The sequence below is a fragment of the Hymenobacter sp. FMD4 genome, from assembly GCF_058932745.1.
Genome location: NZ_JBZYWH010000032.1, coordinates 1 through 49131 on the forward strand (window position 1 = coordinate 1; position 49131 = coordinate 49131).

The following is a 49131-nucleotide window of genomic DNA, read 5'->3' on the forward strand; positions in this document are numbered from 1 at the left end:
AAACATTTGTTTCGTCCGCCCCTTTGCTTGGTAAGCCCCCTCGGGTTATGGGGCTATCAGCTCCACAGTCTGAATAAGGTCACCGATGTCGAGGCTATGCACCACATCCATGCCGCGCTCTACCACCGCAAAAACGGTGTAACGACCGTCGAGGTGCGGCGTAGGGCTATGCGTAATAAACCACTGGCAGCTCTCGGTATCCTTGCCGGCGGAAGCCAGGCCCACGGCACCTTCTCCATAACCCCGGTCGGCAAATTCGGAGCGCAGCGTATAATCGGTGCCACCCCACCCATCGCCGCGGGGGCAGCCGCCCTGGGCCACGAAATTAGGCACCACGCGGTGGAAGTTTTTGCCGTTGTAAAAGCCTTGCCGCGTCAGTTGCACGAAGCTGGCTACTGAACCGGGAGCCTCATTTACCAGAAGGCGAAGTACTACGTCGCCGTGCGAAGTGCGCACCAGCACGCGTTGCGCGGCCGGTATGGTTTCCACCAGCGGCCAGTCAATGGGGTGCTGCGCCGCCGCACTAGGCGTCGGCGTGGGCGTTTTCTTCTGCTCCAAATAATCCTGTGCCTCCTGTAGCGCCTGCCAGGCCTCCACATCGCGCGGCAAGCTGATGCGCTGTTGGGTCTGACGCAGCAAGGCCAGGTTGCGGAACTGCTTGCGCATTTCCAGCTTGGGCTCTTTCAGAGCACCAGCAGCGGTACCGATTAGGGCCACGTCGCTGCTGCCAATAGCCTTCTCCAACGTTTGCACAAACAACGGCTGTTGCGCCGCGGGGAAATCGGTGCGGTTGCGCATGGCCACCACCGCCTCGATACCATACGTACTGACAACCGGTGACTGATTCGGCGCGAAGGTAGCCTGCTCCACAAAAGCGTACGCGGCGGGGTCCTCGGCTAGTGCTTTCAGTAAGAAACCCTTTTCGTACACGTTGGCGGCCGAAGTGAAGCGCTGCTGAATGCCCTCCCGGATGCCCGGTTTCTCGTCGGGCCCGGCGTGGTGCAAGGCCGCCGCAAACAAGATAGCGCGCGGACGCCACGCGGTCAGCTTCTCGGCTTTATCCGCAAACAACCGCCCGGTTTCGCCAGCGGCATGGGTCAGGAAAAACTCTGCGGCCGTCACGGCTACCTGCCCCTGCTTATCTTCGAGCGCCGCCCAAACTGCTTCCTTTACCGGCGCATACATACCCGCGTTCATGGCGCGCAGGGCTGCAATGCGCACCCGGTAATCTGCGTCGCGCCGCAGCACGCTGATTAGCGTGGGTATTACACTAGGCGCTTTTACTTTCCCCAGGGCGGTGGTAGCAGCTGCGCGTACGGCGTAGCTGGGGTCGGAAGTGGCTGCCGTTGCCAAGGGGCCCTCGTAGGCAGTGAGGTCGAGGCGCGGGGTACGGGCCAATGTATGGGCTGCAGCAAGACGGGCAGCGTGGGGCTGTTGACGCGCCAGCAGGGCTACTGTCCGTCCCACGGCCGATTCAGAAGTAATGCCGCGCAGCCCGGCCCGATACAGCCCCCAGGCCTGTCCGATGGGCAGCAGCGTATCGGCGGGCGCTGCGGGCAAGCGCATCAGCAACGATAATGAAGTGCGACCAACGCAGCGCCCCAGGGCTTCCAGCTCGTAGCGGCGGGCCAGCGCATCGTTGTCGGCATTGAGCTGATTGGACAGGTGCGGTGCGGCGCTGCTGTCAGCGGTTTGACCCAGAGCAAAAGCGGCCGCCCGACGCACCTCGGGGTTGGCATCGGAGAGCATGCCCAGCAGATCAGGCAGCGCAGCTTTGTCTTGCACTGAGGCAAAGGCCATGGCAGCAGCTTGCCGGTAACCAGCCTTCGGATGAAGCAAAAAAGGCCGCAGAGCTGCGGTCTGACGCTGATCCTGGGCGGTGGCAATACGGCGCAGGGTGCTATCGGCGGCAAACTGGTTGGGCGGCGTAGCGGCAGTGGGCACGCGGGCCGTGGTGCAGGCACCAAACAGCAGCGGCAAGGCAAGCGGAAGGAGGACGGTAGGGCGAGTCATGGAGCCGGAATTTAGCAAAACGCTGCCGGAACGGCTTCATGCGCCGCGTAGTACGCGCCCCCGGCAAACGGCAGCCAGCGGCTGTCAGGCTTCTACACCAGCCAGCACTTCTTCCAAACGAGCAAACAACTCGTCGTTGCCTTCCTGCTGATAGGCTGCCAACGCCTGCTCGAACGGCGCCAAGTCGTACAAAAATGCCTTCAGATTGTCCGGGGTAAGGGCGCTGAAGTGGCGGCCGTAACCTTGCTTTTCAATCTGAGCAGCATTAAGCCATTGCTCAAACTGCGCCGGAATGGGAATGGCGCACACCGGTTTGTGCAGGTATACAGCCTCGGAGATAAGCGAAAATCCGCCGTTGGTCACCACGGCGCGGGCGCTGGCCAAGTCGTCGATAAAGCCGGCTTCCGAAAAAGGCCGCAGCTTCACGTTGTCGTGCTCCTCTTCGCGGTTGAAACCGTACACCCGAAACTCTTGCCCGGGCAACTGACGCAGCATTTCCACCAGGTCGCCTTGGTTGGTACTGGACTGATACACGAGTACGTGTTGGCCTTGCCGGGGAGTAGCCGCAATGATTTCGGGTCGGATGATGGGCGGCACCAGCGTGGTATTGGGCTTGCTGACGGGCGGGTGGAAAAATGTAGTAATGAGGTAATGCTGCACGCGGGGCAGTTTGGCGCGCACGATGCCGCGCGCCAGTTGCAGGTTGCTGCGCTCCTGCGGTGGCACAGTCACATCCAGCTGCGCCCGGCTGATGATCTGCATGTTGTCGATGCTGACCACGGGCAGGCGTTGCGTTTTGGCGAAGAAGTAAGTGAACGACTCGAAGTCGGAAATGACCAGATCAAAGCGGCAGCAGGTACGCAGCAGGTCGCGGTAGCGCTGGAAGTTCAGGCGCAGGCTATCGGGGGCCGAGCGCAGCGTAAGTGCCGCCGTGCGCGACTTGGATACGGCCAGCTGCTTGTATGCGAGGTGAAAGCCACGGATTTCGTGCACCCGCCCGGGAAAGTTGGTGGCCAATAGCTTGTAAGCCCGGCTACTGCTGACTACTTGCACCTCGTGGCCTTGCTCCAGCAGGTGAGCGATGATGACTTTGCTGCGGGTAGCGTGGCCGAGCCCTTCGCCAGGGACGCCGTAGAGAATGTTCATCTTACTTTGCTGCGCTGATAATTGGAGCAATTAACAAGGATAAAAGCATCTTTCGGCAGTGCCCAGGCCTTAGTGAAGCCGCCCAAAGAACATTACTAATGATTGGGCCGCCGGCGGAAGCCTGCGCCCAGCGTACGGCCGCGCAGCTCCAGCCCCGCCTCTACGCAGTGCGAACAGGGCAAAGGCGCGCCCCAGCATTGAAAACCGGTACGCGGCACGCGCACTTGCAAGCCCGGTGCTACCGGTACCAGTACTGTGACCGGTACGGGGTTCAGCTCGGGCCACACCATGCGGCGGGCAAAGCGCGTGGGCTGGGTGCGCAGCTGGTACAGCGGGTCGCGCAGGTTGTGCAGCACCCATAGCAGCAGCAGGGCCCACGGCAAATAGCGCAAACGTCCGCTTTGGGCTGGTCCTGGCCAGCGCGGACCCAGCCAGGGCCACACGGCGGCAATCAGCAAAAAACCAACGCCGAAACGGTAATCGGGCGCAGCCACAAACCAGAACACGCTGCCCAACCACGCCACCAGCCAGCCGCCGGCCCAGCCAGCTTCGGCGGTGGTGCGGGGGCGGCGCCAGCGCCACGCGGCCACCAGCGGCGAAATCATGGCAGCGATTACCACGAAGCCCGGAAAGCCTTTCATGGGCTGCCACCAATTCGGCCACCATTCCCACAGGGTTTGGCCCGGCAGCGCGTACGGGCTTTGGGCCGAGTTACGGGCCAGGTTCACAATCATGTTGTGCTCCATCTGGGCATAGGTGCGGGGCAGCTTCCAGTCGACAGCAAACACGTCAATAGCCGGCAGCGGGTAAACGAGGTAGCCCGACAGCACCACGTTGCGTGCCAGCCACGGCAGCCCCAGCAGCAGCCCGATTCCCAGCGGCAACAGCCAGGTACGGACCCAGCCCTGCTCCTTCCGGCCAGCCCATATCAGGTAAGTGGGCAAGAGCAGCACCGGCGCTGCCGACAACTTAAACGTAACGGCCAAGGCTGCCAACAACACCAGCAGCAACCGCTGCGCCTCCGTAGCGCGGCCGGGCGGATGCCAGGCATAGTACAGAAACAGCAGCACCAGCAGCGCCGCCGTGGTACAGTCCGATGTCACCGACGACAGCCATACCTGAAAACTGTAAATCAGCAGCAGCAGCAATAGCACCGGCGCCCACACCCAGCGGGCATCAGCGAGCGGCATACGCAGCCCGGCCATCAGTTGGCGCACTGCTACCACCGCCAGCACCGGGAACAAGTAGCTGCTCAGCCCATACACGGCGCCACCGGGCGAGGGCAGTTGCAGCAGGGCCATGGGCAAATACAGGCTGGAATTAAAGGCCAGTCGGCCGTGCAGATTACCCAGCCCCGGCACGGCGGCGTACCGTTCGGCCCACTGCAGCGTTTGGAGCTGATACAGACCGACGTCGTAATTGATTGGGATTTGAGCCCCGAAGGTGAGCAGCCAGCCCAGCAGCAAGAGTAGCATTACGGCACCGGCTTTTTCAGGCCCGGCCCACCGGTGCGGCCACTGCATGCACCATAGCTCTCGTAAAGAATTTCGGAGGAAAATTCCCAACACAACCGTAATTTCCAGCACAGCCGCCTGCGCCACCATGCCTACCGGCGCCAGCAATGACCAGAGTTGTAAAAAGGCCGTAAGTAGCCCCAAGCCTATCAAACTCACCCACTCAGGTGCGGGCAACTCCTCGGCGCCCTGCACACCGAGCCGGGCGGCCAGCCGAAACGCGGCGGTGCCCACCGTGATTGTCACCACGGCCGTTATCATCCAGACCAATAATACCGTAAGCATGCGGGGCGCAAAGGTGGGCAAAACCCCGTCCGGCGCCAACTTCTGCCCCGGTCCGATTTTAGCTCCGGGCTTGAAACATTTTGTTTAACTGCTTTTCGCTTGCCATTATGCTGCACTTCTTCCCTTCCCGCTTGTTGCTGCTGTTGTTGCTTGGCGCTATGGCCTGCAGCGCCCCGCGCTCCATCATTCACTCTGGCAAAGTCACGCCCCGCGGCGAGTTCAAGGTGGGCGGCAACATGGTGATGAACATCGGAACCGAAGCACTCAGCCAAGCCACCGGCGCGGTGAAGTCGCTGGCTGAACAGGCGGCTACGAAGGATACGGTGCATTACCGCCCGGCCTTCGACCGCGTGCAAGCCGCGGCCCTGGCCTACGTGCTCGATCCGGCGCAGCTTACCCCCGACCTCTACATCCGCTACGGCGCTGCCACCCGCCTCGATGTAGGGTACAAGTACTCGTTCGGAGCGCACAGCTTCGATGGTATGTATCAATTTTTGGGTCCAACGGGTACCCCCGAGCGCCCAGGTGGGCAGGCGGGCGCCACGTACGGCAGCATTGGGCTGCAGTTTTCGGTACAACGGGCCAAGCTGCCCAGCATTCCCTTCTTGGACGATGCTGAACGGCTACTGGGCTTTAGTGCCCGCCGCTTCGATTTGCTGGTGCCGCTGGTATTCAGCACTTCCTTGGGCGCGGAGGAGGAAATTGGCCACATCGCCTACGGAGTGGCATATAGCCGCTCATTTCTGACTTACCGTTTTGAACCCGGGCAGTTGTATACCGGCCCTGGCAGCGGGCAGGTTAACCAACGCGTCCCGGGCCTGCGCGACAGCAATAGCTTCGGCGCCGTTGGCGCCTTCGTCAATGCTAAGTTTGGGTACCGCTACGTGTACTTCCTGCCAGCCCTGTCGGTGTATTACCAGAATTACGGCACCTACAAGCTGCTGAACAACCGCACCGCCGAGCTAAAGGGCGTTACGTTCATTCCTTCGCTCGGCCTGCAGTTCCGGATTCCAACCAGCCGCTAGGTTTTAGCGCGATATACCTCCCTGCTGGGTCATGTATTCTTCCGACAGCACCCGGTAGCGGTCGAAAATGGAGCGTACGGCCCGCCGCATCACGATGGGGGCCTGCATGTCATTCGGAGCCGTAACGTTAGAGGCGTAGCCTTGCCACACGGCACGACCATTTTTGTGGTCAATAAGGGTAATGAGCAACGTGCCGTCGCTGAGTAGGTAGCGTACCCGGTCGTAGCCTTGTTTCTGATCGGGTGGCGTATCCTCACTTTCAACCACGTTCTGCTTGAGCCAGTGCGTCAGATCGGGTTGGTTATAGCCGGTGAAGCGCATGGCTCCGTCAAACACTCGGTAAGAAATCAGAAGGTCGGGACGCCGCGGGTTCAGGCGGTACCCTTGCGACCGAAGGTGTGACTGAATGGCTTCGCGCACGGTTGCGTCGAGCGCCGCTACACTGTCTTCGGCCGGATTGCTCACGCTCTGCAGAAACGCAAAGGTGCGGTAGTGCCGAAAGTTGCCGGCGTAGCTGTAATCGGACTCAATACGGCTTTCGCGGGCAGCAAAACAGCCGCTGAGCAGCAGACCCAGCAAGACGGTGGAAGCAGTAACGGTGGGTTTCATAGGCGCAGGACGGAAAAGCAATCAGCATCAGAATCAGAAGTTACTTAAAAAACTAGCTACGCAAAAGGTTTATCGATTGATACTCATTCGTTAAACTTCATTATCCCGTCCCAGAGCGCAGATTTGCTATATTGCTTTTCCGGCTGTAGTCCGGCCTTCTCTTATGCTTGAATTTTACCTCAATCATCAGCTGGTGCGCCCTACCCAGCCAGCTGGCAGCACCCTGCTCGATTACATCCGTTATCAACAGCACCTGACGGGCACCAAGATTGGTTGCCGCGAGGGCGACTGCGGCGCCTGCACGGTGCTGGTGGGCGAGCTGCAGCCCGATGAGCAGACGGTGCGCTACCAGTCGATGACCAGCTGCCTTACGCCGCTTGGCAATGCCCACGGCCGCCACATCGTGACGGTAGAAGGCATCAGCCCCGAGGCCGGTGGCCTCACCCCGGTGCAGCAAGCAATAGTGGCCGAGGGCGGTACCCAGTGCGGCTTTTGTACGCCGGGGTTTGTAATGGCGCTAACCGGGCACTGCGTGGGCGGCGAGGCTACCCCCGAAGCCGTGCGGGCGGCCATGGACGGCAACATCTGCCGCTGCACCGGGTACAAGTCCCTGGAGCGAGCCGCCGACCACCTTACGGCCCAGCTGCTGGTACGCGACGCCGCGCCCAATCGCCTGGAGTGGCTGGTGAAGCAAGGCTACGTGCAGCCGTACTTCGCCGACATGCCCCAGCGCTTGGCAGCGCTGCGCACCGCCACCGCGGCCGACGTGGCTGCCCAAACGGGCGGCCGCACCCCCGATGCCGCCCAACTACCGGCGACTTGGCTGCTCGGCGGTGGCACCGACTTGCTGGTGCAGCGCCCCGATGAGGTACTAGCCGCTGAAGTAGCCTTGCTCTACGGACACGCCACCCGCTGCTACGTGCGCGAGCTACCCGACGGCCGCTTGGCCCTGGGAGGTGCAGCCACGGTAGAAGATTTGCGCCGCTCGGAGCTGATGCATCAGCATTTTCCGCGCCTGGCCCGGCACCTCAAGCTGGTATCCAGCACGCCCATCCGCAACATGGCGACGATAGCCGGCAACTTCGTCAACGCCTCGCCCATCGGCGACCTGACCATCTTCTTCCTGGCTCTCGATGCAGAGCTGACAATGCTGGATGCTGCAGGCCGCACCCGCGACCTTCCGCTGCGCGCCTTGTATCGGGGCTACAAGCAGCTCGACCGCCTTCCCGACGAGCAGATAAGCGAAATTCGCTTTCGGCCGCCGGCTCCCGATGCCGTCTTCAACTTCGAGAAAGTCAGCAAGCGCACGCACCTGGATATTGCTAGCGTCAACTCCGCCGCGCTGCTGCACGTGACGGACGGCCTGATTCAGGAAGCCCACCTCTCGGCAGGTGGCGTGGGCCCTACGCCGCTCTACCTGCGGCAGACTTCGGCCTTCCTGACCGGCAAAGAACTCACGCCCGATACGCTGCGGGCTATGAACGACGTGGCACAGCAGGAAATCAGCCCCATCAACGATGCCCGGGGCACCGCCGAGTACAAGCGTCTACTGCTGCGGCAGCTGCTTTATGCGCACTTCCTGGAGCATTTTTCCGAGCGGCTCGCACTGGCCGAGTTGGTATAGCAGCCAACATCACCAGCCGCTAGCCCTTACCTGGAACGGTGGTAAAGCACCGTCCTCTCATGGCGCCTCGGCGTCGGCGCTGAGCTTCACTTAGCGCCACCTTTCCTTCACTTCCATGCACAACCTCGACGCTGCCGGCCACGTGCGCGGCGAATCCCAATACCTTGATGATATTCCGGTGCAGCGCGGCACCTTGCACGCAGCCGTGTACGGCTCGCCCCTGGCCCACGGCAAGCTGAACGGCCTGCGCCTGGAGGCCGCCTTGGCAGCACCAGGCGTAGTGCGCATCCTCACGGCCGAGCACATTCCGGGCGAAAACCAAATCGGTGGCATTGTGCCCGATGAGCCGCTGCTGGCCGAGGGCCACGTACATTTTCAGGGTCAGCCCATAGCCCTGGTATTGGCTGATACCGAAGCCCAAGCCCGCGCCGCCGTTAGGCTGATTGAAGCCGATATCGAACCGCTGCCGGTTATTACCGATCCGCGGGTAGCGCACGCACAAGGCGAGCTGATAGTGCCGCCGCGCACGTTCCGTCTCGGCGACCCCAGCATCGTTTGGGAGCAGTGTGCCCACATCGTGGAAGGCACGGCCGAGAGTGGCGGGCAAGAGCACTTATACATCGAAACCCAGGGTGCTTACGCTTACCCCTCAGAGCAGGGCGGCGTACGCGTGCACTCTTCTACCCAAGGCCCCACGGCAGCGCAGCGCCACGGTGCACGGGTACTGGGCATCGGTATGCACAAGATAGAAGTAGACGTGGTGCGCCTCGGCGGTGGCTTTGGCGGCAAGGAGGATCAAGCTACTCCCTGGGCTGTAATGGCCGCGCTCGGGGCCTACCTGCTCAAGAAGCCCGTAAAGCTGGTACTGCCCCGCCACGACGACCTGCGTATGACCGGCAAGCGTCACCCCTACACCTCCGATTTCAAGCTGGGCCTCTCGGCTGATCTGAAGCTGTTGGCGTACGAGGTGACCTTCTACCAAAATGCTGGGGCTGCGGCCGATTTGTCGCCGGCGGTGCTGGAGCGCACTCTGTTCCACTGCACCAATACATACTTCATTCCCAACGTGCAGGCCACGGCCTACAGCTGCCGCACCAATCTGCCACCCAACACGGCATTTCGCGGTTTTGGCGGTCCGCAAGGAATGTTTGTTATCGAAGCGGCCATTGCCAAGGCGGCTGAGCGCCTGGGTGTGCCCGCCCACGAGATTCAGCAACGCAACCTGCTAAGCGAAAACGATTCGTTTCCCTTCGGCCAGCCTGCCGAGCTGTGCAATGCCCGCGCCTGCTGGGAGCGGGCCACCACCGAGTTCAACCTGCCGCAATGGCGGGCCGAGGTTGATGCCTTCAACCAAGCCAACCCGCTACGGAAGCGTGGGCTGGCCGTAATGCCCATCTGCTTCGGTATATCGTTTACCAAAACGGCCATGAACCAGGCCCGGGCCTTGGTGCACATTTACACCGATGGCTCGGTGGGCGTGAGCACCGGCGCCGTAGAAATGGGCCAAGGCGTGAATACCAAGATGGTGGAAGTCGCCGCCCGCACGCTGGGCATTCGGTCCAATCGGGTGCGCATCGAAACCACCAATACCACCCGCGTGGCCAATACCTCTCCTTCAGCTGCCAGCGCCACCGCCGACCTCAATGGCAAAGCGGTGCAAATAGCCTGCGAACAGCTGCGGGCCCGGCTGCTGGCCCACGCCGCGGAGGAGCTATGCGTGGAACAGGAAGGCCTCGAAATATGCGACGAGCGGGTGCTTACGGCCGGCCACCCCGTAGAGTCCGATTGGGAAAAACTAGTGGCTTCGGCTTACTGGAAGCGCATCAACCTGAGCGAAAACGCGCACTACGCCACGCCCGATATCTGGTTCGACGCCAAAATGGAAACCGGCTACCCCTTTGCCTACCACGTGTACGGTACAGCCGTAGTGCAAGCCACCATAGACGTGCTGCGCGGTACTTATGAACTGGACGCGGTGCGCGTAGTACACGATTTCGGCCAAAGCATGGCTCCCGGCATCGACCGCGGGCAGGTGGAAGGTGGCTTAGTACAGGGCCTGGGCTGGATGACCATGGAGGAACTTATCTTCGACTCGGAAGGCCGGCTGCGCAGCAATACCCTTTCAACCTACAAAGTGCCGGACCTCTACTCCGTGCCGCGCGAGATTCAAATTGAGTTTTTGGAAACGCCAGGCCACCCGCGAGCCATTCTGCGCTCCAAGGCTGTGGGCGAGCCGCCGCTGATGTACGGCATTGGGGGGTACTTCGCCATTCGCGACGCAGTACGGGCCGTTCGGCCCGATGCAGAGTTAGCCATGGCGGCACCCATCACGCCGGAAAAAGTACTGACGGCATTGTATTCCGGCTACGCTACTCCCAAGAACTCTGCACCAATTGCAGCCGAAATACAGGAAAATACATAAAACCATATATCCCCAAAATTCATCCAATTTTTTGAAAGCAAAATGCTTTCTTGCAGGCTGATTTTCCACCCCTTTGGATCTGCACCCTTCCTCCCCGCCTGCTCCGCGCGACCTGCTGGCCTGGCAACATGCCACTGCTTGCTTGCGCGCCGGCATTCCTGTAACGCTGTTGCTGGTAGTAAACAGCAGCGGCTCTAGTCCGGGGCGCCAAGGCTTCAAGATGAGCGTGGCCCCCGGCAGCATGGTCGGCTCCATTGGCGGAGGCATCATGGAGCACAAGTTTGTGGAACTGGCCCGCAACCGCATGGCCGAGCAGCAGACTTCCGTGCTGCTGCGCGAGCAGATTCATCACAGTGCGGCACCTCGTAACCGTTCCGGCATGATCTGCTCGGGCGAGCAAACAGTGGCCCTGCTGCCCTTGCGAGCGGAGCATCTACCTGCTCTGCGCACCATCATGGAAGCTTTGCAGCACGACGGCAGCGGTTGGTTTGGCCTTACTGATGAAGGTGCCATTCGTACCGGCCCAGGGCGCCCGCCCGTGGAGCCCGGCTTTCGGCCCCACCAGGCGCCCGACGGAGCCTGGAGCTACACTGAAATACTGGGCTTTCGCGACCAACTGACGATAGTGGGCGGCGGGCACGTAGGGCTGGCGCTGTCGAGGGTGGCCGCCACGCTGGATTTTCGCGTGCGCGTGCTCGATGACCGGCCGAACCTGAACACGTTGCTGATCAACCCTTACGCGCACGAAAAGCGTACCCTGCCGTACTCGGAGCTAGCCGAGTACGTACCCGAAGGCCCGCACGAATACGTGGTCATCATGACCTTTGGCTACCGCTCCGATGCCGTAGCCGTGCGGCAGCTGCTCCGCCACCGCCTAGCCTACTTAGGCCTGATGGGCAGCGAAGCCAAGATCGAAGAGCTGCTCGGAGGTTTGCGGGCCGATGGCTTCCCGGAAGAAGCTCTTAGCCGCCTTTATGCCCCGATAGGCTTGCCCATTCACAGCCGCACCCCCGAGGAAATTGCCATCAGCATTGCCGCAGAGCTGATTCGAGTGCGCAACGAACGGTACGGCGACGCCCGCTAGCCCTTACTGAATCTGAAAAGCAGGCGTGGTGTAGATGTATACCTCCCCATTGGTCTGCCGGTAGCTAACCACAAACTGCTGAGTAGCCGAACGTGTAGGTGCAGCCCGTAGGTTCAGGAGCACTTGTTGATCCGGTTCGCCCTGCCGGTTTTGCAGTAACTGCGCCAGCGTAATGCTGCTTCCATTCACGAATAGGATGTCGTTCAGCGAGCTGCCAGCCGGATGTTGAGCGTCGAAATCATAGCGGCTGCTGATGACGAGCGAATCAACGCGCTCGGAGGTGCCTTTATAACCCGGGTCCGCCGGCGAGCAGGCTACTGCGGCTGGCAACCATCCGGCTACCCGGGCCGGTGCGGCGCTGTAATAACGCACACGTAACGCCAACATCAATTGGAGCGCGGTAGCGGATACAGTGCTACCGTTTTGCATCTGCCGCCCCTGCTCGTAAGTGGCCAGTTCCACGCCTTGCACATCGAAATACGGCAGGACGTCGCCACCGCATTTTTCGGTTCCCGTGAGTAGGTCGCAGGCGGGCAGGGCACACAAGACTGCTAGGCTGAGAAGTAATCGGCGCATGAGAGCAAAAAGAAAATGAAGGTCAGGTTGATGAGTGTTGTTAGAGACGCCGCGTCAAGCTAAGGGCATAGCCGGGTTGCTGCCCAGGGACGGGTACGGCCTGTATCCCTACGGCCGTACGCCACGTTTGTACCGGCCGATTGGCCACCAAGTTCCAGGCGCTCATGACCATGGTAGTAGTGCCTAGCCCTATGTTTAGGTAGGATATTGCCTTGCGGCTTTCATTACGCGGCGGGGCGTTAAATTTCTTTTCGTTGGGCAGCGTGAGGGCACCCAAAGCTACCTGCCCGGCACCCGACAGCAACCCAACTACTCCTAAGGTTTTAGACCGTTCTCCCTGAGCCACCCGCACTACGTTCATGGCCGCTAAGGGAAGGTTTAAGCCACTCCACACGGCAGTGCCTGCTCCGTAAAGCGGTTCTACGTGATTGGTGTTGTCAGTAGGCGGAAATCCAGGTCCCCAGTAGGATGGCTGAATCATGGCACACTCCTCCAGCGTCAACCCCGAGGTCTTTACCCAAGCCTGCAACTCCGGCATTCGCATTTCCTGTATCAGATCATACTGGTGTTGCCGGTTGATTTTTTCGGCTACGGCCCTACCGGCGGTCTGCTCCACCAAGTAGCCCACGGCACAGATGCGACCGTCGCGGTCGATAAAGCAGGGACGTCGTTCGTTGGGGAAATCGTAATTGCGAGGGTACACGCCGGCTTGCCAATACTGGCGCAGCAGATTAAGGGTGTGGTACCGGCGCCGGCGCAGGTGGTTGGGCAAGGCCCGAGTCTCCTTGCGCCGCAGCAGCTCTTCCACGTACTGCAGATGCGCGGTGATGCGCGTCTGCTCATCAGCACCGGCGCCGGGCTCTACACCAAATTGGTGAACGTAGCTAACATCACCAATTACGGAATTTACTGCCTTTTCCGGTCCGGATTGGCGCTGGCAGCCCGTACACAAGAGCAGGGCTGCCAGCAGACTGGCTAGGATAAACTTTAGGGGCACGGTGGTAAGGATAAATGGGACAAGTAGTGCGGGCTGTCCGATAGCAACATCAAACAGACCTTTCGCCACCATGATCCTACTCAACCTCGCCAGGTTGCAATGTCCCTAGCTTTTTTCTCCTTCCCCAGATTGACGTTGTCAAGCGGCCCTGCTTGACTTACTTATGGACGGGCTACAAGGCCTTGCAAACTCCTCGTGGCTTCAAAGCTTTCAGTTTGTGTAACGACACCTAATCAGCTACACCCAACAGGCTATTATCAGACATAACCTTACTGATACCCCGCCGCCTGCAGCTTGAACAGCTCGGCGTAGCGGCCGCCGCGGGCCAGCAACTCTTGATGAGAGCCAATTTCCACGAATTGCCCGTGTTCAATGACGAGGATACGGTCAGCCATGCGCACGGTGCTGAAACGGTGCGAAATAAGCACGGCGGTCTTGCCACGGGTGAGTTCGGCAAAGCGCAGGAACACTTCGTGCTCAGCGCGGGCATCAAGGGCGGCGGTGGGCTCGTCGAGGATGAGCAACTGGGCATCACGCATGTAAGCACGCCCCAAGGCAATCTTCTGCCATTCACCTCCGCTCAAATCCACGCCGCCCGCAAAGCGCCGCCCAATCATCTGCTCATAACCACCGGGCAGCTTGCTGATGACGGTATCGGCGAGGCTGCGACTGGCGGCGTCTTCAATGCGTGGCTGGTTTTGCCGGTCGTCGATGCGGCCGACCGCAATGTTCTGACCGGCCGGCAGCTGAAAGCGCACGAAGTCTTGGAAGATGACGCCGATTTCCTGGCGCAACTCGGCCGGATCGTACTCGCGTAGGTCGTAGCCGTCGAGTAGGATGCGGCCCTCCGTGGGGTCGTAGAGGCGGGCCAGCAGCTTGACGAGCGTGGTCTTGCCGGCGCCGTTTTCGCCCACCAGGGCCAGTTTTTCGCCGGCTTGCAAGGTAAAGTTGAGGTTGCGCAGGGCCCACTTCTCGGCGTTGCGGTAGCTGAAACCCACATTTTCGAAGGTAAAGCCCTGCTGCACAGGTCGCGGAAACGGCCGGTAGGGTTTGGTTTCGTCGCGCACAATGCGGGGCTCGATGCGGAAGAAGTCAAAAAAATCCTGCAGGTAAAGCGCCCCTTCGGCCATGCTGCTAAAGCGACTTAGCACACCTTCCAGCAAGCTGCGCAGCCGCGCAAAGGAACCCGCCAGAAACGTGAGGTGACCCACCGTTATTCGTCCAGATACAGCCTGGCTAAGCAGGTACACATATGCGCCGTAGTAGCCCAAGGTGCCGATAGCCGCGAAGACCGTACCCCAACTGGCGCGGCGCACGGCCAGGGACTTGTTTTTGTGGTAAAACTCCATCGACAGCGTTCGAAAACGGTCGATGAGGAAGCCCGACAAGCCGAAAATTTTCACCTCCTTGGCCGTATCGTCGGAGGCGCCGGTCTGGCGTAGATAGTCCAGTTCGCGGCGCTCAGGCGTCCAGCCATGAACCAGCGAATAGCTGCGCTCATTGAAGTGCGACTCGCCCAGAAAAGCCGGCACCACGGCTACGCCGAGCAACAGCAGCAACCAGGGATTGTACACCACCAAACCGGCGGCTAAAAACACCATGGTAATCAGGTCCTGCGCCTGCCCCAATAGCTGTGACATGAGCATGGTGCGCGACAGCGTCTGCCGCCGGGCGCGCTCCAGCTTGTCGTAGAAATTGGCGTCTTCGAATTGGTCGAGGTCGAGGGTGGCGGCGTGCTCCATCAGGCGCACCGAGGAATGATTGGCCAGCAGGTCACCCAGCAGGCTATCGAGCAAAGCCACGGCCCGGCCTAGCGCATCGGACAGAATGGCGAGACCCAACTCCAATGCCACCAGTCCCGACACGGGCCAGAGCAGCAGCGGTCCGTCTTGGATGGGGGACGCATTCAGGGCAATGACTTCGTCCAGAATCAGCCGGCCTACATACAGCATAGCCAGCGGCAAAGCCGCCCGCATCAGACGGAGTACTGCATTGAGCAGAAACAAGCGCGGGCTGGTTTGCCACACCAGCCGCATAAATGCTGGAATATTGCGCAGCGCCGACACCCGCTCACGCAGCGTCAGAGCGGGCTTACCGTCAGGGCGTGGCCGCTTGGCGGAAATCCGAGCGAAAAGATTAGTCCAGAAACTCATAGGGTTATGGGCTACACATACGCCAAGCCAGAGTTGCTGGTCGGCCGTTTTGGCAGAATAGGCTTCGGTAGCAACGTACCTTTGCCCGGCCACCCGCGTACTGCTGCCTTATGCACTCCTCCCCCGCCCGGGTTTACACAGCCGGCTTCTGGCTGATGTGCCTTAGCTCGTTTTTGTTTTTTCTGTCCTTCAACCTGCTTATCCCGGAGCTGCCCGACCACCTCACCCGGCTCGGCGGCGGCGAGTACAAGGGCTTCATCATTGCGCTTTTTACCCTTACGGCCGGCTTTTCGCGGCCATTCAGCGGCAAGCTGGCCGATACCGTGGGGCGCATTCCGGTGATGGTCGTCGGCTCGCTGGTGTGCTTTATCTGCGGCTTCTTTTACGTGTGGGCTACCACGGTAGCGGGCTTTTTGCTGCTGCGCTTGCTGCACGGCTTCAGCACGGGCTTTAAGCCTACCGGCACGGCGGCGTTTATTGCCGATATCGTGCCGCTGGAACGTCGCGGCGAGGCCATGGGCATGCTGGGCGTGGCTGGTTCGCTGGGCATGGCGGCCGGTCCGGCCATCGGCGGACTCCTAACGCAGTATTTCTCGCTCAATACGCTGTTTTACACGTCCTCCGGCGCGGCGCTGCTCTCGGTGCTGGTGCAAGGCACCATGACGGAAACGCTGCCCCGGGCCCAGCGCGAGAAGTTTCGCTGGGGCTTGCTCAAGCTGCAATGGAACGAAATACTAGAGCCGCAGGTGATGGTGCCTTCCCTGGTCACGATGCTGTGCTTATTTCCTTACGGCGTGATGCTCACCGTCATTCCCGACCAGAGCCGCACGCTCGGCATCGACAACAAAGGACTGTTTTTCACCTGCTACACTTTGGCCTCCCTGGTGGTGCGCCTGATTGCTGGCCGGGCCTCCGACCGCTACGGTCGCGTGCCGGTATTACGGGCTTCCACGCTGCTGCTGCTGGTCTCCCTGGTTACGTTGGTGTTGGCCCACGACAAGCTACTCTTCCTGAGCTCGGCGGTACTGTTTGGCTTGGCCGCCGGCCTGAACTCGCCCACGCTCTACGCCTGGACCATTGACCTGAGCGACCCAAACCGCCGCGGTCGGGCAGTAGCTACCATGTACATCTTCCTCGAAATCGGCATTGGCCTCGGCGCCTTGCTGGCGGGCTGGATATATGCCAACGAGCCGGCCCGCTTGCCGCTGGTACACGGTATGAGTGCGGCGTGTGTGCTGGCAGCCTTGGTGTACTTGTTTCGCCAGCCTAAGGAGCAAGTAGTACGGGGCTGATGGTTAGGTTTGTTTGCGCTGAGTAGCTGCACTCGCATGGGTAGCTAAGGCAGACAGCGTACTATTGTTGGCTTTGCATGAACAAAACTATATTCCACTTTATAGTCATATGCCCTTGGCATAGTACTTTTAGGCTACCGAAACCATGTTACTATAAATCTATCCTTAGTGGCGCGTTTCGGAAGGATTTTATCGCGCTATATGCTTTCAACATTACTCCGAGTTGGACTGCTCAGCCTATTGCTGTGGCCGGTAGCCGTTACGGCCTGGGCACAAGAAGAGCCTATCAAATTTGGCAAGCTGGAAGCACAGGCTTTCGATAAGTCCAAGTATAAAGGCGCGGAAGAGGCGCCGGCCATAGTGCTGTGCGACTACGGTACCTCCCGCATTGTAGGTGTACAGGATGGCTTTCAGGTAGTATTCGAGCGCATCACCCGCATACTTATCCTTACTAAAGCCGGCTATGATAAAGCGACCGTAACGGTGCCACTCTACCACCAAGAGGGCAACGAGGAGAAGCTTCTCAACCTGCGCGGTTTTACTTACAACCTAGTAGACGGCCGGGTGGAAAAGCAGAAGCTAAACGACGATGCCATCTTCAAGGAAGAGCTTGACAAACGTCACACGTTGCGCAAGTTCACCATGCCCAGCGTACGGGAAGGCTCCATTGTCGAATACGCGTACACTATCAAATCAGATTTTCTGTTCAACCTGCAGGACTGGCAGTTTCAGCAGGACGTGCCGGTGGAGTGGAGCGAGTACCGCGCCGTAATTCCGGGCTTTCTTTTCTACAAGGAAATTCCGCATGGCTACTTGCCTTACGCTGCGCAAAACCGCCACATAGTGCCTTACACCACGGTGTACCGCGCTACAACGAAGGATAGCTACGGCGCTTCGCTGATTACCAGCAGCGCCAACTCGGCTCATATTACGGGCAGCGCCCTGAGCAGCCGGTGGGTGATGCAGCGCGTACCGGCCTTCCGCGAGGAGCCGTTCATGACTACCAAGCGCGACTACCTAGCCGCGCTGGACTTTGAGCTGGACAAGATTCAATTCGACCCGAAGCGGCCTCAGCAAATCACGTCCACTTGGGAAAAAATCAACTCGGACCTGTTGAAGAACGAGGACTTCGGCAGCTGGCTTACCAGCCGCTCTCCACTCTCCGCCAGCGCCGAGGGCTTGGTAGCACGTTACCCCGCTCCTGCCGCTCGGGTGGCAGCGGCCGTAGCCATGGTTCAGGAAGCGGTGCGCTACAACGGCGAAAACCGTCTTTGGGCGGCTTCTCCTTTGCGCCGCGTGCTGGACAAACAGCAGGGCAACTCCGCTGAAATAAACCTGCTACTGGTGCGCACCCTCCGCGACGCTGGCTTAGATGCGCAGCCAGTGCTGGTGAGCACCCGTAACCACGGCCGCATTCAGACGGAGGTGCCCTTGATAAGCCAGTTCAACTATGTGGTGGCCGTTGTGACCCTACCCGAGCAGGCGCCGCTGCTCATAGATGCTACTGAACCGCTGCTGGAGCCTGGTGTCCTACCTGAGCGTTGCCTCAACGGTCAGGGGCTGGTAGTGGCACCGGGCGTAAAGTGGGTTTCACTCGCGCCAAAGCAGAAATTTACGCGCCTGACCACTGTGCGACTGGCCATGGATGCCATGGGGCAGTTGCAAGGTCAAGTGCAGCAAGAGTATGCCGGCTACGCCGGTGTAGCGGAGCGAACCAAGCTGGCCGAAATAGGAGAAAAAGCCTATTTGGCATCGGTGCGGGCACTACACCCTCAATGGCAATTTACATCGGTAACTGTGCAGCGGGCTGAGCAGCGGGCCGCTTCCTTGCTGACCGAACAAAAGATTACAGTACCAGGTCCCGAAACGCCTGCGCCGCATCTGTACTTACCTCTGATGCAGCTGTTCACCGATGGCTACAACCCTTTCCAATCGGATGAACGCACCTACCCGGTGGATTTTGGTATGGGGCGCGAATACATTACCACCGTGCAAGTGAAGCTGCCCGCTGAATACGCCGTGGAGGAGCTTCCGGCCAAAGCCGTGCTCGAGTTGCCCAACAGCGCCGGTCGCTTCAGCTATCAGGCGCAGCTAGAGGGCGGTACCCTGCAGCTAACCAGCCGTTTGCAACTCAACAAGGCGGAATACAAACCCAGTGAATACGCCGCACTTCGCGAGCTATATACCCGCTCCTTGGCCAAGCATGCCGAACAGCTGGTGCTACGCCGCACCCGCTAGCACACTTCTCTCGCTTCATCATTCTCTTTTTTCCATACCCTATGCAACACGCTTTACTCCGAAGCTTGGCAGTGGCCGCTTTACTCGGTGGCGTGACTTATGTCCCTGCCCTCGGGCAAGCCGATCCGATCAAGTTTGGCAAAATCGATCCAAAAGATTTCGATAAAGCCGCTTTTGTGGCCGACAGTGCGGCCGAAGCTGTGGTGCTGTGCGACTACGGCAACTCCCGCTTTGACCTCAATGCGGATGGTGAATGGCGCATTGTGTTCGACCGCGTCACCCGCATCAAGATTCTCAAGAAAAGCGGTTACGACTGGGCTACTGTGTCGGTGCCGCTTTACCGAAAAGGCGGTAATGAGGAAAAAATGGTCAATCTGAAAGGGATGACCTACAATCCTGGCCCGAAAGGCGAGATAGAGAAGAGCAAGCTCGAAAGCTCCTCCATCTTCTCCGAACAACTTGATGCCAACCACACGGTGCGCAAGTTCACCATGCCCAACGTACGCGAAGGGTCGGTGATTGAGTTTTCATACACGATCAGCTCCGAGTTTCTGTTCAATTTTCAGGACTGGCAGTTTCAGCAGAGCATCCCGGTACGGTGGAGCGAATTCCGGGCGCACATTCCGGAGTACTTCGACTACAAAATGGTGTCGCAGGGTTACGAGCCGCTCGTGGTCAGCGAGCGAAACACAAGCGCTGGGCAGTTCACGCTGCGGTACGCAGGCGGCTATACGGGGAATGGCTTTGGAACCCAACGGGTGCCCGGCGGGTCCGAAACCATTACCCCAACGCTCCAGGATTTTCGCTGGGCCATGAAGAATGTACCAGCCATGCTGCAGGAGCCTTACATGACCACCCCACGCGATTATGTAGCGCGCATCGACTTTCAGTTGGTGGGCTTCAAGTGGCCCAACCGGGGCTATGAAAGTGTGAGCAACAGCTGGGAGAAGATTCAAGGAGAGCTGCTGAATCTGGACAATTTCGGGCTGCAGCTGCGCAAGGGCGGCTTTCTCAAAAACGAGATTGCCGCCATCGTAGCCAAGCACTCCAACCCCGCCGACCGCGCCGCCGCTGTGCACGAGCTGGTGCGAACCAATGTAAAGAGCAACGACAACAACTCCCTGCTGGCCAGCGCAGGCGTGCGCAAAGCGTGGGAGCAGCACAGCGGCAACACCGCCGACATCAACCTACTGCTCATCGCCCTGCTACGCGACGCCGGCTTGAAAGCCAACCCGGTTATCCTGAGCACGCGCACCCACGGCCGCGTTGACACGACGTTCCCGCTGCTTTCCCGCTTCAACTACGTAGTGGCTCACGTGCAGCTGGCCGACAGCCAGCAGGTACTGGCCGACGCCACCGAGCCCATGGCGCCTTTCGGAATGCTGCCAGAGCGTTGTTTGAGCGGCCAGGGTCGCTTGATCAAGAGCGAAAACGAAGGGGCTTGGATACCGCTTCGCTCGCCCCACCGCTATGTGCATTACCGTTCGGCTCAGCTGACCTTGGACGAGCGCGGCAACATCACGGGCAAAGTACGCGACGAACACAGCGGCTACTTGGGCGTGCATGAGCGCAACTCTCTGCGCGAAAAAGGCGAGAAAAAGTATGTGGAAGCCCTGTTGAAAGACTTAGCCAGCTGGAAAATTGACCGCTACAGCTTCCTGAACACCGATGCGCTCAGCAAGCCGCTGGCCGTGGATATGGAAGTACGTATTCCCAGTGAATCGGATCAGCCGTTGAGCACCATTTATCTGGCACCGCTGCAGCACCTCGGTGACCAGACGAACCCCTTCAAGCGACCCGACCGCCGCTTTCCCGTGGACCTGGGCGCTCAGCTGGAGGAAACCAACATGCTGACCCTCACCCTGCCGGCTAATTTCGCGGTGGAAGAGATGCCCAAGAACATAGTCCTGAGCATGCCGGAAGGTGCTGGCCGCTTCCTGTTCAGCATCACTCCCATCGGCTCCAACCTCCAGATCATGAGTCGCATGATTCTTAACCGGCCTGTGTACTACGCGGAGGAATACGCAGCCTTGCGCGCCTTCTACGAGCAGGCGCTAGCCAAGCAGGCGGAGAAGATAGTTCTGAAGCGCAAATCCTAATTCGCCATGACGGGATTTAAGCTAATACGGCGGAGCTGGCTGCTAGCGGCTGCACTGGCCTGTGGCCCACTAGTGGCGCTGGCCGGTGGCAGCCCCGCGCAGTGGCCGGTAAGTGCCATTCCTGCCAATCTGCGCGAAAACGCCCACGCCGTCATTCGCCAGCAGGACGATATCATGACGGTGAAGTCGGCGGGACGCATGGTGTACACCGTGCACCGCGTAGTGACGGTGCTGGATGAGCAGGGCGACAACTGGGGCCGCGCCATTGTGTTCTATGACAAGCTCACGCAGATAAACTACCTGCGCGGAGCCCTATACGACACCGATGGCCGCCAGGTGCGGACGTTGCGTGCCGCCGACATCAAGGATTATAGTGCCGTCAGCAATGCAAGCCTGTACGAGGACAACCGCGTACGCGTGGGCGACCTGCGCCAGTCACGTTACCCGTACACAGCCGAATTTGAATACGAAGTCACGTCCGATAACACGCTCAACTTTCCGGCTTGGCAACCGCAGGATGAAGAAAACCTAAGCCTGCAGCACGCCACGTTGCGCGTGGTCACGCCAGCCGATCTACCGCTGCGCTACCTGGAAGAGCGCCTGCCTGCTGGCAGCGCCGTAGCCCAAAGCCAACAAGGCACCCAGCTGACTTATGTGTGGCAGCTGACCAACCAGGCCGCACTAGAACGCGAACCTTATAGCCCGGCGCTGGCCGAGCAGGTGCCCACCGTGTACACTGCCCCCACAGCGTTTGAGGTGCAGGGCCGCCGCGGTGATATGACGTCCTGGCGCGGCTTCGGACAGTGGGAATACGAGCTCAACCAAGGCCGGGCGGAGCTTTCCCCGGAGGTACAGGAGAAAATTGCCGCGTTGGTAAAGGGCATCAGCGACCCGAAGCAACGCGTGCGGAAGGTGTACGAATACCTGCAAAACTCTACCCGGTACATTTCAGTGCAATTGGGCATTGGTGGCTGGCAAACATTTCCGGCCAGTACCGTAGCCAACAGCGGTTACGGCGACTGCAAAGCCCTGTCGAACTACTGTATGGCTATGCTCAAGGCCGCAGGAGTGGAAAGCTACTGGGCCTTGGTAGGGGCTGGGCAGCGCCGCTCAGCCGTGCGAAACGCGTTTCCTAGCAATCAGTTCAACCACGTAATCCTGTGCGTGCCCCTGAGACAGGATACGGTATGGCTGGAATGCACTTCCCAAAGCGAGGCTTTCAACTACGTAGGCAGCTTTACCGGCAGCCGCCACGCCTTGTTGCTCACCCCCCAGGGAGGCAAGCTGGTGCGCACGCCATCCTACGGTGCCACGGCCAACCGCCAGCACCGCCGGGCCGAGGTCTTGATCGATGAGAAAGGCTTCGGCCGCGCTACGGTGCACACCACTTCCACTGGCCTGCAGCAAGACGACCTTTCTCAACTGATGAGTGCGCTTTCGCCGGATGAACAGCGCAAACGCGCTTACAACCGTCTTGGGCTGCCGGCCGTCACCATCGAACAGAGCTCCTGGCAAGCCGACCACCGCGGCTCCGTGCCCGCCGTGGCCGAACGCCTGACGTTGGCTTTGCCGAGCTACGCCTCCCTCACGGGTCGGCGCCTGTTCCTTACTCCGAATCTGATGAACCGCCTTCCCGCCCCGCCCCCCCGTGTAGGTGCGCGACAGTCGGCGCTAGAGCTTACTACCGCCTTTATCGATGCCGATACCATCCGGTTTAAAGTCCCGACAGGCTACAAACCAGAATCGGTGCCAGTGCCGGTGCAGTTGCGCACGGCTTTTGGCACCTACGAGACGCAGCTGAAGGTGCTGGCTGATGGCACCGTTCAATACATTCGCTTTCTGCAGATGCCAGCGGGCCGCTTTGAGGCCACCCAGTACGAGGCCTACGAAGATTTCCGGCAGCGCATCAGCAAGGCCGATCGGGCCCAGCTCGTGTTTGTGCGGCCGGAACTATAAACCAAGCCGGCCTCATACTTTTCTGCTACCCGCACCAGGAAGCTCCTCCCGAGGGGCTTCCTGATTTTTCGGCATACAGCAACGTTTTTTAAGCAGCTGATTAATCAGCAGTAACGCAGCCGAAGCAACCTCAACCGCAGTAGCTGTTTCTATTAATTTGCTTTTGGGCTGGGTTATAAGCAGGTACCTTATCTTTATTCAGTTGCTTCGGGTGCTACACGATGCCAACTACTTACTGCACTCTCCATGGTTGTTCCTTTGCTGATGCTGCTTACCACCATGGCTCCGCAGCTGCCTGCCGCCTCAGATTTCTGGAAACCCGTGGCCGCCTCTGCTCAGCGGCAATTGGGTAAACCCCGAATTCAGCCGCGTCAGTATCAAGTTCTGAAACTAGACTTGGCCGCCACTCGCCGCTATTTACAGCAGGTGCCCTCGGAAGGCTCGGCGGCTTCGCTTTTTAGCATACCCCTCCCCGATGGCTCCAGGCGCCAGTTTAAGGTGCGCCGTACCGCAGTGATGCACCCGGCATTGGCAGCCAAATACCCCAGTATCCAAACTTTCGCTGGGCAAGACGCCGCCGAGCCCACCGCTGATCTGCGCATGGAAATGACGCCGGCAGGCCTGCGCATCCAGATGATTGGCTATGGCAGCACCTACTTCGTGGAGCCGTTCCGCAAAGGCGACACCCAACATTATATCTGCTTCAACAAGGCTAGTTTGCCGCCGGGCAGCAAGCAGTGGACCGAGGCGCCGCCGGAGCGGTAAAGTTCCTGCAAATGCTTCGGGCTGAGAGGTAAAAATCTTATCTTAGGCCCGCTTTCTTCGATTTTTCTCTTTTCTCAATACCCCCACCTCTAAATGTTGCCTATGCGCACAATTTTTACTCCGACTAGCGCCACGCTGCGTGGCGCTCTGTTGGGCGGGTTGCTGGCGGCCGGCGTGGCTGCCCCGTTTGGTGCTTCGGCCCAGCGGGTGCTCTGGTCCGACGCCAAAGCTGACCAACTGCCCGCGGCCGCTCGCCGCTCCACCCAGGCGCTCGACCGGTACCGCATCGTTAGCATTCAGGCTAACAACCTGCGCGCTGCGCTGGCCCAAGCTCCCAGCGAAACGGGCGCTGGTGCCCGCCGCTCCAACACCGTGGTATCGTTGCCGCTGCCCGACGGCACTTCCGGCCGCTTCCGCGTAGTGGAAACGCAGGTGATGCACCCGCAGTTGGCGGCTCGTTACCCGATGATCAAAACCTACGCTGCGCAAGGCATCGACGACCCCACGGCTATTGCCTACCTGGATTTGTCGCCCGCTGGCCTGCACGCCATGATCATGTCGGCCGACAACATTGTTTATGTTGACCCGACAGCCAACGCCGTTGACCACCTCGTGTTTTATAAGCGCGACATCAACCGCGCCAACCTGGTGAATGCGGCTTGCTATACCGAAACTCCTTCGGTCGGCCAGCGCCTGGCACCGATGCAAGCAGCCACTGCTGCCCGCCCCAATGGCACCCAGCTTCGCACCTTCCGCCTGGCCATGTCCTGCACGGGTGAGTACGCAGCCACCAAAGGCGGTACCACTGCTGGCGCGCTGGCGGGTATTGTGTCCTCGATCAACCGCGTTTCGGGGGTGTACGAGAAGGAAGTAGCCATTCGTTTTCAGCTGATTGCGAATACCGACCAGCTGATCTTCCTCGACCCCGCCACCGACCCTTACACCAACCTCAGCAACGGCGCTACGCTGAACACCAACCAAACGGTGACCGATCAGCGCATCGGGGCGGCCAACTACGACATCGGCCACATCTTCAACACTGCTGATGGTGGTATTGCCGGTTTGGGTGTAGTATGCGTAGCCAACAACAAGGCCCGCGGCTCCACCGGCTTGCCCAACCCCACGGGTGATGCCTTCGACATCGATTACGTAGCCCACGAAATAGGTCACCAGTTCGGCGGCAACCATACATTTAACGCCAGCAGCTGCGCGCCCGGTACGCGTCGCTCCACGGCCGCCTACGAGCCCGGCTCGGGCTCGACCATTATGGCTTACGCTGGTATCTGTGGTTCCCAGAACCTGCAGCCCCAGTCCGATGCGTACTTCCACACCCACAGCTACGACGAGATTCTGAATCACGTCAACGGCAACGGCGCCTGCGCCGTGTCTACTCCCACCAACAATACTCCCCCGACTGTTGATGCTGGTCCGCGCTACGTAATTCCGCGTGGTACGCCGTTTGAACTGACCGGCACGGGTTCGGACGCTGACGGTGATGCCGTCACCTTCTCTTGGGAGCAGTACGACCTGGGTCCGGAAGGCAGCCCGCTACAGCCTACGGGCGATGCGCCGATCTTCCGCTCATTCAGCCCTACCACGAGCCCCAGCCGCACCTTCCCGCGCCTGGTCAATATCCTCAACAACAACTCCACCATTGGTGAGATCCTGCCGTCGTACGGCCGCCGCCTGAACTTCCGCCTCACAGCCCGCGACAACCGCGTGGGTGGCGGCGGTGCGGCTTACGACACCGTATCCGTACCGGTAGTGGCCGCGGCTGGTCCGTTTGTGGTAACCGCTCCCAACACGGCAGTGACGTGGCGCGCTACGGTGCCCCAGCAAGTAACCTGGGACGTAGCCGGTACCACGGCCGCGCCCATCAACGCTGCCAACGTGGACATCATGCTCTCAGTAGATGGTGGTCAGACTTTCCCTTACACTCTGCTGGCCAACACGCCCAACGATGGTTCGGAGCAAGTGACAGTACCTTCTACGGTGCCTTCCACCACCCAGGCCCGCATCAAGATCAAGGCTTCGGGTAACATCTTCTTTGATATTTCGAACGCCAACTTCACGCTGCAAGTACCCACCGCACCGGGCTTCTACCTGTCGAGCGACTGCGCCAATACGGCCCCTTCGTTCTGCCCCGGCAGCTCGGCTACCTGTAACGTAAGCGTCGGCCAGTTGCTGGGCTTCACCGGCCAGGTAACGCTGTCGGCTACTGGCCTGCCCGCTGGTGTTTCGGTCAACTTTGCCAGCAACCCCGTAGCCGCCGGCTCGGCTGCCAACTTCACGCTGACTTCCACGGCCGCTGCACCTTCCGGCACCTTCACCGTGAACATCGTAGGCACCAATGGCTCGCAGCAGGAAACCCAGCCCATCACGGTGGTAATTCGCAATGCGGCGCCGGCTCCGGTGCTGCAGGCGCCCGCGCCCAACACGCTGCGTGCGCTGCCGCTGCCCACTTTCCAGTGGGCTGCCATTACCGGCGTTACGTCTTATGAGCTGCAGGTAGCTACCGACAACGCTTTCACCAACCTGGTCATTAGCCAGACTGGTTTGACGAACAACTCCTTCACGGCTACCACGGCACTGACGCAAAACGGCCGCTATTTCTGGCGCGTACGCGGCGTTGCCGACTGCGGTACCGGTCCTTGGGCCAATACCGAGCAGTTCCACGTAGGCCGTCAGGTGTGCTCCACCTTCGCTTCCAGCAACGTGCCGCTCACCATCGGCACCAGCGCCTCGGAAATCATTCTCTCGACGCTGAACATCACGGGTGCGGGTCCGATTGCGGATCTGCGTGTGCGCAACCTCAACATTACGCACCCGGACATGGGTGAAGTAATCGTGGCCCTGCTCGGCCCGACGGGTCGCCGCATTACCTTGACGTCAGTGCCCTGCGCCGGCTCGGCTAACCTGAACGCCAGCTTCGACGACGCCGCTGCTACGGCCGTAACCTGCCCGGCTACCGGCACTTTCCGTCCGGTGAACCCGCTCTCCAACTTCCGCGGCCTGAACGCCGACGGCCAGTGGACGCTGCTGGTGCAGGACATTGCGCCCGGCAACGGTGGTACGCTCAACAGCTGGAGCCTGGAAGTATGCTCGGTGCAGGACGCCTTGAGCAACCGCGCCGCCCAGCAGCTGCAGGGTGTATCGGTATTCCCGAACCCCAGCAACGGCCAGTTTGAGCTAAATGTGGACAACGCCCAGCGCGGCACGCTACAAGTGCGCGTAACCGACGCCGTAGGCCGCGTGGTCCTGACGCAAGAAGTAAGCAAAGGCAACGGCCTGCTGCGCCATTCGCTCGACCTGAGCAAGCTCAGCCGCGGCGTTTACCAGCTGCACCTCGACCTGCCCGGTGGTGGCTCGGCGGTAGAAAAGCTGATGAAGCTGTAAGCTGATTCGCATTGCCACAAAAAAGGCTGCCTTCGTCGGAAGGCAGCCTTTTTTGTTGTCGGTTGTCGAGCTAAAACCCGGTTCTTCTCGTCAAGCTGTGCTGAGGACGGTTAAACAATTCTTTAGCCTCTCATGTCGGGCAAGACGATGTATTAGTGCTCCGCCCAAAGCGCAACAGCCTTGACAGGCCGGTTCTTTTGGACTGTTTAATTTAATGGTCGAACCGGGTAGGGTAACGAAGGCGCTCGATTTGGTCTCCACTTTACGGCCTTTACAGCGCCACCCGCAACTGCACTTTCACGTCGGAACGCTGCGGTCCTTGAATTTCCTCCAGGCCCGATCCGACGGTTTTCTGGTCGCGGAAACGGGTGGTGGCATAGCGGACCCACAGCGTCAGGTGGCGGTTGACTTTGTACTCGGCCAGCACGTAAGAGCGGGTGCCGCGGCCGTACAAGGCTGGGATAGAGAAGGCGTAGAGCACATCCTGCTCATACACATACTGGCGCGTGTCGTAATCGTCGGTGTCAAACAGGGCGTAGCGGCCGGTCAGGCGCAGGCGCTGGAGCGGATGTACGGTGATATCCTGGGCTAGTACGTAGCCAGTCCGCACCGGTCCCAAGTCTTCACGGTAACGCGTGCCCTGCACACGGGTGCGCAGGCTGAGGGCCGGGGTCGGGCTGGTATCGTAGAACAACAGCAGGGACCGGCGCTGCGTGGGCACCAGTTCCGGCATGGGTCGGGTGCTGCCATCGGCATCGTACTCCTTGACGCGGGTACGCACCTGGGCGTAGATGTGGCTGGTTTTGGAGGGCGAGTAGCCCACCCGCAGCAGCCAGTCGTAGCCGCGCGACGGGCCGCCGGCCTGATAGCGCAGCCACGGGAAGCTGAACTGGTCGTAATAGGCCGACAGCTCCCAGCGGCTGACGGGCCTGATTTTCAGGCCCAGATACAAGCCGTTTTCATTGATGTTGCGGGTATTCTCACCCAGCGCGTTGCCGTAAAGCGTGTGAAAATTGCGCTGGTAGTGGCGGTACAGCGCCGACACATCCACATCAGCACCAAGGCTGGCTAGCAAGCCATTTACGGTGCCCAACCCTCCGCTGCTGCTGCGGGCCGTTTCGCCAAACAGACTTACGTTACGCCAGCCGTAGCTGTAGTTGGCACCCACCGCCAGGTTTTGCTGCCCCCCAAACTCATACAGGTTATAAGGTTCTTCGCGGCGCTGCAGCGGCTTATCAAATTGAGTATTCACGGCTGTGAGGCCCAGGTTCAGCCGACCGCCTGCGGGTGCGAAAGTCAGGTTGCCGCCGGTCACTATTTCCCGTAAGCTCTTGCGGTTGTTAAGCTCCGATGGTGTCCGGTGAAAACCAGTAATGATGAGGCCCGACGCAAAGTCTTCGGCATCGCGCAGCGAGTCGGCCTCGGTGGCGCGCAAGGTGGCATCGATGCGCTTGGCCGAAGCAAATCCTGTCAGGCGCAGCGCGGGCGAAAGTGCTACGGTGGCCGCCGCGCCGCGGAAGAAAGCGGTTTCGAGCACCGAAGAATACGGCCGTACGCCCACATTGCTGCGGCGCAGGGTGGTTATCGTTTCGGCGCCTTTGCCAACCTGCAGGCCGGAGGAAAGCAGCAGCCCTTGGCCAAACTGCAGCTGATAGTCGCCCACCACGAGCGACTTCAGCCGCCCACGCTCAAACAGGCCGAAATGTGCCGAGTAGTAGTCAAAGCCGTAACGTCGGGTGCTGGGGTCCCAGGTGAACTGTTCGCCGGCATCTTTCTCCGCCGCGAACCCGATGCTGAAGTCGCGGGCGTGGCTGGTGCGGAAACGCACGAGCATCTTGTCGGGTGAGCCCAGGTAACGGCTCGACACGGAGCCATTGCTGTTGATGGCGGGCGCAGTGTAACCGCGGCGCTGCTGCAGCACCCGCTCGTATCGCAAGAACAGTGCGTTGTTGTCTTCGTGCCAGATGCGCTGCCACAGCGGACCGCGGGCGGCATTGGCGTTCAGTTCGCCCACACTCACGAAGGGTGCCACGCGGTAAATGGTACGCACATCAAAGCCCCGAATGCTTTGCAGCTCATACAGACTCAGCAGCGCGCCGTGCTGCTGCCGATGCTCCAGCAGGGCAGTGATTTGTGGTTCCGAAAGCAGCAGCAGGCTGCCCAATTCTTCGCGGCTGCTGGTGTTCAGGTTCAGCGGCGTTTGGAGATACTGCAGCAGCGTTTCGTAGAGGTCTTCGTAGGGCACCTCGTCGCTTTGCGGCTCGGCAAAAAGCTCCTGCAGCAGGCGGTCCAGATCGGGGCGCTGGCGCGGGTAATCCTGCACCTGCGCGCGAGCTTGCCCGGCCAGCAGCAATGCAGCCGTCAGCGTGCCCAGTCCCCAGCCCTTGCGCCACAACTGCGCCACGGGCGGTACCATGCGGGGTAGGCTCATGGCTTGGGCTCGATACGCAGGTTGACACTTAGGTGCTGGCTCAGGCCCAAGGCATTGTGCCAGCCAGCGGCGTAATCGAGGCGCAGGCGACCAAAGCGAAAACCAAAGCCACCGTTGACCTGCTCGGTAAGCGTGGCTACGCCGGCCCGCACAGTGAGGGCCTCAATTACTTGGTATTCCACGCCGGCCTTGAAATCAGCGCCCTGATCCACGTCTTTTTCGGTTTCGACCAGCAGCAGCACCTTGGTGCTCGGCTGGTAGCTCAGGCCCGCTTTCAGAACCGTGGGCACCCGCTCATCGCGGTAGTCAGCCAGCCGGGCCTGGTTCAGGTTGTAGAGGTACGCGCCAAAAGTGAGCTTCTGGGGTATCACTTCGGCCTGTCCGCCTAATGAAGCCGCCACCGTGCGGCGGCTGCCCAAGCCTTCGATGCTGACCTGAAGCACATCGGCCCGGGCCCCAATGCTAATCAGCCCCAAACGGTAACCGTAACCTACCCCTATGCGCTGTTCGCTGTAGAGCGAGCCACCGAACCGCTGCAGTTCCACTCCTACCACGCCGTGGCGGGCCGCGGTGCTGCTAGCGCCTTCGGGCTGGCGCCCCAGCGGCACAGCCACCGCCAGGGCTGCGTTGTTTAGTTCTTTAATTAAAAACCGGTTGTCGGCGTACACGCCCGCTTCGGGCCGCGTGAGTTGGCCCAGCCCGGCCACGTTGTTGCCGATGGCCCATATGTCGCTTAGGGTGACGGAAGCATTTCCGAGCGCCGCCGCGCGGCCGCCGCGCACGCCCGGGCCGTGGCCTTGGGCGTAGGCCAGATTAAGTGTTAAAAAGAATAATCCTAGTGCAGCGTAATGTTTAAGCATAGGCGCGGAATAAGCTCCGCAAGTTAGTTGAGAGGCAACGGATTACCTGCTCAAATGCTCGCCTAATATTTTACCGTTAGCATCCTTGCATAGCTACTGGGCATTGGTCGAGCATCCACAAACCATAACGGGTAGTTGAGTCGCAGTAGAAAACACCAATTCTTGTGTCAAGGGCAACCACTTCCCCTTGAGCATTGATGTGCTTTTCAGTCGTTTCTGTCAACTCGCATTTCAACTGATTGCATACCAAACCCACTCTTGCTTCTACATGCATCCGGTGATTCTGCATCAACAAAAAAGCCCCGGCACCATATGGCACCGGGGCTTTTCAGCTTCAAGAAGTCGGACTCTTACAGCGTAGCCGCTTCGCCCTTCTTGTTCTTGTTTTTGGTTTTCACCTTCACCTTGGTGGCTTTGCCATCGGCTGCAACTGCACCCGCGCCGGGGTTCGGGCCATTGTTCACGATAGTCATTTCATCAACCAAGTGCTTAGCGCCGCCCAGATTCTCCACGCACCAGAGCACGTAGCGGATGTCGGCATTGATGCAGCGCTTAAGGTCGGGGTCGTAGGCCAGGTCGCCGGTCATAGCTTCCCAGTTGCCATCGAAAGCCAGGCCGATCAGTTCGCCGCGGCCGTTGATGACCGGGGAGCCGGAGTTGCCGCCGGTGATGTCGTTGTCGGTGATGAAGCCCACGCGCAGCGAACCGTCTTTATCGGCAAAGCGGCCATAGTCCTTAGCCTTCAGCAGCTCAATCTGCTTCTGCGGTACCACAAACTCGGGGTTGGTTTGGTCTTCCTTTTCCAGAATACCCTGGGCCGTGGTAAAGTGGCTGTAGCTCACCGCGTCGCGGCCTTTGTAGGCGCGTACCGAGCCGTAGCTCAGGCGGATGGTGGAGTTGGCGTCGGGCGAGTACACCTTGTTGGCGTTTTTCTCGCGCAGAGCCGCTACGTATAGGCGATTGGCGCGCACCAGGCTGGCCTGCTGGGCCTGCATTTTGGGCAGGATGGTTTCGCGGTAGTTCTTGTAGAGACTGTTGATCATGCGGAAGGCCGGATCATTTTCCAGCTGCGGCAGCGTAGGCTTGGCCAAGAACTGCTCGGTCTTCTGCTTCGAAGTCAGCAGCGACTTGCTAAACACCTCGTCGGCGTACTTCTGCATGGAGCCGCCGTACTGCTTTTCCACGGTGCGGAAAATCTCGGGCTGCTGCTCCTTCGGAATATCGTTGTAGTACAGCTGCATCAGGGCCGCAAACACCTTCTTGTCGGTTGGGGCATTGTAGTCCTTGAAGTGCTCTTCCACCGGCTCTTTCAGATCGGCAGTGGCTTTGCCAATAGCCGCTTGGTTTGGGCTTTCGGCTTTCAGCAACTCATACAGCGGCATCATGCGGGCGGCGAAGGCCAGGATTTCGGTACCCATGGCGGCTTCGTTCATGTACACCGAGCTCAGGTTGTACTGGCGCAGGCCGGCGTAGGCTTGGTTGATGTCGTTAAGCACCGCGCCGTATTGCTGCTGGCGCGCGGGGTCAGCACTGATCCACTGGGCCAGGGACTGCTCTTCGGCGGTTTTCTGATCCACAGTCTTGAGGCGCTTCATGCCCTCGTTCTGACCGATGAAGTACTTCCAGTAGTTGGCAATGCTAGCGTATTTGGAAGCGTACTTTAGGCGCACGGAGGGGTCTTGGTCGCCGTCTTCTTTCCACAGCTTCAGGCGGGTGTCGCGCAGCTTGATGCGGGCAGGATTGCTCTGATCCAGCGTCATCTGCAGGCCGGCGGCGGGCAGGAAGCGCTGCGTGCGGCCAGGAAAGCCGAACACCATCGAGAAGTCACCTTCGCTCACACCTTGCAGGCTCACGGGCAGGTGGTGCTTCGGGATATACGGCACGTTGTCGGCCGCGTAGCCGCTGGTGGGCTTGTTGTCCTTAGAGGCGTACACGCGAAACAGCGAGAAGTCGCCGGTGTGGCGGGGCCACATCCAGTTGTCGGTGTCGCCGCCGAACTTGCCCACGGCCTCAGCTGGCGCGCCCACGAGGCGCACATCACCGAAGCGCTGGTACACGAACAGGTAGAACTCGTTGCCGGCAAACATATCGCGCACGTAGGCCACGTACTGGCCATTTTCTTTGGCCACGTCGGCTAGTTCGCGCTGGCGCTTCTGCACCAGCTGCTGGCGCTCGGCCTCGGGCGTTTGGGGCGTGATGCCTTCCAGCACCTTGCCGCTCACGTCTTCCATACGCACCAGAATATCCACGAACAGGCCGGGGTTGGCCTTTTCTTCGTTGCGCGTCTGGGCGTAGAAGCCGTTTTGCAGAATGTTGTTCTGAGTGGTGCTGTGGCTTTGAATAGCGTCGTAGCCGCAGTGATGGTTGGTCAGCAGCAGGCCTTGCTTCGACACGAACTCGCCGGTGCAGAAGCCACCCAGCTGCACGATGGCATCCTTGAGCGAGGCGTTGTTGACGTTGTAGATTTCTTCGGCAGAGAGCTTGAGGCCTTTCTTCTGCATGTCGGCATGATTGAGCCGCTTCACGAGCAGCGGCAGCCACATGCCTTCGTCGGCGCGGGCTACGGCCGGCAGCAACAGCGCCAGCAACAAGCCTTTCAGCCAGGTACGTTTGAGCATCGGAGGGGAATATGAAGTGAGAGAAACAGTGGAAATTGCCGGGGCAACGCCGAACAAACTTACAAAGCCCGGCGTTGCTTCCCTAACGCTCGTTCGGCTCCTTTGCTCAGCGTATTTTCAACACCGCCCGTGGCCGCTCTGTTCAAACACTTCTTCCTGGCTTTGGTGTGGGTGTATCGCCACCTGATTTCGCCCCTGAAGCCGGCCACCTGCCGCTACACGCCCACCTGCTCGGCCTACGCTACCGAGGCCATTCGGCGGCACGGCCCCTGGCGCGGCGGCTGGCTGGCCTTGCGCCGTATCGGGCGCTGCCACCCTTGGGGCGGCTTCGGGTATGACCCCGTGCCGGAGAAGTAATACGCGTGGTGCTGAGCGTACTCAGCACCTCATCTTGTCCTTTGATGTCGGGCTTGCGTATAGCATATGCTTTACCCGGTCCCCTATGCGGCCGGACTGTTTCACGGCATTATCGACCTCATGCAGATGAACCGAGTACTGGCAGGCCTGTTGAGCATGGTCCTGGTCGGCTCCGCGGCTTGCGAAGCCCAAAGCGACGGCAATGGCAAGAAGGACAAAGACAAAAAGAAGAAGGATAAGACGACGCTTTTCAACCCCGTTGCGGGCTTGACCAAAGTCGGCTCCATGCCCGCCGAAGTAGCCGAAAGCTCGGGCCTGGCTCGCGGCGCCGAGGCCGGCACCTTCTACACCCACGGCGACACGCGCAGCCCCGGCGGTGGTCCGTCGCTGTTCCTAGTGCGCCAGGATGGCAAGCTGGTGAAGCGCCTAGAGCTGCCGGGCATTCAGCAGCGCGACTGGGAATCGGTGTCGCAGGACCCGCAGGGCAACCTGTACATTGCCGATGCCGGCAACAACAACAACGACCGCCGCGACCTGGCCATTTACCGCCTCAACCCGAAGAATCCGGGCGACATCCTACAAATTCAGTTCACGTATCCCGACCAGCAGGAATTTCCGCCGAAGAAAGCCGACCGCAATTTCGACGTGGAAGCCAGCATCTGGCACCAAGGTCATATTTACCTCTTTACCCGCGACCGGGCAAACCGGAGCACCAGTAAAGTATACCGGCTCGATGCCGACGGCCCCACCAAGCAAACGGCCAAGCTGCTGGGCGAGCTGAAGCTGCCCGGCGAAGTAACCGACGCAGCCATCAGCCCCGACGGCCGGCAGCTGGTGCTGCTGGGCAAGGAGCAGTTCTTCATTGGGCCCGTGGAGGGCAGCAATTTTACCGAGGTGAAAACCCGCACCGTGGCGCTGCCCGGCGCCGGCCAAACCGAAGGCGTGGTGTTTATCGACAACGACACCCTGCTCATCAGCACGGAGCAGGGCGCGCTCTACCGCTACGAACTCGGCAGCTAAGGCTCAGGCCCGAACGCTTTTCCCGCCTTGCCAAGGGTATTCCGATGCCCAACGCCGGCTACTTTTTGCTTAATATTGGCTTGAAAACGCCATTGCGGCCTGCCTGGGCTGCCTTACTCTTTTTTCACTTCTTCTTATGAGTAACACTGCCGTTACCACCCTGCGCGCCGGCGTTCTGCACGGCGACGAGGTTCAACAGCTGTTCGAATACGCCAAAGAGCAAGGCTTTGCCCTGCCGGCCGTCAATGTGACGGGTACCGACACGGTAAACGCGGTGCTGGAAACGGCCGCGGCCGTAAACTCGCCGGTTATCATTCAGTTCTCCAACGGCGGTGCTCAGTTCTTCGCCGGCAAAGGTGCGCCGAACGATAAGCAGCAAGCCAGCATTGCCGGAGCCGTATCGGGCGCCATGCACGTGCATCAGATGGCCGAGCTCTACAACGTACCCGTGATTCTGCACACCGACCACGCCGCCAAAAAGCTATTGCCGTGGATCGATGGCCTGCTGGAAGCCGGCGAGAAGTACTTCGCACAGCACGGTCGTCCACTGTTCAGCTCGCACATGATCGACCTGTCGGAAGAGCCGATTGAGGAGAACATCGAAATCTGCAAAGAGTACCTGGCCCGCATGGACAAGCTGGGCATGACGCTGGAAATCGAGCTGGGCGTGACCGGCGGCGAGGAAGACGGCGTCGACAACACCGGCGTAGACTCCAGCAAGCTGTACACCCAGCCTTCGGAAGTGGCTTACGCCTACGAAGAGCTGCTAAAAATCAGCCCGCGCTTCACCATTGCCGCTGCTTTCGGCAACGTGCACGGCGTGTACAAGCCTGGCAACGTGAAGCTGCAGCCCGTCATCCTGAAAAACTCGCAGGAGCACGTGCGTCAGCAGTTCAATTTGGAAGCCAAGCTGCCCATCAACTTCGTGTTCCACGGTGGTTCGGGCTCGTCGCAGGAAGAAATCCGCGAAGCCATCAGCTACGGTGCCATCAAGATGAACATCGACACCGACCTGCAGTGGGCGTTCTGGGACGGCATTAAGAACTTCTACAAGAAGAACGAAGCCTACCTGCAAAGCCAGATCGGCAACCCTACCGGCGAGGATTCGCCGAACAAGAAGTACTACGACCCGCGCAACTGGCTGCGCGAGGGCGAAAAGACCTTCGTAGAGCGTCTGAAGATTGCCTTCGACGACTTGAACGCCATCAACCGTCGTTTCTAGAAGTGAAAGGCGAGAAACGAGATGACAGCATCAGGCTGGCTTCTCCGATCTAGCTCTCACTTAAGCCACAAAAAAAGCCCGCTGCATCAGCGGGCTTTTTTTGTGGCCTCCGGCGTCACTTCGGCGGCTACCGGCGCGGTACTGGATAGAAAGCGGTTGCTGCGCATCCAGTTCAGGGCGTGTTCCATCCAATTTTGGCCCACCGTGGTGGTGCGCAGGCCGAAGCCGTGGCCGCCGCGCTGGCTGATGTAGACTTCGGCAGGTACTTTGTGGCGTTGCAGGGCCTGTAGGAAGGCCAGCGTATTGCCGAGCGGCACCGACTTATCGTCGGCAGCGTGCACGAGGAAAGTGGGCGGCGTCTGGGCGGTTACCTGTCGGTCGGTGGAGTACGCGACAAGCTGCGCCGCGGCGGGGGCTTTGCCCAGTAGGCTCTCGCGCGAGCCAGGGTGCGTCAGGCTGTCGCTGAAACTGATGACGGGATAAGCCAAAATTTGAAAGTCGGGCCGCAGGCTGGTCTTTTCGGGGTTTGAGATGAGCACCTGATCGAACTTGGTGCCGAGTGAGGAAGCTAGGTGCCCGCCGGCCGAAAAGCCCAGCACCCCCACCAAGTTCGGATTGATTTTCCATTTCCGGCTGTTGTCGCGCACTAGCTTGATGGCCTGCTCCGCGTCCTGCAGCGGCACCGTTTCCTTACTTGTCATGCAGGCTTCGAGCGGCAGGCGGTACTTGAGCACGAAAGCAGCCACCCCGGCTTTGTTGAGGGCCCGGGCTACCTCGTGCCCTTCCTTGTTCATCGACAGGCGGGTATAGCCCCCACCGGGGCAGATGATTACTGCCGCCTGACTTGAGTCGGGTTTCTCGGGCAGATACACCGTGAGCGTGGGCACCGTTACCCCGCTTACCCGGTTGCCCTCCTGCGAGGTTTCCTTCACGTCGCAGGGTTGAGCGTTGGGTACTTTCCGGCCGTACAGCGGCACCACCGTCTGCGCCTGACTTAACAGAGGTCCGCCCAGTAAAAAAGCGAATAGGATCTTTTTCATCGGTCTGAAAATAAACGGCCGGCCTCATGAATGAAGCCAGCCGTTGGTGATGGTGCAGAAAAAGGCTACGCTTTTTTGGCTTTCGTAGGCACTGCATTTTCTTCCATGCCCAGGTCACGCGGTGCATAACCATAGGGGTTGCTCGGCGACTTGCCAGCACGCAGCAGTACCCACAGTCCCACGAGGATCAGTGGAATGCTCAAAATCTGGCCCATGTTCAGCGGTAGGCGGTCTTCAAAAGATTCCTGGTTTTCCTTCAGGAACTCTACTAAGAAACGGAAGGTGAAGAGCAGCGTCACGAACAACCCGAAGAGCAGCCCGCGCGGCGTTTGCTCTTTGTAGCGGTTCCAGAGCCAATACAGCAGCACAAACAGCACCACGCAAAACAAGGCCTCGTAGATCTGCGTGGGGTGACGCAGCTCGTTCGGGATGTTGGTCATCTCGTGGTGAATCTCGTTATAGCGCACAAACTTGAACGCCCACGGTACGTCGGTCTGGCGGCCGATGATTTCCGAGTTCATCAGGTTGCCCAGGCGGATGCAGGCGCCCCCGGTAGCCACCACCAGCACGATGCGGTCAAGCACCCACAGGTAGTCAAACTTGTTGTTGCGTGCAAACAGCCATACCGCCAGCAAAATGCCCAGCGTCGCGCCATGGCTGGCCAGGCCGCCTTCCCAGATTTTGAGAATCTCCAGCGGATGCGCGAGGTAGTAATCGGCATCGTAGAAAAAGACGTGGCCCAGGCGGGCGCCCAGCACCGTGCCCAGCAGCATGTAAATGGTGATGACATCGACCCAACGCGGCGACACGCGCTCGGACTTGTAGATGTGCGTCAGGATAAACGAGCCGATGATAAAGCCCGAGGCAAACAGCAGGCCGTACCAGCGCAGCGTAAGCGGGCCAATCTCGGCCAGAATGGGCGATGCGTCCCAATTGATAAAAGCGAGCATAAGCAGCAGGCAGGTCGAAAAGACGAGAAGAATTCAAAGGTACTCAGACATTCGGCTTACCGCATAGTTGGTGCGGAAGCTCCGGCAGCGGGTGCGCGAAGGCGGCTTGGTCTATAGCAGCGGTGGGCAGCGGCCATGCCACGTGCCGGCCCAGCCGCTGTGGGGTCTCCGGTGCGGGCGTTGCAGGTGGGGTCTGCCGGGTGGTACCGTCGCCGCTTAGCGCCAGCACCAAGGCTAAAGCCACGGCCGCATAGGTTGGCCAACGCAGCCAAGCCGGCAGCATATAGTATTTTGGCACAACTTGGTTGAGGAGCCGGCCTCGCACCCGTTGGTAAAAGAAAGGGCGGGGTTGCGCATCTGATTGGGCCCGCCACTGGTGTAGCAGGTCTTCCCATTCCTGGTCAGCGTTGGGGCGCGAGTGCAAATCAGCCATGGAGTTGCGAGGATTGAAGATGTTTGCGAAGCGTTTGGCGGGCACGAAACAGCAGTGATTCCACGGCCGGTACGGTGGTTTGCAGCACGGAGGCTATTTCCCCGTAGCTGAGCTCCTGCTCGTGGCGCAGCGTGAAGGCTACTTGCTGCTGATCGGGCAGGCGGGCCAAGTACGCTTGCAACAACTGAACCTGCTGTTGCTCTTCCAAATGCGCCTGCGGGTGGGCGTAATCGGGCAGTTCGTGCAGCACGCGGTTATCGAAGCCCAACAAGCTGGTCAGGTAAGCAAACCGCTTCCGGGCACGGGCGCGCTGGCGGTGCTTCAGGGCGCGTGAGGTAGCCAGCCGGTACAGCCAGGTGCTCAGCGCCGCCTCTCCCCGAAATCGACCAATGGTCTGATACACTTCCACGAAAACTTCCTGCGCCACGTCTTCAGCTTCTTCCGGCGAGCGGAGCAGGGCCAATACCGTGCGGTAAATCCGGTTCTGGTACCGCTCTACCAAAGTGCGAAATGCCGCCTCGCTGCCTTGCTGCAACTGTACCACCAACTCAGCATCGGCCGGGGCCGGCGCGAGTGGTGTATCAGTTGAGGGCGCTTGGGCAACGGACAGCGAAAGAGTGCACATCGACGAGTGGAGCGCTAATGAATGGGAAAGTTACCAGCTTCGTTTCCGGGCGTTGCCGCGAATACCCGGTTACAAATGCTTAGGTCCATTCCGCATTCATATCTTGCGCGCAGTTCGCTAAGTTTCCACAACCACCTGTCTTCCAAGGCTATTCAATACTCAAAACGCCTAACAAAACTTCTTGGTAGGCCGCGCTTGGAACATCAGAGTCCTTTCCAGCTTTTTTTTCGAAAGCTGATTAATGGTTGTGTTAGAAGCTCTTCCAACTTGGTTCCGAATCGGCGCCCCCACTGTCAGGGCTTACAATTTAGCCAGCTCTTCCTGGAAGCCCCCGCTTAGAATGGGGAAGCGCAGCCAAGAGCGCGGATCAAGGTTGTAATCATCGAGGTGGAACGAGGGGGCAAACCGCTCCCGCTTCCACTGATTGCGGCTCCAGAGCTGGTAGAACCGGCGGACGTAGGTTTTAAGCAATTCGGGGTCGATATCGGTCAGCTCCTCTCCTAGCCGGACCAGCACCTGCTGCGGGCTCAGCCGGTGGTAGAAAGCCAGCCGCTCGATGCTGTTCAGTAGTGGGTACGGCATCAGGTCGCGCTCATCGGTCTGCTTGTCTTCGAGGGGGCGCAGCTCGGCGGTAGGTGCCAGGTTGTTCACGCGGTGCAGGCCGGGGTAGTTCAGCTCCGTCTCGGCCCACACCAGCCATTGTTTCACGAAAGCTTTATCCACACCGGCAATGGGCGAAATACTGCCGGCCGTGTCGCCGTCCATGGTGCAGTAGCCCACAGCGGCTTCAGAACGGTTGGAGGTAGTAATGAGCAGACAGTTGAGCACGTTGGCCAGCATCCAAATGCTGGGGGCACGCACCCGGGCCTGAATGTTTTGCAAAGTGAGGTCGTCGGTTTGCCAGGTTAGCGCCCGGCCCAGCGCGTGCTCAATCTTGCCGGTGTAGCCTTTTACTTCCTGATCAATTTCCCAGTTGAAGAACACCGCGCCCACATTGTCGGCTAGCTCTTTGGCTGAGAGGTAAGTATCGTCGGAGGAATTGACGGTGCCTTGGTAGGCGCAGGTAAGCAGGCGACGGGTGAGCTGCTGGTTGAGCGTGCGCTGCTCGTTGCCGGTGGTTTGCACGCCGGGGTGCGAGGGCGCCTGCACGCGGCCCGCATCAGCCAGCCGCACGGGTTCTTCGGGCGTTGCGCCCGGCAGCTGCCGATAATTCATGGCGAAGCGAATTTCGTCGTCGGTGAAGTTGCCGGCCTTGCGCATAAAGCCTTCCACGCCGAGCTCCTCCACGCCAAGGCGCACTAGCTCCGCTACACCCACGGCGCACATGCACGAGTCGGCGCCGCCCGACAAACTCAGTACGAAACCCTTGCTGCGGGCTTTGCGCATGTAGTCAAATAGCGCCAAGCTAAGCGCCTGGTTCAGCTCGCGGTATTCGTCGGGCGTCGGCAGCGGGGTAATTTCCTGCGTCAGCACCAACTCCTGGCTGAAATCGACATCGGCGTACTCCAGATCCACATCCTTGAAGCTCAGCAGTTGGTTGCGTTTGATGAGCTGACCATTACGCGCAATCAGGATTTCACCGTCGTAGGTGATGCGGCCCGCCTCATTGCCGAGCAAGTTGGCGTAGAGGTAGGTCACCTGATAATCGCGCGAGCCTTTCAGCACTAACTGGTAGCGCAGGTCGGTTTTGCTCATGGCGAAGTGCGAGGCCGAAGGATTCACGATCAGCTGCACACCGCGCTGCTTTAGCCGCCCTGCCGGCCGATCCACAGCCGGCCGCCACGCATCCTCGCAGATTTCGAAGCCGAATGACACGCCCTGATGCTCGAAGATTAGGTCACCAATGGGCCATTCTTCGCCATTGAAGCGCACCGTGGCGGTGGTATTGGGCACCCACGAGGTGAAGAAGCGCGGCTCGTAATGCACGCCGTCGTTGGCCAAGAACTGCTTCGCCGCAAATCCGAATATCTGCCGGTCGCGGATGACGCAGGCCGTGTTATAAGTCTGGCCATTGAGGCGAACTGGCAGGCCCACGCACACCACCATGTTGGGGTCGGTGCAGTAGCCACGCACTTCCTGCAGGTGTTCCAGCGCCGTTTCGCTTAACCAGTCATGCGAAAACAAATCCTCGCAGCCGTAGCCCGTCAGGCACAGCTCCGGCAGGCATAGCAGCTCTACCCCCGATGCCTGGGCCGTCTCAATGGCCTCGCGAATGTTGCGCAGGTTGTTTTGCCAATCGATGGGAGTCTGGTTCAGGGCGGCGCCGGCAAGTCGCATAAGCTAAGGTGCAGAGTTGGTGAAAACGTGCTGCAAGTAACTCGAAATGCTCGATTCGGGTTGCTTGGACGCTAGAACGACCATAGCACAGACGGCTGTCTGCGCTATGGTCGTTCGGCAATTACCTACTCAGACCCCCAACAAATTCAAGGCCCGCTCCGCTGCCTGCTGCTCGGCCTGCTTCTTTGAGAGGCCCATACCCGTGGCCACTGCCTCCTCGTTGATCATCACCGTCGCCGAAAACTCCATCACGCCACCGGTCCGCTGCTCTCCATTAAGCTCGTAGCGCACAGCTTTGCCTTGCCGCTGCGCCCACTCAATGAGCTTGCTCTTGAAGTTGGCCGTGGTGCTGGTCAATGACTTCACGTCCACGTAAGGCCGAATGAGTCGCTTAAGCACAAACGTGCGCGCCTCCTCGTAGCCGTGGTCGAGGTAAATAGCCCCTACCAAGGCCTCTAGTGCATTGCCATTGACGGAACGCGACCGGGCCGAACGGCCCTGGCCGGGGTCTAGCTGCACCAGCGCATCCAGTCCCAGTTTCAGGGCCAGTTGGTTCATGCTTTCCCGGTTCACGATGCGCGAACGGATTTCTGTAAGGAAGCCCTCCGGCTCGTAGGGAAACTTGCGAAAGAGGTACTCCGCTACGACGGCGCCCAACACGGCGTCGCCGAGGAACTCCAGGCGTTCGTTGGAAAGATGCCGCGACTGGCCGGTCTGTTGCCGGACCAACGAGGCGTGGGTAAATGCCAGCCGGTACAAACGCACGTTGCTCGGCGCACGGCCCGTCACGGAAGCTATTGCCTGCCGAAACTGACGGTCGTGGCCGAGCAAACGGCGAAAGAAACCGAACAGCGGAAGCGTACGGCCGCTGCGCTGTACCATAAGCAGAAGTTAGTCGCGGAGCTTTCCGAACACCACCGAGGTATTGTGCCCACCAAAGCCAAACGTATTGCTGAGCGCAATGTTCACTTCGCGGGCCTGAGCCTGGTTGAACGTAAAGTTCAGGCGCTGGTCGAGTTCCGGGTCGTCGGTAAAATGATTGATGGTGGGAGGCACCAAGCTGTGCTCCATGGCCAGAATGCTCGCCACGGCCTCAATGGCCCCGGCACCGCCGAGCAGGTGCCCGGTCATGCTCTTCGTCGAGGAAATGTTCAGGTCGTAAATGGCGTCGCCGAATACTTTCTGAATCGCCTTAACCTCGGCGCCATCGCCCAGTGGTGTGCTCGTGCCGTGAGTGTTGATGTAGTCTACATCTCCGGGCGCGATGCCCGCGTCACGTAGGGCCTGCTTCAGCACCAGCATCACACCGTTGCCCTCGGGGTCGGGCGCGGTGAGGTGATAGGCATCAGCCGACATGCCGCCGCCCAGAACTTCCGCATAAATCTTGGCGCCGCGCGCTTTGGCGTGCTCCAGATCTTCCAGAATCAGGGCTCCGGCGCCCTCCCCCAGCACGAAACCGTCGCGGTCCTTGTCGTAAGGGCGCGAGGCCGTTTCGGCAGCATCGTTGCGCTCCGACAAAGCCTTCAGGGCATTAAAGCCCCCGATGCCAGCTTCGGTTACGGCAGCCTCAGAACCTCCGGTCACAATCACATCGGCGTAACCAAGGCGAATGTAGTTGTAGGCATCGATGATGGAATTCGACGACGAGGCGCAGGCCGACACGGTCACGAAGTTGGGGCCGCGAAAGCCGTGCTTCATGGAAACGTGGCCCGACGCAATGTCGGCAATCATCTTCGGAATGAAGAACGGGTTGAAGCGCGGGGTACCGTCGCCCTTGGCGAAGGCCACACACTCCTCTTGGAAGGTGCGCAGACCACCAATGCCCGAACCCCAAATGACGCCTACCCGGTCTTTGTCGACACTACCGTCGCCAATGCCAGCTTCGGCAATGGCCTGATCGGCGGCTACCACGGCAAACTGCGAAAACAAATCCAGCTTGCGGCCTTCTTTGCGTTCGAAGAAGTCGTCGGCGTTGTAGCCCTTCACTTCGCAGGCGAAGCGGGTTTTGAACTTGCTGGCGTCGAACCGGGTGATGGGGCCTGCCCCGCTTACGCCGCGCGACAAACCGTCCCAGTATTCAGCAACTGTATTGCCGAGGGGGGTGATGGCTCCGAGACCAGTAACAACAACTCTCCGTAGCGCCATAAAAGGATGCGAAGGGGGAAAAGTAGGGAAAGAAAAACGGCCGGCGCGGGCCGGCCGGCAAAGCGGTAGGTGCTTTAGCTAAGGTAAAGATGCCTTATTTGGCGTGCTCTTCGAGGTAAGCAATGGCTTGGCCCACGGTGCCGATGTTCTCAGCCTGATCGTCGGGGATGCTTACGTTGAATTCTTTTTCGAATTCCATGATAAGCTCTACCGTGTCCAGCGAGTCAGCGCCGAGGTCGTTGGTGAAGCTGGCCTCGGGCGTTACTTCCGACGGCTCTACGCCCAGCTTATCAACGATAATGCTTTTTACTTTTTCTGCGATTTCAGACATTTCCGTGGGGTTTAAAGAAAACTCGGCACAAATAACACCATCTTCAGCAACATTGTCAAACCGGCGCCAGTGAATTGCCAGGGGGGCCATGCTGGTTTCGCCCCCGCAAGTCCGTAGTTTTGCGTTGCTCGCCGGGCTAGCACTGCGCCTATGAAAACCCTTACCCTCGACTGCGATTACGACTGCGACTTCGACCTGTTCGGCGTGGTATCGTCGAGCCGGGACCATAAGCTGGCCTGGGCACTGAACCGGGCGCTACGCCTGCGTTTGGTGAAGCAGCAGGATCTAATTTACGACCTGCTTACCCGTGGGCGCCTCGTAATCAGCAACTACCTGCACGCCACCGAAACAGCTACCCTGCGCCTGCTACGCAACCGCTCGGTAGATCCGTCGCCGTTGAAGAAGCCCTTTTTAGCCCCTGACATCAAAGAGTACGACTACCTGATTCAGGTGCAAAATGGTACGGGTAGCCTCGAAGCAGAGGAATTAATGGCCCAATTGGCGGCCTTGCCGGCCGTGCAGTACGTATGCCGTTTTGACCCGAATACGCTTAAGTTCAAAGAAAACTTGCTCTTTTAGGGTCACAAAGCTGTTTGATTTGGGATCAAATTTAGCTGGAAACAGTGGTTCTGATTGCCGCCAGGAGCGCGCCGCCTAGCGTAAGCTACTGGCTTATTAGACCATAGCCTTGTGCCTGGCGAAAAAATAGCGCCTTTGGCCGCTGCTCCAGTATAGCGAGGCAATGGGTTTGCCGTTTTCAGACCGAAGCCCAACAGCAAAAAAAGACGCAAGAAATCGAGCACAACACCTCACGATACATGGAAAACCGACCGGTTTTTAATAAGACCAAAATCGTGGCCACCGTCGGGCCGGCCTCCAACACTTACGATAAGCTCGCCATGCTCATCCGCGAAGGCGTGGATGTCTTTCGCCTGAATTTCAGCCACGGCAAACACGAAGAGCACCTCGCCGTGATAAACCTTGTGCGCCGCCTCAACAAGGATTTGCGCACGCACGTGGGCTTGTTGCAGGACCTGCAGGGTCCTAAGATCCGCCTGGGCGACGTAGAGGGCGGCTCCTTTGAAATCAAAGCTGGTGAGCGGCTTCAACTCGTATGCGGGGAAAATGAAATAAGCCGTCCTGGCCGTATCAGCACCATCTACCTCGGCTTGGCTCGCGACGTAAAGCCCGGCGACATGATCCTTATCGACGACGGTAAGCTGGAATTACGCGTGCTGAGCACCGACCGCGAGAAAGAAGTAGAGACAGAGGTTATTTACGGTGGCACTGTGAAGCCTCGCAAAGGCATCAACCTGCCTAACTCTGACGTGTCGGCCCCCTCGATGACGGAAAAGGACATCGAGGATTTGAAGTTTGGCCTTGAAAACGACGTTGATTGGGTTGCTTTGTCCTTTGCCCGTCGCGCCGAGGACATTCGCTTTATCAAGCAGATAATTGCCGAGTCGGGCAAGCAGGCTCGCGTCGTGGCCAAGATTGAAACGCCGGAGGCTCTGCGCAACATTGATGAAATCATCGCGCTTACCGATGCCGTAATGGTAGCCCGCGGTGACCTGGGCGTGGAAATCAAGGCCGAGGAAGTGCCGATGGCTCAGAAGATGATCATCCAGAAGTGTAACCGTGCCGGCAAACCGGTCATCGTGGCTACGCAGATGATGGAGAGTATGATCGTCAATCCGCGCCCGACGCGCGCCGAAACCAACGACGTGGCCAACGCCGTGCTTGATGGTGCCGATGCCGTGATGCTGTCGGCGGAAACAGCCGTGGGCGCTTACCCCGCAGAGGTAATTCGTTCCATGGTGGGCACCATCCGCAGCGCTGAAGAGCATCCGGGCATGTACCACCGGGAGTTTGCGCCCGGCGACCCGCTGGCCGCTCCGGATACCTACTACACCAACAACGTGCTGGCCGCGGCCTGCAGCCTCGCCCGCGCCACTGGTGCCCAAGCCATTGTGGGCATGACGCACAAGGGCTACACTGCCTACCAGTTATCGAAATACCGCCCGCAGGCCAACATTTTCGTCTTCACCGACAACCGAGCCATCCTCACGCAGCTCAGCCTGTCTTGGGGCGTGCGTGGCTTCTACTACGACCGTTTCGTGAGTACCGATACGACCATCGAAGACATCAAGTACGTGCTGACTGCGACTGGCAACATCACTAAAGGCGACGTATTTGTAAGTACCGCCTCGATGCCGATTAACGAGCGGGGAAAAGCCAACATGATCAAGCTGAGCGTGGTATAAAACTATTGCATAGTGAAAAGAAAAGCCCTTGGTGTAGTCTTCACCAAGGGCTTTTCTTGTTCATTTAGACGAGAAGCGTGGACAGTTCGCGGCGGCTGTTCGGTCAAGCTCCAACTTAAACGCTGCTGCGCGCTGCACCAAGATCTGGGTTTATTTATCAAGGCAGCCAGCCGAGATGCAAACGATTACCAGAATAGCTCTTGCTGTTAATACCGTCTCAGCAGCCCGTCAGAACAACCCGCCAAACCAAGCCTAACAACAGTCTACTGACCGCCATCAACGGCTGCGGGACTCTAGCATCGTTGTTACGCACATTGCCGAAAGTCAACGAACATCAGATCTAGCAGGCCGTCATACTGAAGGCGATAATCACATTTGTCTGCTGAAGCCTTGAAACTGAAAACGCTTGCAAGTGGTCAGGCGCTTGAGTACACCCAACGCACAAAGGCCCCACGCAATACCGCGCAGGGCCTTTGGTAAGAACTACGACGAAACCGCTTGGCTTAGGCAGCCAGCTTGTTTACGTACTTGGCCAGGCTCGACTTGTTGTTAGCAGCCTTGTTCTTGTGGATGATGTTCTTCTTGGCCAGACGATCCAGCATCGACGATACTTTCTTCAGCAGCTCCTGGGCTTCTGTAGCGTCGGTGGTGGCGCGCAATTTCTTAACGGCCGTACGGGTTGATTTGTGCTGGTAACGGTTCAACACGCGCTTGGCTTCGTTCGAGCGGATGCGCTTCAGAGCCGACTTATGATTTGCCATGATGCGGAAAGCGAAAAAACAGAGATTCTGTCGAGGTTCTAGTCAATTGGGTTGGCAAAGGTAAGTTTTCTCATCGACAATGGCAAACATGTGTTGAAGGAAATCCTTTGGTACGCTTAGCTGGCTTCTAACCAAGCCTATCCAGCCTTATTTGCAAGCTAGCATATTTGCCGTTGCGTTTTCTCAAGAGCACTACTGAAAAGTTATCTCGACAGTGACATGACCAACGAAGCTACTTACCAGTCGGTTTGGGCCCCACCAGATGCTGGTAGCAGGTTCCTCCAGTTTGCCATCGGGTAGGCCGGGACTACGCAGGCTTATTCGTAATGGCTTTTTGGCAGCCTTTATGGCTGTATGTCGCCGCTACAGAAGAACATATCAGCAAGCTAAGGCCCTGCTCCCGTGCCTACAAGATTGGAGCACGTGGTTCCTTTAGCGCCCTTGGCGGCACTTGTAGCAAATACACTTAACCACTTCTTTATCGGACGTTTGGCACCGAAGCGGCTTTGAATCTTTCACTGGTGGTAGCCGAGACCCTCGCAGTATTTGTGGCAATGTATCAAGTAGGTAAAGAGTAAGTCCCAGCCAGGCAAACCCAGCTGGGACTTACTCTTTTAGCCGTAAGGCTAAGTATTCAGCACTAATCTACTTTCTTCTCGATGCCGCTAGCCATGGTCTGGTGCGAACGAAGCATGGGCAGCGACTTGGTTGCAAAGGTTTTCACGGCAGGCGTTTGGGCTTGCTTGGTCTTGGCCTCAAACATGGCAACGTCCATCTTGTGAGCCACTTCCATAGCATCCATGTAGGCTTCGTCGAAATCTTTGCCCGACTTGCCGGACACTTTATCCAACATGGCTTGGTGCACAGGCATCAAAGCTGTCGGCATCTGCACCTTCATGGGTGTCGCCACGGCCTTCCAATCTTGGGTGGCTTTGCCGTGATGGTCTACCATCATCTGGCCGAACCGCTTTACTTCAGCATTGGTCGACTTCTGCGTGGCTAACTGCCCCAATTGAATTTCTAGCATGTTGCTGCTAGCCGCTGTGAGCATGAATGTGGGGTCATCCATGGTAGCAAAAGTGGCTGCAAAGGCGTTCATATCGGCTGCGTCGGTGCCCACGCTAGCAGCGCCGTTGTAGTTGCCGGTTTCACCGGGGCTTACAGTTCTGGTAGTGATGTCAGTGTTGACAGTCCCAGCGCCTCCTACAGTGCCCGAACCACTCGTGCCTGTCATAGACGTACCAGAAGTTGCATCAGTAGCCGTAGCGTCGGTCATAGTGCTGCCTCCGGTGCTCGCGCCGGTAGAGCCAGTATTGGAGGTGCTGCTGCACGAGGTGCCCAGCATGACCATCGCTGCAATCAAAAGATGAGGGAAGACTTTCATTGTTTTCATAGTTGGTAGTGGAACATGGAGCTCTTATACGTGAACCATTAATGGTAGTTAATATTAATTAGCTCAACCTCAACAGTTAATAAGCTAATGCTCAAAGCTATGTCATTTTAAAATATGATGAATCAGTAGGCCCCAGTGCACTTTTTGAAGCTCAATAGCGTCCTTCTACACGATAACATAGTATGCATGCATCTTTTCTGCTTATCTTCCTTGTTACTTCCCCTTCACAATTAGCCAGCCGTTGCGATGCCTCTCGTTGCCAACTCTCGCTACCGGCCGCCTTTTTATTTGTTCAACGGCCATCTGCAAACCATTGTACCCAGCTTATTACGTGAAGTGCCCGAGGTGCAATACCAACGCCAGCGCGTAGAAACACCCGACGGTGATTTCCTGGACCTGGATTGGTCGCGTACCGAGCACGTAACCGACACGCTGGCCATTATCTCGCACGGTCTTGAAGGCGACGCCGATCGGCCTTATGTGCGCGGCATGGCCCGGGCACTAAACAAAGCCGGCTTCGATGCGCTGGCCTGGAACTACCGCAGCTGCAGCGGCGAGCCCAACCGCCTACTGCGCGCCTACCACCTTGGCGACACCGACGACCTGCACTTTGTGGTGCAGCAGGCTGTAGCCACTGGCCGTTACCGGCGCGTGTTTCTGACGGGTTTTTCGGCCGGGGGCAACATGACGCTGAAATACCTCGGCGAGGATGTCACACGCATTCCGCAGGAAGTAAAGCGGGCCGCCGTGTTTTCAGTGCCTACTGATCTAAAAGCCGGATCAGAGCAGATTTCGCGCGTGCAGAACCGCATTTACCTGAACCGCTTTCTGAAATCGTTGCGCCTGAAGATTCGCATGAAAGCGGAGCTAATGCCGGGCCAGCTGGACCTGGAAGGCTTGGACGAACTCAGCGACTTTCCGCAGTTCGACAACCGCTTCACAGCGCCTATGCACGGCTTCAAGTCGGCTGATGAATACTATGAGCACAGCAGCTCGGGACGCTACCTCGATGGCATTCGTATCCCGACGCTTATTGTAAATGCGCAAAACGACCCTTTTCTGCCGCCGACTTGCTTTCCCCGTGAAGCTGCTGAGCGGAGCCCGTACGTGTTCCTGGAAACACCAGCGAAGGGTGGTCACGTCGGCTTTGCTGAAGGGCTGCCGTCGGAAGGGCACTACTACTCGGAGCGCCGGGCTGTGGAATTTCTGA

36 protein-coding genes are annotated in these 49131 nt (G+C 59.2%); 16 read left to right on the forward strand and 20 right to left on the reverse strand.

Features of this window, described 5'->3' with window-relative positions; genetic code table 11:
• Window positions 1–45: 45 nt before the first annotated feature.
• From AC5FXY_RS20295 to AC5FXY_RS20305, 3 genes are all read right to left on the reverse strand, one after another.
• Window positions 46–2013, reverse strand: a complete 1968-nt coding sequence (locus AC5FXY_RS20295; RefSeq protein WP_493558552.1) for a peptidylprolyl isomerase — start codon at window positions 2011–2013, stop codon at window positions 46–48.
• A gap of 84 nt (window positions 2014–2097) precedes the next feature.
• Window positions 2098–3159 (reverse strand): MJ1255/VC2487 family glycosyltransferase, encoded by a 1062-nt coding sequence (locus tag AC5FXY_RS20300; RefSeq protein ID WP_493558553.1) that lies wholly within the window; start codon window positions 3157–3159, stop codon window positions 2098–2100.
• A 95-nt stretch (window positions 3160–3254) separates the two neighbouring features.
• On the reverse strand, window positions 3255–4958 hold the full coding sequence (locus tag AC5FXY_RS20305; protein WP_493558554.1) for an LIC_10190 family membrane protein: 1704 nt from the start codon (window positions 4956–4958) through the stop codon (window positions 3255–3257).
• Window positions 4959–5065: 107 nt separating this feature from the next.
• Here AC5FXY_RS20305 and AC5FXY_RS20310 point away from each other — a divergent pair, with 107 nt between their 5' ends.
• A complete protein-coding gene (locus AC5FXY_RS20310; protein WP_493558555.1) occupies window positions 5066–5983 on the forward strand; it encodes a hypothetical protein in 918 nt (305 codons plus the stop codon).
• 3 nt (window positions 5984–5986) lie between these two features.
• On the opposite strand, the gene AC5FXY_RS20315 is transcribed toward AC5FXY_RS20310, so the two are convergent.
• Window positions 5987–6592 (reverse strand): DUF4136 domain-containing protein, encoded by a 606-nt coding sequence (locus tag AC5FXY_RS20315; RefSeq protein WP_493558556.1) that lies wholly within the window; start codon window positions 6590–6592, stop codon window positions 5987–5989.
• Window positions 6593–6755: 163 nt separating this feature from the next.
• On the opposite strand from AC5FXY_RS20315, the gene AC5FXY_RS20320 reads away from it, so the two are divergent.
• The 3 genes from AC5FXY_RS20320 (at window position 6756) to AC5FXY_RS20330 (ending at window position 11722) form a co-directional block, all read left to right on the forward strand.
• Complete coding sequence (locus tag AC5FXY_RS20320) at window positions 6756–8216, forward strand: FAD binding domain-containing protein (protein ID WP_493558557.1); 1461 nt, start codon at window positions 6756–6758, stop codon at window positions 8214–8216.
• Between the two features lie 115 nt (window positions 8217–8331).
• Window positions 8332–10638, forward strand: coding sequence for a xanthine dehydrogenase molybdopterin binding subunit (locus tag AC5FXY_RS20325; protein ID WP_493558558.1), 2307 nt, complete (start codon window positions 8332–8334; stop codon window positions 10636–10638).
• Between the two features lie 73 nt (window positions 10639–10711).
• The gene (locus AC5FXY_RS20330) at window positions 10712–11722 is read left to right on the forward strand and encodes an XdhC family protein (protein WP_493558559.1); all 1011 of its coding nucleotides are present in this window, start codon (window positions 10712–10714) and stop codon (window positions 11720–11722) included.
• 3 nt (window positions 11723–11725) lie between these two features.
• Here AC5FXY_RS20330 and AC5FXY_RS20335 read toward each other — a convergent pair whose 3' ends face one another.
• The 3 genes from AC5FXY_RS20335 to AC5FXY_RS20345 all read right to left on the reverse strand — a co-directional run bounded on the left by AC5FXY_RS20335 (window position 11726) and on the right by AC5FXY_RS20345 (window position 15448).
• Window positions 11726–12298 (reverse strand): hypothetical protein, encoded by a 573-nt coding sequence (locus AC5FXY_RS20335; protein WP_493558560.1) that lies wholly within the window; start codon window positions 12296–12298, stop codon window positions 11726–11728.
• Between the two features lie 40 nt (window positions 12299–12338).
• Window positions 12339–13295 (reverse strand): hypothetical protein, encoded by a 957-nt coding sequence (locus AC5FXY_RS20340; RefSeq protein WP_493558561.1) that lies wholly within the window; start codon window positions 13293–13295, stop codon window positions 12339–12341.
• A gap of 269 nt (window positions 13296–13564) precedes the next feature.
• Window positions 13565–15448, reverse strand: coding sequence for an ABC transporter ATP-binding protein (locus tag AC5FXY_RS20345; RefSeq protein WP_493558562.1), 1884 nt, complete (start codon window positions 15446–15448; stop codon window positions 13565–13567).
• Window positions 15449–15558: 110 nt separating this feature from the next.
• Here AC5FXY_RS20345 and AC5FXY_RS20350 point away from each other — a divergent pair, with 110 nt between their 5' ends.
• The 6 genes from AC5FXY_RS20350 (at window position 15559) to AC5FXY_RS20375 (ending at window position 27194) form a co-directional block, all read left to right on the forward strand.
• Window positions 15559–16740, forward strand: coding sequence for an MFS transporter (locus AC5FXY_RS20350; protein ID WP_493558563.1), 1182 nt, complete (start codon window positions 15559–15561; stop codon window positions 16738–16740).
• Window positions 16741–16941: 201 nt separating this feature from the next.
• On the forward strand, window positions 16942–18978 hold the full coding sequence (locus tag AC5FXY_RS20355; RefSeq protein ID WP_493558564.1) for a DUF3858 domain-containing protein: 2037 nt from the start codon (window positions 16942–16944) through the stop codon (window positions 18976–18978).
• A 41-nt stretch (window positions 18979–19019) separates the two neighbouring features.
• On the forward strand, window positions 19020–21077 hold the full coding sequence (locus tag AC5FXY_RS20360) for a DUF3858 domain-containing protein (RefSeq protein WP_493558565.1): 2058 nt from the start codon (window positions 19020–19022) through the stop codon (window positions 21075–21077).
• A 6-nt stretch (window positions 21078–21083) separates the two neighbouring features.
• Window positions 21084–23033, forward strand: coding sequence for a DUF3857 domain-containing transglutaminase family protein (locus tag AC5FXY_RS20365; protein WP_493558566.1), 1950 nt, complete (start codon window positions 21084–21086; stop codon window positions 23031–23033).
• 246 nt (window positions 23034–23279) lie between these two features.
• Window positions 23280–23798, forward strand: a complete 519-nt coding sequence (locus AC5FXY_RS20370; protein ID WP_493558567.1) for a hypothetical protein — start codon at window positions 23280–23282, stop codon at window positions 23796–23798.
• Between the two features lie 102 nt (window positions 23799–23900).
• On the forward strand, window positions 23901–27194 hold the full coding sequence (locus tag AC5FXY_RS20375; protein ID WP_493558568.1) for a reprolysin-like metallopeptidase: 3294 nt from the start codon (window positions 23901–23903) through the stop codon (window positions 27192–27194).
• A gap of 271 nt (window positions 27195–27465) precedes the next feature.
• On the opposite strand, the gene AC5FXY_RS20380 is transcribed toward AC5FXY_RS20375, so the two are convergent.
• The 3 genes from AC5FXY_RS20380 to AC5FXY_RS20390 all read right to left on the reverse strand — a co-directional run bounded on the left by AC5FXY_RS20380 (window position 27466) and on the right by AC5FXY_RS20390 (window position 33103).
• The gene (locus AC5FXY_RS20380) at window positions 27466–29625 is read right to left on the reverse strand and encodes a hypothetical protein (RefSeq protein ID WP_493558569.1); all 2160 of its coding nucleotides are present in this window, start codon (window positions 29623–29625) and stop codon (window positions 27466–27468) included.
• Window positions 29622–30485, reverse strand: a complete 864-nt coding sequence (locus AC5FXY_RS20385; protein ID WP_493558570.1) for a hypothetical protein — start codon at window positions 30483–30485, stop codon at window positions 29622–29624. The genes AC5FXY_RS20380 and AC5FXY_RS20385 overlap by 4 nt, the downstream gene beginning before the upstream one ends.
• 350 nt (window positions 30486–30835) lie before the next feature.
• A complete protein-coding gene (locus AC5FXY_RS20390) occupies window positions 30836–33103 on the reverse strand; it encodes a S46 family peptidase (protein ID WP_493558571.1) in 2268 nt (755 codons plus the stop codon).
• 129 nt (window positions 33104–33232) lie between these two features.
• On the opposite strand from AC5FXY_RS20390, the gene yidD reads away from it, so the two are divergent.
• The 3 genes from yidD (at window position 33233) to fbaA (ending at window position 35702) form a co-directional block, all read left to right on the forward strand.
• The gene (yidD, locus tag AC5FXY_RS20395; protein WP_264690585.1) at window positions 33233–33460 is read left to right on the forward strand and encodes a membrane protein insertion efficiency factor YidD; all 228 of its coding nucleotides are present in this window, start codon (window positions 33233–33235) and stop codon (window positions 33458–33460) included.
• 66 nt (window positions 33461–33526) lie between these two features.
• Window positions 33527–34480, forward strand: coding sequence for an NHL repeat-containing protein (locus AC5FXY_RS20400; protein WP_493558572.1), 954 nt, complete (start codon window positions 33527–33529; stop codon window positions 34478–34480).
• A 136-nt stretch (window positions 34481–34616) separates the two neighbouring features.
• Window positions 34617–35702 carry a class II fructose-bisphosphate aldolase gene (gene fbaA / locus AC5FXY_RS20405; RefSeq protein WP_493558573.1) on the forward strand — a complete coding sequence of 362 codons (1086 nt, stop codon included), beginning with the start codon at window positions 34617–34619 and terminating at the stop codon, window positions 35700–35702.
• 86 nt (window positions 35703–35788) lie between these two features.
• Here fbaA and AC5FXY_RS20410 read toward each other — a convergent pair whose 3' ends face one another.
• The 8 genes from AC5FXY_RS20410 to AC5FXY_RS20445 form a co-directional block, all read right to left on the reverse strand.
• Window positions 35789–36742 carry an alpha/beta hydrolase gene (locus AC5FXY_RS20410; RefSeq protein ID WP_493558574.1) on the reverse strand — a complete coding sequence of 318 codons (954 nt, stop codon included), beginning with the start codon at window positions 36740–36742 and terminating at the stop codon, window positions 35789–35791.
• A gap of 65 nt (window positions 36743–36807) precedes the next feature.
• A complete protein-coding gene (gene lgt / locus AC5FXY_RS20415; RefSeq protein WP_493558575.1) occupies window positions 36808–37692 on the reverse strand; it encodes a prolipoprotein diacylglyceryl transferase in 885 nt (294 codons plus the stop codon).
• A gap of 43 nt (window positions 37693–37735) precedes the next feature.
• The gene (locus tag AC5FXY_RS20420) at window positions 37736–38125 is read right to left on the reverse strand and encodes a hypothetical protein (RefSeq protein ID WP_493558576.1); all 390 of its coding nucleotides are present in this window, start codon (window positions 38123–38125) and stop codon (window positions 37736–37738) included.
• A complete protein-coding gene (locus AC5FXY_RS20425) occupies window positions 38118–38750 on the reverse strand; it encodes an RNA polymerase sigma factor (protein ID WP_493558577.1) in 633 nt (210 codons plus the stop codon). Before AC5FXY_RS20425 ends, AC5FXY_RS20420 begins: the two co-directional genes overlap by 8 nt.
• Window positions 38751–39050: 300 nt before the next feature.
• Entirely contained in the window at window positions 39051–41027 is a 1977-nt protein-coding gene (gene nadE, locus AC5FXY_RS20430) for an NAD(+) synthase (RefSeq protein WP_493558578.1), read from the reverse strand.
• Between the two features lie 129 nt (window positions 41028–41156).
• Window positions 41157–41909 carry a ribonuclease III gene (gene rnc, locus AC5FXY_RS20435; RefSeq protein WP_493558579.1) on the reverse strand — a complete coding sequence of 251 codons (753 nt, stop codon included), beginning with the start codon at window positions 41907–41909 and terminating at the stop codon, window positions 41157–41159.
• A 9-nt stretch (window positions 41910–41918) separates the two neighbouring features.
• Entirely contained in the window at window positions 41919–43172 is a 1254-nt protein-coding gene (fabF, locus tag AC5FXY_RS20440) for a beta-ketoacyl-ACP synthase II (protein WP_493558580.1), read from the reverse strand.
• 94 nt (window positions 43173–43266) lie between these two features.
• Complete coding sequence (locus tag AC5FXY_RS20445) at window positions 43267–43503, reverse strand: acyl carrier protein (protein WP_059067513.1); 237 nt, start codon at window positions 43501–43503, stop codon at window positions 43267–43269.
• A gap of 150 nt (window positions 43504–43653) precedes the next feature.
• Between AC5FXY_RS20445 and AC5FXY_RS20450 the strand changes: the two genes are divergently transcribed.
• On the forward strand, window positions 43654–44082 hold the full coding sequence (locus AC5FXY_RS20450; protein WP_493558581.1) for an IPExxxVDY family protein: 429 nt from the start codon (window positions 43654–43656) through the stop codon (window positions 44080–44082).
• 239 nt (window positions 44083–44321) lie between these two features.
• A complete protein-coding gene (pyk, locus tag AC5FXY_RS20455; protein ID WP_493558582.1) occupies window positions 44322–45767 on the forward strand; it encodes a pyruvate kinase in 1446 nt (481 codons plus the stop codon).
• A 503-nt stretch (window positions 45768–46270) separates the two neighbouring features.
• Here the strand turns inward: pyk and rpsT are convergent.
• Together rpsT and AC5FXY_RS20465 are read right to left on the reverse strand one after the other, a co-directional pair.
• Entirely contained in the window at window positions 46271–46528 is a 258-nt protein-coding gene (gene rpsT, locus AC5FXY_RS20460; protein WP_493558583.1) for a 30S ribosomal protein S20, read from the reverse strand.
• Between the two features lie 640 nt (window positions 46529–47168).
• Window positions 47169–47912, reverse strand: coding sequence for a DUF4142 domain-containing protein (locus AC5FXY_RS20465; protein ID WP_493558584.1), 744 nt, complete (start codon window positions 47910–47912; stop codon window positions 47169–47171).
• A gap of 255 nt (window positions 47913–48167) precedes the next feature.
• Between AC5FXY_RS20465 and AC5FXY_RS20470 the strand changes: the two genes are divergently transcribed.
• On the forward strand, window positions 48168–49131 hold a 964-nt coding region (locus AC5FXY_RS20470; RefSeq protein WP_493558585.1), incomplete at its 3' end, for a YheT family hydrolase.

What these genes read in the sequence shown, in the direction of transcription:
- AC5FXY_RS20295 (WP_493558552.1), bottom strand. Translation starts at nt 2,013, where the DNA reads ATGACTCGCCCTACCGTCCTCCTTCCGCTTGCCTTGCCGCTGCTGTTT.
- AC5FXY_RS20300 (WP_493558553.1), bottom strand. Translation starts at nt 3,159, where the DNA reads ATGAACATTCTCTACGGCGTCCCTGGCGAAGGGCTCGGCCACGCTACC.
- AC5FXY_RS20305 (WP_493558554.1), bottom strand. Translation starts at nt 4,958, where the DNA reads ATGCTTACGGTATTATTGGTCTGGATGATAACGGCCGTGGTGACAATC.
- AC5FXY_RS20310 (WP_493558555.1), top strand. Translation starts at nt 5,066, where the DNA reads ATGCTGCACTTCTTCCCTTCCCGCTTGTTGCTGCTGTTGTTGCTTGGC.
- AC5FXY_RS20315 (WP_493558556.1), bottom strand. Translation starts at nt 6,592, where the DNA reads ATGAAACCCACCGTTACTGCTTCCACCGTCTTGCTGGGTCTGCTGCTC.
- AC5FXY_RS20320 (WP_493558557.1), top strand. Translation starts at nt 6,756, where the DNA reads ATGCTTGAATTTTACCTCAATCATCAGCTGGTGCGCCCTACCCAGCCA.
- AC5FXY_RS20325 (WP_493558558.1), top strand. Translation starts at nt 8,332, where the DNA reads ATGCACAACCTCGACGCTGCCGGCCACGTGCGCGGCGAATCCCAATAC.
- AC5FXY_RS20335 (WP_493558560.1), bottom strand. Translation starts at nt 12,298, where the DNA reads ATGCGCCGATTACTTCTCAGCCTAGCAGTCTTGTGTGCCCTGCCCGCC.
- AC5FXY_RS20345 (WP_493558562.1), bottom strand. Translation starts at nt 15,448, where the DNA reads ATGAGTTTCTGGACTAATCTTTTCGCTCGGATTTCCGCCAAGCGGCCA.
- AC5FXY_RS20350 (WP_493558563.1), top strand. Translation starts at nt 15,559, where the DNA reads ATGCACTCCTCCCCCGCCCGGGTTTACACAGCCGGCTTCTGGCTGATG.
- AC5FXY_RS20355 (WP_493558564.1), top strand. Translation starts at nt 16,942, where the DNA reads ATGCTTTCAACATTACTCCGAGTTGGACTGCTCAGCCTATTGCTGTGG.
- AC5FXY_RS20360 (WP_493558565.1), top strand. Translation starts at nt 19,020, where the DNA reads ATGCAACACGCTTTACTCCGAAGCTTGGCAGTGGCCGCTTTACTCGGT.
- AC5FXY_RS20365 (WP_493558566.1), top strand. Translation starts at nt 21,084, where the DNA reads ATGACGGGATTTAAGCTAATACGGCGGAGCTGGCTGCTAGCGGCTGCA.
- AC5FXY_RS20370 (WP_493558567.1), top strand. Translation starts at nt 23,280, where the DNA reads ATGGTTGTTCCTTTGCTGATGCTGCTTACCACCATGGCTCCGCAGCTG.
- AC5FXY_RS20375 (WP_493558568.1), top strand. Translation starts at nt 23,901, where the DNA reads ATGCGCACAATTTTTACTCCGACTAGCGCCACGCTGCGTGGCGCTCTG.
- AC5FXY_RS20380 (WP_493558569.1), bottom strand. Translation starts at nt 29,625, where the DNA reads ATGAGCCTACCCCGCATGGTACCGCCCGTGGCGCAGTTGTGGCGCAAG.
- AC5FXY_RS20385 (WP_493558570.1), bottom strand. Translation starts at nt 30,485, where the DNA reads ATGCTTAAACATTACGCTGCACTAGGATTATTCTTTTTAACACTTAAT.
- AC5FXY_RS20390 (WP_493558571.1), bottom strand. Translation starts at nt 33,103, where the DNA reads ATGCTCAAACGTACCTGGCTGAAAGGCTTGTTGCTGGCGCTGTTGCTG.
- AC5FXY_RS20400 (WP_493558572.1), top strand. Translation starts at nt 33,527, where the DNA reads ATGCTTTACCCGGTCCCCTATGCGGCCGGACTGTTTCACGGCATTATC.
- fbaA (WP_493558573.1), top strand. Translation starts at nt 34,617, where the DNA reads ATGAGTAACACTGCCGTTACCACCCTGCGCGCCGGCGTTCTGCACGGC.
- AC5FXY_RS20410 (WP_493558574.1), bottom strand. Translation starts at nt 36,742, where the DNA reads ATGAAAAAGATCCTATTCGCTTTTTTACTGGGCGGACCTCTGTTAAGT.
- lgt (WP_493558575.1), bottom strand. Translation starts at nt 37,692, where the DNA reads ATGCTCGCTTTTATCAATTGGGACGCATCGCCCATTCTGGCCGAGATT.
- AC5FXY_RS20420 (WP_493558576.1), bottom strand. Translation starts at nt 38,125, where the DNA reads ATGGCTGATTTGCACTCGCGCCCCAACGCTGACCAGGAATGGGAAGAC.
- AC5FXY_RS20425 (WP_493558577.1), bottom strand. Translation starts at nt 38,750, where the DNA reads ATGTGCACTCTTTCGCTGTCCGTTGCCCAAGCGCCCTCAACTGATACA.
- nadE (WP_493558578.1), bottom strand. Translation starts at nt 41,027, where the DNA reads ATGCGACTTGCCGGCGCCGCCCTGAACCAGACTCCCATCGATTGGCAA.
- rnc (WP_493558579.1), bottom strand. Translation starts at nt 41,909, where the DNA reads ATGGTACAGCGCAGCGGCCGTACGCTTCCGCTGTTCGGTTTCTTTCGC.
- fabF (WP_493558580.1), bottom strand. Translation starts at nt 43,172, where the DNA reads ATGGCGCTACGGAGAGTTGTTGTTACTGGTCTCGGAGCCATCACCCCC.
- AC5FXY_RS20445 (WP_059067513.1), bottom strand. Translation starts at nt 43,503, where the DNA reads ATGTCTGAAATCGCAGAAAAAGTAAAAAGCATTATCGTTGATAAGCTG.
- AC5FXY_RS20450 (WP_493558581.1), top strand. Translation starts at nt 43,654, where the DNA reads ATGAAAACCCTTACCCTCGACTGCGATTACGACTGCGACTTCGACCTG.
- pyk (WP_493558582.1), top strand. Translation starts at nt 44,322, where the DNA reads ATGGAAAACCGACCGGTTTTTAATAAGACCAAAATCGTGGCCACCGTC.
- rpsT (WP_493558583.1), bottom strand. Translation starts at nt 46,528, where the DNA reads ATGGCAAATCATAAGTCGGCTCTGAAGCGCATCCGCTCGAACGAAGCC.
- AC5FXY_RS20465 (WP_493558584.1), bottom strand. Translation starts at nt 47,912, where the DNA reads ATGAAAGTCTTCCCTCATCTTTTGATTGCAGCGATGGTCATGCTGGGC.